We start from the raw sequence: 57671 nt of genomic DNA, 5'->3' as shown, positions 1-57671 counted from the left end.
AGTATTCCGCCTCGCTCCGGGCCTGTTTGACGAGCCGCAGGCCCAGAAAGGAATTAATGGAAGCCGAAATGGCCGGGTCTTTTCGGGCGACAAAGGCCAGTCGGGGGTCGCCATTCGGTAAGTTTATGATGTCGATTAACTCCTTCAGTAAACCAAAAAACCGCCGGACGGCCTCTGGCTGGTCTATTTCCCGTATTTTTTCCAGTAACTGCTGTTCTTGTTGTTCGTACCCCATCGGACATCCTGGCGTCGTAAATGCTCAAAATACGATAATTTTATAATTTGCGGTTAATCGTCCCGCAACCTATCCCGGCCCATGTTAAAGAACGGAAAGTCTTTTTTGCTGTTGTTGTTTGCCGCCGCCTGCCAGTCGCCACAGACGACCCTTTCGGACCGCGTCTGTCAGCTTACCCAATCAACCGAGCAGCTGACGGCGGAGGGTGTGGTCCTTTCGACCACCCGCCAGCAGATTGCCTACAACGCGCAGGGCCTTCCCGTTCAGTACAACCATCAGCTCGCCGGTCGCGACAGCAGTTTTGTCATCGAATACAAAGGCACCACGGCCGTGCGGGCGGTCAGCGTGCACAACCCGGCCAACCAGCTTATTTTCCAGTACAACGCCTCGAACCAGCTGGCAAAAGTGGCCTACATGCTCGGCAATAACGAACGGGGCGGGTGCAGCCTGGAATACGAAGGCGGCTCTCTGAGCCGTATTCTGGAAGTCTGGAAACCGGGTACGGCGGGTGCGCCTTATCAGCAGCGGAGTTTTCGGTTCCAGCCGAACGAAGACCAGAACGTGCAGATCCAGCGGGTTACGCTGACCGCTTCGAACGGCAGCGCGACGGAAGAAGAATGGCAGTTTTCGTTCGATCAGACGGGCCGCCGCTCGCCCTATGCGGACGTGGGTCCGGCCACGCTGCTGGCCGTTCTGTCCCTGACCAACCCGGCCGACCCGTACCCCTGCCGGTTCCTGCAGCGCACGGGCCTGTCGGGTTACCAGCGCTACAGTTTCCGCAGCGGCCAGCGCATCCTCCGCGAAGCCGCCACCGTCGAGCCGGAATTCGACGCCTTCCAGAACCCCATCAAAATCACCACCGACCTCACCGGAAACACCACCGGACCGAGGAAGCTGCAGCAGACGTTTCAGTATTTGTGCGTTGAATGAATTTTGAATGATTGAATTTTGAATGATTGATAGGTTGAATGGTTAAATGGCTCCGCTAATTCAGGCCTGCGGAGCAAATCAGTCATTCAACATTCAATCATTCAAAACTCTTCCCCTCAGCGCCTCGTACAGAATCTCCGCCGGGTGCTGGGCTTTGCGGCCGGTGCCGTCTTTGATCTGGTGGCGGCAACTGGTGCCGGGGGCGGCGATGAGGACGTCTTCGGGCTGCTTCCGGACGGTGGGAAACAGCACCAGTTCGCCGACCTGCATCGAAAGGTCGTAGTGCTCAGCCTCGTAACCGAAGGAGCCCGCCATGCCGCAGCAGCCGGACGGAATCAGGTGCACTTCGTAACCGGCGGGCAGCGACAGCATCTTTTTGGTGGCCGTCAGCGACGACAGGGCTTTCTGATGGCAGTGGCCGTGTAGTTTAATCAGCTTTTTTTCGGTCGTAAAGCTTTCTTCCCGGATTCGACGGGCGTCAATTTCCCTGGCGATGAACTCATCCAGCAGCAGGGCGTGCTTACTCAGACGGTAGGCGTCGGCCTTCAGGTGTTCCGAAACCAGATCGGGGTATTCGTCCCGGAACGACAGGATGGCCGAGGGTTCGATGCCGACCAGCGGCGTGTCCTCCGTGATCAGGTCTTTCAGCGCCGCCACGTTCTTTTCGGCAATGGCCTTGGCCTCGCGAACCAGCCCTTTGGAAAGGTACGTCCGCCCACTTTCGGCATGCTCCGGCAGGATGACTTCGTAGCCCAGGCCCTCCAGAAGCAAAATAGCCTTCTGCCCGACTTCCACGTCGTTGTAGTTCGTGAATTCGTCGCAGAATAAGTAAAGTCGGTTAGTCGCCGGTCGCCGGTCAAGGGTCGCGCCGCCGGATTTCGACGCAGAAAAACGGCCTGCCGACTTTTGACGGCTTTGGAACCACTTCCTGAGCGTTGTTCCCGCCAGGTGCGGCATGGTCCGTTCGGGGTGGAAGCCGACGGTGCGGTTGGCGAGTCGGCGGAGGGCGGGCGTGTTGTAGATGGCGTTGTAGGCCCAGGGCGCGAGGCTAGCCAGGGCCATCAGCCTCGTGAAATTACCGACCAGTCGGCTGCGCAGCGGCGTGCCGTTGGCGTCGTACTGCTGCTGCAGAAACTCCGCTTTCATGCGGGCCATGTCCACGCTCGACGGGCATTCGGCCTTGCAGCCTTTGCAGGAGAGGCAGAGGTCCAGTACGTCTTTCACTTCCTCGTAATCGTGCTTTTCGGGCTGGCCTTCGCGGGTGTAGAAATGCCGCAGGATGTTGGCCCGGGCGCGGGTCGTTTCCTTTTCGTTGCGGGTGGCCATATAGCTCGGGCACATGGTTCCGCCGGTGATGTGCGTTTTGCGGCAGTCGCCCGAGCCGCTGCATTTTTCGGCCAGATTAAGCAGTCCGCCCTCCGCCGAAAAGTCGAACACCGTTTTGGGCTGGGGCACGGCCTTGTCGGCTTCGTACCGCAGGGCCTCGTTCATCGGCGGCGTATCGACAATCTTGCCCGGATTGAAAAGGTTCTGCGGGTCCCAGGTGCGTTTGACGTCCTGCACTAGTCGGAAGGCCTCCTCCCCGATCATGAACGGGATAAATTCGCCCCGCAGCCGCCCGTCGCCATGTTCGCCCGAAAGCGAGCCGCCGTATTTTTTGACCAACTCGGCGGTATCGGCCAGCAGGGCGCGGAATTTCTGTCGTCCGTCGGTGGTCTTGAGGTTGATCAGCGGCAGCACGTGCAGTTCGCCCGCCCCGGCATGGGCCGAGTATTCGAGCGTCAGGCCGTGTTTTTCGGCGGCCATTTTTTCCAGCTCGTCAATGTAGTCGGGCAGGTCGCGGACGTCCACGGCGCAGTCCTCGATGAGGTTCACCGGCTTGTCGTCGCCCGGAATGTTGTACATGATGCTGAGGCCCGCTTTGCGGAGGTTCCAGGCTTTTTTGGCCTCGTCGCCGAACAGAATCGGAAAGGCGTAGCCCAGGCCGCGCGCCCGCAGGTCGGCAATCAGGGCTTCGGCTTTCTGCCGGACGGCCTCGCTGGTTTCCTCAAAGAACTCGACCATCAGAATCGCCTTCGGGTCACCCTGGACAAAATCCCGGTTCTTCGACTGCTCGATGTTGGTTTTGGTGAGTTGCAGAATGTAATCGTCCACCAGTTCGGAGGCGTAACACCGATGCTCCAGCGCCACCAGATTGGCTTCCAGCGAATGTCGGATGGTATCGGTATGGACGCAAACGAGCGCGCTTTCGGCCGGCGGCAGGGGCAGCAGGGCCAGCCTCGCCTCGGTGACAAAGGCGAGCGTCCCTTCCGAACCGGCCAGCAGGCGGCAGAAGTTGAATGTCCTGCTGGTGCCCGTTACACCCCCCGAAAGCGGCTCCCCGTCCTCCTCAAAAAACGCCAGCAGTTCATCGAGCGCGTAGCCCGTGTTCCGCCGGGTGATGGTTGGTTTGGGGAAACTCTCCCGGATGAGCTGCCGGTTTTTCGGCTGACGCAGTACCGCGTCGATATGCTGGTAAAGTTCTTGTTCGAGCGGACCCGAAACGCCCCGGCCCTCGCATTTGGCCCGGAATCCGGCTTCGGTGAGCGGCCCGAATTCGGCTTCGGTCCCGTCGCTGAGCAGCACGTTGACCCGTTGCAGATGGTCGCGGGTAGCGCCCCAGACGATGGAGTGCAGTCCGCAGGAGTTGTTGCCGATCATCCCGCCGATCATCGCCCGGCTCGCCGTGGACGTTTCGGGGCCAAACATCAGCCCGTACGGCTTCAGAAAAGCGTTGAGATCGTCCCGGATGACGCCCGGCTGTACACGCACCCAGCGCTCTTCGGGGTTGATTTCCAGAATTTTGGTAAAATGACTGGAGATGTCCACGACGATTCCCCCGCCCACGACCTGCCCGGCCAGCGAGGTGCCCGCCGCCCGCGGAATCAGCGAGGTGCGGTGCTGCCGGGCAAACTGAACCAGATGCCGGAGGTCGTCCACCGTTTGAGGAACGGCCACGGCCAGCGGCATTTCCTGATAAACGGACGCATCCGTCGCAAACAGTCGTCGCATGGCCGTATGCTCCGGCGAATCGTCGAAGTAAAGGCTTCCGATCAGGGATTTCTGAAGGTCGGCAAAGGGCAGCGATGGCGGGGCAATTCGGAACATAATGGGTCGAAAAAATAGTCCCTAAAGGTACGAATTTTTACGCGGAAAAGGGTCCGCATCCGCCTATTCCTGGGCCCTCTGCCCGAAGAAATCCGCGCCCGGCCGCCCGCCCAGGTTCCCGCCGCAACTTATCCGGCCCGCTGGCTTTCCGGATGGGAAATCGTTTCCAGATAGCGTATGGCCGCCTCCCGCGCGGCGGACCGGCGCGTTACGGTCGCCGGATAGAGCAGTCCGCTGAGGTCGTCGTACAGGGCCGCCGCGGCTCTGGTCGCATCGAGCAGGGAAGCGCGTTCGGGCCGGGCGACGGTGGCGTGTAACCGGGCCAGATCGTCAGCGGGAAGAATCATTTCCAGCTTCCGGACGCCCCGGGGCAGACTGCCGTGTTTCAGGTGCAGCAGCGGCCCGAGCACCATTCCGCGCAGGAACGAAAGAAAATCGAGCGCCTCCAGAAACTCCCCCCGGCCAATTTTGCCGACGCCGTAATGCACCCAGACCCAGTAGCGGTCTTCCAGCCAGGTAAAATCCGGCTGCGGAAACCGGTAATCGGTGGTGTTCAGCACCCGCGTCAATACCTCATCCCGTTCGAAGAGAATGACCGGGTTTTCTACCCGCTGCGCCAGTTCGGCCAGGGTCACAAACTTGATATCGACATGCAGCAACGGGTCGTCGTAGAGCACAATGAGGAGGCGGGGCTCGCCGACATGGTCGCCGGTGAAGGAAGAAAGCACCGTGCCCAGCCGCCCGGCCATCGACCGCATGGCGGCCAGTTCGGGCGCAATCCGGTCACGGGTCACGAGCACCAGGTCGATGTCCGAAAATTCATCCGTTTCGCCGGTAATCCAGGAGCCGCCCGCGGCCAGCCCCAGCACATTTTCGTCGGTGGACAGAATCTGAACGGCTTTTTCGGCAAACGCTTTCAGGAGAGGATTTTTCATGGAAGAACAGGTTGGAAAATTATCCCATAACCGAGCCTGTTCGGGAAACGTTCTTTGCAAACGGCCTTTTTTTGGGCCAAAACAGACCAGTCAATAAGATGTGCAGTCAACCGCCGGACGAGCGGGTTTATGCTACAGTTTAAACCCAAAAACTCAACGGATATGAGCATGAAACGGATCATCGGGTTGCTGCTGACGATTGCGGGCCTGATTGGATTGATTTACGGCGCGATGGACCTGACCAGCGGCGGAGTAGCCCGCGCGTCCCTTGTATACCTGGTGCTTGGCGGCATCTTTTTCTTCTCCGGCATCGGACTGATCCGGGGCACCAAGGATGAGGCGATATAATCAAAAGTCGTCCGTCGGTCCGTCGCCCCGCTCAGAATTCTGAGCGGGGCGACGGACCGATGGGTTAACTGACGGGCTCCAGTTCCTTCACCCGCTCGATTTTCCCCACGATAAAGATGTACGAACACGCCCCGATGAAACTCAGGGAGCCGATAAACACCAGTGCGGGCTGAAAATTGCCGCCTTTGACGAGGTAACCGATGACGATGGGCACGACGATGGACGCCAGATTGCCCATGAAATTAAAGACGCCGCCCGTCAGACCGATGAGGTGTTTGGGGGAAAGAATGGAAACGAACACCCACGAAATCAAGGCCATCCCCGCCCCGAAAAAGGCCAGCGCCATGAAGAAAATGACCATCGCCGTGTCGGCCGTGTAATTGGCCCCGACGATGCTCACCGACAGCAGCATGCCGATGATGATGGGCGTTTTGCGCGCCACGCCGATGGATTTCCCCTCCTTCACCATCTTATCCGAAATGTACCCCGAAAGCAACAGCCCCGCGCAGGCGGCCAGAAAAGGAATCGAGGCCAGAAAGCCGGTTTTGATAAAATCCAGCTTCCGGTATTCTACCAGATACGTGGGAAACCAGGTCAGAAAGAACCAGAGGGTGGCGTTGACGCAGAACTGGGCGATGTAAATTCCCCAGAGCGTCCGGCGATTGAGCACCTGTTTCAGGTTTTCGCGGTTCCAGACGCTCAGACCGGGGCCCGTTTTCCGGGCGCGGAACAGTCCACCGCCCTCTTCGATATGGTTCAGTTCCGCTTCGCTGACGCGCGGATGGTCGAGCGGATCGCGGTAGAAGAAATACCAGACAACGCCCCACACAATACCGACCAGACCGGTCACGACAAACAGCCCTTTCCAGCCGACAGACACCTGCAACGCCGTGAGCACCGGCGTCAGGAAGGCCAGTCCGATGAACTGCCCCGACACGAACAGCGCGATGGCCGTCGCCCGCTCCTGGTCCGGAAACCAGCTCGTCACGACCCGGTTGTTGATGGGGTACGACGGGGCTTCGAACGTGCCCGTTGCCAGCCGCAGCGCAAACAGACTCGCAAAGCCCCGGGCGAATCCCTGAAAAACGGTGCTAACCGACCAGGTAATCAGACAGAAAGCGTACAGCACGCGCGGGGCGTATCGGTCCGCAATGAGTCCGCCCGGAATCTGGAGAAAAGCATACGCCCAGCCGAAAGCCGAGAAAATATACCCCATTTCCACCTTCGACAGGCGGAGGTCTTTGCCGAGGGCCGAAGCGGCCACCGACAGATTGCTCCGGTCGAGGTAATTGATCACCACGTTGACAAACACCAGCGCCACCATGGCGTACCGGATGCGGGACATTTTTCCTTGTGCCTTCATGGGCGTACGGTTAGATGACTGAATGGTTGTATGGTTTTGGCCGAATGGTTTAGAAGCTTACCGGGCCGTCCAGCCGCCGTCGACCGTCAGCAGCGAGCCGACCATGTAGCTCGCGGCGTCACTGGCGAGGAAAATCGCCGCGCCCTGAATTTCGCGCAGATGGCCCCAGCGGCCCAGCACGGTCGCCCCGACGACAAACTTCTGCCCTTCTTCCGTATCGGCAATCGGCAGGTTCATTTCGGTCAGAAACGGACCCGGGCAGATGGCGTTGACGTTGATGTTGAACGGGGCCAGTTCGACGCCCAGCGCCCGGGTCATCTGCACCACGGCCCCTTTGCTGGCCGTGTAGGGCGTCCGGTTGCCCAACCCGACCAGACCGAGCGTGCTGGCGAGGTTGATGATGCTGCCCCGCCCGGATTCTTTCATGTAGGGCGTTACGGCCCGGCAGCAGAGCCAGGTTCCGGTCACGTTGACGCGCATGACCTTTTCGAAATCGGCGGGACTGATCTCGTCGATGGGGCCGCGGATGTTGATGCCCGCACTGTTGATCAGAATGTCGATGCGGCCGAAAGCCTCCATCGCCGCCCGGGCCATCGCTTCGGTCTGGTCCTTGTCCGTAATGTCGGCGGAGAAGGACAAAGCCCGGATGCCGTAGTGCCGACTCAGTTCGTCGGCGGCCCGGGCGCCTTCGTCCGCCGTGCGGTTTACGAGCAGCATATTGGCTCCGGCCGAAGCCAGTCCGGCGGCCATGGCCAGCCCCAGTCCTTTGGAACCGCCCGTTACGATGGCGGCGCGTCCGGTGAGGTCGAATTGTTTGATTCCGGGGAGTACGGTTGTCGTTTCCTGTAGCATGCAAAAGGGTTATTTACTTCATTGCCAGGCTGTCTTTACTGTAGGCCAGGCAGGCCAGAATATTCTGTTCTTCGGCCGCCAGCTTCTCTTCGGCGTTCAGCGGGGAGACGCGGGGAAGCGCCGTCGGGGCTTTGTGCTGCCGGACAAACCGAAGCATCTTCGCCAGATCGCCGCCCGACAGGCCGGAAAAACTGGCCCAGTATGCGTCCTTCAGGCACGGAATTTCGAGCGGGTCGCGGGTAATCATTTCGAGATTGAAGGTTACCGCCGGATTGTGCTGTTTGCAGAGCGCCACGATTTTCGGCAGGTCGAGCAGGCCCTTGCCCAGCGGCACCTCCGACAGCAGGAACCCGTCGGCGTACTCTTCCACGGCCATGTCTTTCACGTGGGTGCTGACGACATACGGCACCAGCGTCTGCACCACCGCCATGGGGTCTTCCAGCAGGGCGATGCTGTTGCCGAAATCCAGCGTCGCCCCAATCCACTCGCTGCTGAGTTGCCGGAGCACCGCCGCCAGTTCGTCGGCCCGCCAGTCCTTGTGGTTTTCGACGCCGAGCCGGACCTGCTGGCGGCGCAGCACCGGCTCGGCCAGTTGCAGAGCCTGCACCGCACTTTTCTGAAAGGCTTCGAACTCGGCCAGCGACCGGAAAGTTTCGTACCGCCGCCCGCCCAGACTGACCGTCCGCAGCACCCGCGCCCCGGCCTCCCGGGCCGCCCAAACGTCTTTTTCAAACGCCGGAACGTCTTCCGGTCTCTTCGGCAGCCCAATGGACCCTTCGAGGTACAGCCCGAGGTTTTCGCGCCGGTCGCGGACTTTCTGGACAAAATCCGGTGCCCAGTCTTTCACGACCACCTGCACCCCACCCGCCCCGATCCGGCCGCAGTGTTCCAGCAGATCGATAGCATTCGTGAATGCCGGAAACCGCGCACTGGCCGTTTTGCTGTTCCAGCGGCTACCATACGAGTGGACTACCACGCCCATCCCGGTTTCTTTTCCAAAACCCAAAGAAGCCGGAAACGAAAGGGCCAGAGCCCCCGCTGCAGCCTGCTGTAAAAAATCACGTCGGTCCATAATTTTTGGTTTAGGGTTCAGGGGTTTATAGTTTATAGTTGCTCCGCCAGTTTTGGAAATAGCGAAGCAACCCTAAACTCTAAACTATAAACCCAGCACTTTCCCATTTATTCACTTTTTCGCCTGCAAGACGTACTCATTCAGTTCGGCGGCTTTCCAGGGCATGACGCGGCCCTGGGATGTGATGCGGGTCATGCCTACTGTCCGGCGACTGACCGGGGGGGCCGAGTTGCCCCAGGCGTTCCGGATGTAGGTCAGGATGGAGGCAATGACGGCATCGTCCATGGTCGTGTGGGCGGGCATCACGGGCAGGATCGCCGGGGCGTCGTACCGTTTTCCGGCCACTTCCACGGGTCCTTCCATGCCGTGCAGGACCAGCAGCGTCAGCCGTTTCTCGTCGCCCATCACCCAGTCCGACCCCGTGAGCGGCGGCGCAAAGCGGTTCAGCCCCCCGCCGTTGGTGCCGTGGCAGCCCGAGCAGGTGGTCAGGTAATGCTGTCGGCCCAGGGCGAACTGCTCCTGGTCGGCCCCACTCAGTGCCGTTTTCTTCGCCGCCTGCGCTGTTTCGGCCGTTTCCCCGCGCACCGAGAGGCCGTTTTTGAGCGCCACCTGCCGCCAGTCGGGCGCTTTGGTGCTTTTCGCCATCGCCGAAAGAGCCGCCAGGTCGGATGCCTTCCGGCCGCGGACGATGGCGGTGGTCAGCATTTCCAGAAAAATTTCCTTGGCCGGTTCGGCGGTCTGCCAGCGCGGCGATTTCCAGAGGTACTGCAAAAAGGCCAGCTCCCGGTTCTGGAGACTGCTCAGGGCGGCATCCCGCACCAGCGGCAGCGAACCGTGCCGGTGAAGCAGGTTTTCCAGCACCGGATTGGCTACCGCCGGACTCAGCCCATTCGCCGTAAACGCCATCTGAATCGCCACCTCTTCGGCGGCTTTCGGGCTTTCGGTGAGCAGCAGCTGGCCGAGTCTTTCCCGAACGGCTGGGTCGCGGGCGGCAAACGGTTCCAGCAGCCGCAGGGCCGTGGTCCGGATGAGTGGGCTGGCATCGGTCAGGAGCGGAAAAAGCTCGACAGGCTGAAGCTGCTGCAGCCCTTCCAGGGTCCAGAGCGCGTGAAAGCGACCCAGTTCGGACCGGCCTTCCCGCACGGTCTGAAGCAGCGCGGGCCGGACTGTCTTGTCCCCGCGTTCGACTAATAGCCGCTGGGAGGCATCGCGGTGCCAGCCGTCAGGATGTGAGAGCCGGGCGACCAGTTGGCTGGAGGATTCCGCGGATAATTTTGCGGAACGTTCGGCCCGGCCGTTTTTGGGAACAATGCGCCAGATGCGGCCCCGGTGGATGGGCAGAACCAGATTGCGGCTGACCGACTGCTCTTTCAGATACGGCGTCATGTAAGCGCTGTGCTGCACGATGCCCCGGTACATATCGGCCACGTACAAAGCTCCGTCCGGGCCTTCGGTCAGGTGCACCGGCCGGAAACGCTCGTCCGTGGAAGCCAGAAACTCCCGGCCGGGATGCGGGTCGGAGGCGGCCAGAATGGGCCCTTTTTCCTCGACCACGTTCCGTTTGACGAGGTTCCCGGCGGGTTCGCAGACGAAAATATTGCCGTGGTAGGCCGCCGGCAGCGCCTTGCCCCTGTAGGCCAGCGGCGAACAGGCCGCCGTAAATTCCAGCAGCTTCCCGGCCTTGTCGAGCGTACCGGGAATATACCCCCGGTTGACGGCCGGGGTGGGTCGAATGGGATAAATGCGGCGGTCGACGGTCAGGCCGTGGTCGATGCCGGTCGTGGGCGTGTGGTTTTTGTTCCGAAACAGGTAATTGGGCGGCACCAGATCGCCGTGCAGCTGCGACCAGTTGTAATTGTACAGCAGCCGCCCCTTGTCGTCGTGGCTGAGGCCCCACTGCCCGCGGAATTCGGTACTGTCGCGTTTCCAGCTGCCGCCGACCAGCTTGTACCGAAACCGCGATTTGGCGTTGTAATACCAGTTGTCCACCCCGCGCCAGAGGCCGTTTCCGGCATGTTCGGGCAGGCCATTTCCGGCGTAATCGGGGTCGATGAGGGTTTTGGAGTCGGCGCGGAGGTCGCCGTTCCGGTCTTCGGTCATCCAGAGGGCGTTATTTTCGGCGACGAGCGCCCCGCCGGGTACCAGTGCCAGCGCGCGGGGCAGGATGAGGCTGTCGAGGTACACCGTGCTCCGGTCCATGCGGCCGTCGCCGTCGGCATCTTCGAGCACTGAGACGCGGCCCACGCGCTGTTTTTCGCCCTGCCCGTCGACAGTCGGCATAAAGCCCCGCATTTCCACGACCCACAGCCGCCCGTCCGGGTCAAACTGAATCACGACGGGGTCCTGCACCATCGGTTCGGCCGCCACGAGCTGGATGTCCAGGTCCGGTTCAAGCTGAAAGGTGGCCCGCTCCTGTTCGGGCGTCAGGGCAGGCGAAGGGCCGTCGTCCGTCGTTTTCAGGGCAGTCAGGCACAGCAGGCTTATTCCAAAGCAACCGATCAGAACAGCAGAGGTTCGCATGAGGGCTCAGCAGGGCTTTACGGATAAATAGATTTTAATCCATAAAGTCGCCGGACGACAGCAAATACTACTATCACATCAGGGCATTTTACAATTTCTTCCCGCAAAAAATACCAAACGATGCGCCGCGGCCAAGGTTCGTTCCCGGAAAAAGGCGTTAACGGCCCGAACAAAAGAGTGAATTTTCGGGAACCGACCGCGAATGCTGCGTTAGCGTCCCTCCCACGGCTGGTAGTCGAGCGGGAGCAGTTCGCCCATTTTTTCGCGGCCCCACCGCCCTTCAAACACCACCGAAAGCGGGTCGGGCAGGCTGCCGCTGGGGTCGACCACGGCCGATTCGTCGGCGAGCCAGAGGATGGATGTCTGGGGTACTTTCCACTGGTTGGCGGGCAGAAAGCGGGGTTCTTCGTATTCTTTATGAAAAATGACGTACAGGTAATCCCCGAACCGGAGCCGGTGCTGGCCGCCCGTCTGGCTGAGCACGGCCGATTCGCTGAGCGGCTTGTTGACCAGATACTGCACGTATTTGTCGAACGCCCCGACGGGCATTTTCCGGAGCGTGGTATCCCGGCTGCGGTCCGGCGGAACCGCCCCGGTCGGCCCTTCGTCGGGTCGGTCCGAAGCTTCCTGTTTTGGGTCCCGGATGAGCCGGTACAGAGTGTACCCTTCCGCCGCGGCCTGCCGGTCGACGAGCGCCTTCAGAAAATGCTGCGGCGAACCCCAGTACGCTTTCCGGCGGTTCGCCTCCCATTTCTGGAGCTGCCGGGCGTTTTTGGAAGTCATTTCTTCGAACAGCGCGTACCCGTAATGACTGACGTACTGCGACCTGAAATTACAGGTAAACTCCTCCAGCGTGTAGCGGACCAGGTACCCCAGGGCCTTGTTTTCGATCACCAGCGGCTCATCGGCCCGGACCAGAAGCGTATTGCCGTCGTCGCTCAGGGAAAACCACAGCGCTTTGGGATTCAGCAGGCGGCAATCGTTTGAAAAGGCCGTTTCGCCGATAAAATTTTTCCGGAACAGCGGAAAATAGTCCTGAAAGCCGTTGCGCAGCCGCCTGATGGTGACCGCCTGGAGTTCGCTGGCTTTGGGCGTCAGCAGGATCAACAGCGGCCGCGCCAGCGTGTCGGCATTGATCTTGAGGCTGAACGTCTCGTACCCGAGGTAGGTCACGACCAGATCGACGGCCCCGGATGGCACGCCGGTCAGTTTGAAATGGCCCTTTTCGTCGGTGTTTTGCCCCCGGGTGGTATTGCTGACGAAGACGTTGGCAAATTCCAGCGGCTTACGCGTGACCGCATCCACCGCCCGGCCTTCGATGGTTCGCTGGGCGAACGACAGGCCCGGCAGACCGAGCAGGAAAAGAAGAAACACAAACCGTTTCATAAAGCGTACCATGGCCCGAAGGTACGCATTTCGGGCCATTTCCGGGAGCCGCGGGAACGTCCTTCAGGGCATTGCCGCCCGGAAAACCCCGTCCACCTGGATGGTTTTCACCTCGTAGGTGTGGTCATCGAAATGCTTCAGCGAACCCGAAATGCGTCCCCGGATGATTTTTTTGGCGCGGTTGTATTCCGTAACGGTGATTTTGGCGTGGGTATCGTGGCGAACGCCGAACTGATCGACGTACATATCCGTGTAGCTCGTCCCGTCGCTGGTTCCGGCCACGATGCTGTTGAAGTCGTGATCGTCCGTCGAGTACGTGCCCGTGCCGGTGAATTTGCCCACCCCGGCCGACAGGTACACCTGGTTTGCCAGCGGCGCGTCCTGCGCCAGTTCCGTCATCAGCACCGACAGGATCGGCTCGGCGACGGTCAGGGTGACGGTCGGCGTCTGGATTTTCCGGCTGCCAACCGTCAGTTCGTTGGCGGCGGCGATGGTCAGGTTAGTCACAAACTGAATCTGCGGCCCGCCTTTCATCACCAGTTCGACGCTGACCGCCACGGGGTTGTACGGCGTCGCCGGAACCTTGTTCGGAGCGCGGTAGGTGGCGCTCGCCCCTTCGTTCAGCACCGTCAGCGCGCCGGAGTTTTCGTCGAAGCGGCTGCCCAGGTCCTGCCCGTTGACGCGCCAGTTCTTCACCTGCGACCGGTCCATTTTTCGCGCCTCGACCAGCGGGGTGATCAGATCGTCCGGGTCGGGGCGGTCGGGATTGGCTTCGCGCCGCCCCGGCTGGTAGAACACGTCGAGCTGCACGGTTTCGCCCGGGGCCAGCGCCGCTTCGGTCGGCGTCATGAAATACTGTTCGTAGATGCTCCAGTCGCTGAAGTGCGGCAGGCTGGCCGTCAAGGTCCGGGCATTTTTATCAACAGTCACATTCGTAGTTCCCATCCAGACGCGGTCGCTGCCCTGAAAGGCGATGCCGAGCGCTTCGGGGGCCGTTCCCGCCAGGTCTTCGGGGCGGTAACGCCAGGTCAGCTGCACCGGTTTGGCAAACTGCGCACCGTCCGGCCCGAAGCGGTAGGCCAGTCCGGTGCCGCCCGGGGCTTTGTTTTCGATGGGCTGGATGCTGATGGTGGTTTCCCGGGAAAGGGCACCGGCCGGGAACACCAGCGTCAGTTTGCCGTCGGGCAGGGCAATGGTGCCGCCGGCGGGTCCAATGCTTTTGCTGACGGCGGCCCCCATCGGCTGGCCCAGTTCGGTCGGCGTTCCGGATTCCGGCGCGGGGTCGGTCGTTTTGTCGGGCTGCTGGCAGGAAGCGGCCAGCAGCATGAGCAGGCCGCAGACCATACGGTGTGTTTGTTGTCGGATAAACATGGAAATTTCGGGTATCAGTTGTTTACTGGTTGCCCCGAAAGTCCGCCAAATCCGCCGGTGCGGAAAGGCGCCGACTGATGAATTGCGGGAAACGGCCGATGAACTGCCAAAAGGCGGCCGGACGGCGTTCGCTGCCAACGGGGCGACAAAGACCAGCGGCGTTCCGGACCACCGCCCTGCATTTCAGTTTCGTTCCGCCCCGATTCGCCCCGGCAATTCTGCCTTTCACGTACAAATATTTCGTTCCCGTCGGCCGCCCCGCCATTTTTGCACCAGGTCCGGCGGCAACGTAATGACCGGATCGCCACACTCTGTTCACCATGTTTGGATACCTCTTTTTTTTCGCTACCGCCCTGTTCTATCTGGGACTGGCCCTTTTGACCGCCTCCAAGCCTTCGCTGGTCGGCGAGAACGCGATGGGGTACGGGCTGGGACTGGCGTTCCTGGGTCTGGGCTTTGCGCTCAGCAGTCTGGCCTTCAGCATTTCCCTGCTGGCGGGCGGCAGCCTGCACTGGGTTTCCCGGAATCCGGGCCTGCGGACCACGCTGGTGCTGCTTTCCTGGCTCTTTATCACACTGACGACCTTTTTCTGCGCCGTTTTCAAATGGGAATGGCACTCCGCCGACGACCAGACCTACCCGTCGTTTCTGCACGGGCTGGCGGTCGGGCACGGGCAGGTCTGGATTCCGCTGCTGTGGCTGGCGGCCGGGTGGCTCTCGCTGAATGCCGGATGGGCACAGCGCCTGCCGTCGCCGGTCCTGCCGGGACTGTTTTTCGCCGCTCTGCTCATCAGCACGGTCTACAGCGGCGGGCTGGCCGTGGGCTATCTCCGTGATTCGGCCTTACAGGCAGCGGCCGAGCAGGCCCGTCAGCAGGCCCAGGCCGACGAGTGGCACCAGCGCAATCTGGCCAATATCGCCGCCCACCAGCCCACCGACCCCATCATTAACCTCCTGAGCTACTCCACCCGGCTTCGGCCCGACGACATCCGGCAGGCGGCGGTGGCCAAAATCAAAACCCATCCGGCCTGGGAAGCCGAAATTCTGGCGCTACTGAAAGACCGGCAAGCCTACCGGGAAGTGTACTACTTTTTGGACGGAAACCGGGTTGAACACCCTAGGCAGTTTGCCGGACCGCTGAACGAAAGCATCCTGTGGCTGGCCGAAAGCGTCCGGGCCGACATTCAGGACAGCAACAACCTGCAATCCTGGAGCTTCGACTCGTACGGCATCGCCCGGATGCTGCGGGCCATCGACGACCAGTTCCTGAATCAGGGCGTCGATTTTTACCCCCATGTCGTCCGGCTCCGGCAGGCCCTGAACACCCCGCCGCCCGAGCGGTTTCGGGACGTGCGTTTCACGGCGACGGATGTCGTGGAGGAGTGGCTGAAGAACCATAAAAAATAAGTTTTTACCCTTGAAAACAGGCAAATGAAACACTTTACCTTCCTTGTCCTGCTGGCGGCCGGACTGCTGGCCTGCCAGAAAAAGACGCCGAACAGCACCCTTTCCGCGACCGGCACCCCGCCCTCCGACTCGGCGGCCATTGCCCAGACGGTCCACGGGTTTTATAAATGGTACATCGCTTTTTCGCAGGACAGTACCAAACGGGTCGATTTTACCGAAGAACGGGACGAACATCTGGCCCTGAACCAGCCCCGGCTGGAACGGTATTTTGCCCATTTCAAGGCCAGCGGCTTCGTCAGCGACGAATTCATCGCCGGTGAGTACGCTTTTTACCGGGAATGCAGCCAGTTATGGCAGGCCGAAGCGGTGGATGACGTGCCCTCCTGTCTGGATGCCGACAAGTACTTCTGCGCGCAGGACTGGGACCCGGCGTTCTGGACCGATTCGCCCGTTCGCCTCCGGAAGCTGGGGCCGGACAAGGTGCTGGCCACGCTTTTCGGCAACCATTTCGACCGTCCGATGGAGCGGAATATCGAACTGAAACGGGAAAACGGCCGGTGGCGCATCACCCGCATTGAATGCGACATGGGACTCGGGGCGGGGCCGGTTCAGCTGAAATCGGTTACGGTCGATGAGGCGTACGTGGCCGCCCGGACGGCGAGTCGCCCGGACCTTTCGGAGGCGGAGTTTACCCGGCTGCAACTGGGCAATATCATTCCGGATGATCTTCGGCAGGACCCCCACATAAAAATCGTCGTGCTGGACACGCTGCTCGCCAACGGCCGAAACACGATTGTCCTCGCGGCCCGGGACAGCGACAGCGAGACGGAAGCCTGGCTGGTTCAGTACGACAATACGGCGAAAATGCTGTTCTGGGACCAGGTATTTTATGCCGACCGGGTTGAATACCTCAAAACCATCAGCGCGGTGGTTTCCGGCAACGGCGTAGCGATCAAAACGACCACGGAGACGGATGGCCGGACGTCAGAAAAAGCGAAAAAATACGTCCTGAGTAACGCGCTGATTTTTGAACGGGACTAAAGCCGTTTACTGACCAACCCGAAAAGCCGCCTCAGGAGCGGCTTTTTCCGTTTCACGGACCTCCCCGCTGGGCGCGCCGCCAGAGCGCCGCATCCTTGAAGCGCCAAAACAACTTTACTCGTGAACAAGCTCTGCACTTTTCTGATAAGCCTTGCGCTTCTCATTACCGCCTTTTCCTGCAAAAAGGAAACCGAAATTCTGAAACCCGAACAGGAACAAAGCCCTGAAACACCCGGAACGGGAAGTCCGGCGTCGGGAACCACCGCCAGCGGCGCCGTCACCCCGGTCGGGACGCCCGTGGGCACTCTCCTGACGGCGGTCATCGGACCGGCGGGCAGCTCCATCGAGTCCGAAGACAAGCGCATTCGGGTAGACATTCCGGCCGGTGCCCTGACCAGCAACCAGACGATTTCGGTGCAGCCGCTCGACCAGAACCACTGTCCCGGCGGCACCGGCCAGGCGTTCCGGCTGCTGCCCCACGGCCTGACCTTCGACCAGCCCGCGACGATCTCTTTCCGGTACGGGAACGAGGACCTGACCAACTTCGCCGCCGAGGCGCTGGCCATTGTTTATCAGACCGACAAGGATATCTGGGAGGCTCCCGTCGGGCAGGAGCTGGACAAAAACCGGAAGACGATTTCGGTAAAAACGACCCATTTCAGCGACTGAACGTTTGTCAAATCGGTCAGCATCGACCCGGACGTATCCTACCTCGAACCGGGCCAGAGCGTCGAGCTGAAGGTCTGGCAGGTCATTGACCGGGCCAAACTGGCAGTTGTCAAGGGTTTGGCGGCCAAAACCATTCCCGTCACCACGTCCATGCTGGTGGATCAGAAATACATCGACAGTTGGACCCTGATTGGCCCCGGAAAGCTGGACTCCCGGCTGAACAAAGGCACCTACACGGCCCCGACCAAGTTAAGCGCCGAGACCCCCGCTCTGGTAGAAGTGGTCTTCCGGACGGACGGCATCGTGGTAGGACGGGTTCTGGCCCGCATTTTCGTGGTGCCCGAGGGCATTTCCATCCGCATCGATGGCGGCGACTGGCAGACCTTCGACGGCGATGCCAACAGCACCCAGAACATCGTGGCGGCCTTTAAGGGTGGCGATTACATCTCTCTGGGCTGGAAAGGCCGAAGCCCGGGCACGTACGCCTGGACTCTGAGTGCAGACGTGGCCTTCAGTCATACCGTCGGCACCATGCTGTATCAGCACGTTTACATTCAAGGCAATAAGCCCCTCATCAGCGGAGGTTCGCTCATTATTGCGGAGGTGGGTCCGGCGGGCGGCGATTACGTGGTGGGGTCGTTTACGCTCAGCCCGGCGGGCTGGACCCGGGCTACGAGTACTGGAGTAACGGCCGGAACAGCTTCGATAGAAGGTATTTTCCGGGTGAAGCGGCTGCGCTGACTTTTCGGCTTTCCGGGAATGCTTTCCGCAGGGCTTTCCCTCAACAAAAATTACCGGGTTTTCGCCGGGACATTCGGGGAGTCGGGCGCCTTGGTGGAGTCCACCAGTGGCAGCCTCACCCGGAACTCGCGGCCGTTGTCTTCGATCACCGGGGCGGGCTGGCCCAGCATCTGGTACTTGGTCAGGATGTTGGAAAGGCCCACGCCGTTGGACAGCGTCCGGCTGGGTTTGCGCTGGAGGTTGTTGCTCACCACCAGCTGAGGTCCGTCCGTCGCGAGCAGAATGGTCAGCGGCTGTTCGGGCAGCACCACGTTGTGTTTAACGGCGTTTTCGATCAGCAGCTGCAACGTCAGCGGCGGAAGCTGCCGTTCTTCCATGCCCGGCAGGATGCGCGTCACCAGCTGGATAGCGTCGCCGTGGCGGGTTTTCAGCAGGTGATAATACGAGGTGACAAAGTCCAGTTCGGTAGACAGGGGAACCAGCGGGGCTTCGTTGCTGCGGAGAAGATACCGGTAGACCGAACTCAGTTCTTCGGCGTAAATCCCGGCCTGTCTGGGGTTTTCGTCTATGAGCGAAATGAGGGAATTCAGGCTGTTGAACAAAAAATGCGGATTTACCTGCTGCCGGAGGGCATCGAACTGCGCCTGAAGCTGCGCCTTGCTGAGCGTATCCACTTCCCGGCGCGACTGCATCCAGTACCTATACGTATCCATTCCCTCGTACGTAATGATGACCACGGCAACGATTCCCAGCGTATACAGGATTCCGAACGCGAGGCGGGCGCCGTCGGCCACAAAACCGGGCAGTTCGAGGATAGTGTACAGCCCGAACAGCAGACAGGCGAACGAGGTTGATACGGACGACGTGCAGACGAACCGGATCATCGAGCGCAGCAGGAAGATGTTGGGGTCGCCGAATTTCCGGTTGACAAACGCCGCCACCTGGTTATTGACGAGCCAGTTGGCAAACGAGGTCACAAACGTTATGCCCGTTGCCATCAGCAGCGTACTGCGGTTCTGCCAGTACGTCTCCCCGATGAGAATCCAGTTCAGCAGTCCGATGTACACCGGCAGAATCAGAAGCTGCAACACCCAGTCGTAGCGGGAATAGTTCAGGGACCTCATCAAAAAGCGGCGTTATGTGGCTATGCCCAAAGCTACAGAAAATACCTAAATTGTTCATAAGCAGTGACGCAGCGGCAACGCCGGTTTTTCCCGTTGCCGGACTTGTCCTTTGCCCGGCTCACCCTGCCTTCGCCCCGGTCGAATGTCAGTCGGACCGATGACAAAGATCACCCTTCCGGGCATTGTCTCCATCCCCTGCCGGGATACATTAGTGCTGCTTTCAAAAGTTGACAGCGAGACAAAACCAACAATCCTATCCGTTATGAAACGAATTCTATCGCTCCTTCCGACCGCGGTCCGGTTCCGCGACATCAACTGGCTGGCCGCTACTTTGTGGCTCGCCCTGCTTTCTTTCTCTTTCGTCGCTCCCACCCGGGCCCAGACGTTTGCCGGACAAAACACCTACGGCAGCACCGGAGAAGACTACGCCCAGAAAATAGTGGCCTCCGCGGACGGTGGCTACTTTCTGGTGGGTTACACCTACGGAAATGACCGTGACGTGGTGGGCAGCAAAGGCTTCAGCGAAGGCTGGATCGTCAAAATCGACAAAGACCGGAAATGGCTCTGGCAGAAAACACTGGGCGGACAGTCCGTCGATGAATTACGCGCAGTAGCGGCCACTCCCGACGGTGGCTGTGTGGTAGCCGGACTCACAACGTCTGAAAACGGCAATGTGCCGCTACCGGCCAAAGGAGACAACGACCTGCTGGTTGCCCGACTCGACGCAAGCGGTAACTTAGTCTGGGTCAGACGATTTGGCGGCTCCGGGAGTGATTCAGCCAGCGATGTAATGATTACTTCCGACGGTGGAATTGCCCTTACCGGCACCACCACCTCCCACGATGGGGATGTGCGCGGACAGCACGGAGAAAGCGACATCTGGGTCTTGAAACTGACCGGAACCGGCGACCTGCTCTGGCAGCGAGCGCTGGGCGGCAGTTCCGTTGACCAGGGCCGGTTTATCGTCCCCGGCCGGTTTGGTGCCGGGTTTCTTATCGGGGCGGTCACGGCCTCCCGGGACGGGGACGTTGTGGGCAACAACGGGCAGTACGACATCTGGATGGTTCAGCTCGGCGCATCGGGCAATCTGGAGGCGCAGAAAACCGTCGGCGGGCCGGACAATGACAACATCACGTCGCTGACCCGGTTGTCGCAGGGCGATTACACCCTTACCGGCACGACCACCGCGCTTACTCCTGCCGGCTTCAGCCAGCCCGAAGCCTGGATAACGACAAGAACCTCTTTCTTTATCGGCACGGACGCCTGGAGCTGGCGGCGACAGCTGCGCAGACCGGGCCGCGAGGTTCGCGCCGGTTCGGTAACCCCGTCCCCCGACGGCGGCTACCTGGTCGCCGGCATTTCATTGCCCGTCAATGAGCAGGGCCAGCGGGGTTCCAGCGACGCTTGGCTTGTGAAGTTCAACAGCGACAACGATGTGGTCTGGGAGCGGACCTTCGGCGGCAGCGGCTCGGATGAGGCCGTCAGCGTGGCGCTGACACCGGAAGGAAATTACATGGTCCTCGGCAACACCGGTTCCAACAACTGGGATGTCATCGGCAACCGCGGCGGCACCGACTACTGGCTGTTTAAGGTCATCGAGCCGCTGCGCATTCTGGAGCCGGTGCACAATTGCCAGACGGGCAACGTAACCATCGCTACGGCGGGCGGCAGCGGCGGACCCATCGAATACCGCGTTGCCGGGCTGCGCGACTGGGGTGCCTCGCCCCTGTTCACCATCCCGGCGCACCAGGCCGACGGCACCACGTTTACGCTGGAAGCCCGGCAGGGTGACGTGGTGGTCCAGCGGCTGTTCTCTACGATTTGTTTCCGGTTCGACAATCCGCAATTGGTTATAACCACCCCCACGTACAGTTGCGCCTCCGGGTCGTTGTTTTTCGAGGCCAATCGCTGGGCGCCTGGTGCAGAATTCCGCGTTGCCGGTCTGCGTGACTGGGGGCCGTCGCGTAATTTCACCGTCCCGGTGCATCAGCGGTCGGGCACCGTATTTACGCTGGAAGCCCGCCTGCCCAACGGGGCCTACGCCTCCCGCACCTTTGCGACTTACTGCGAGGAAGGAACGCCCATTTACGGGGCGAGGCTGGCGTCTGAAAGCGCACCCGACAAGGTTGCTGTGCCTAAACTCCGGCTGAGTGCCTTCCCGAATCCCGCCCGCAGCCAGACGACGGTCGAACTGTCGGGGCTGAGCGGTCAGGCGGCGCGGCTGGTCCTGAGCAATCTGCAGGGGCGGGTCGTCTGGGAGCAGACGGTCGAGGTGAAATCCGAACGCCAGCGGCAGGTGGTTCCTCTGACCAATCTGGCCAATGGGCTGTACATTCTGCAGGTCAGCACGGCCGCGGGTGTTCAGCGGGTTAATTTGCTGAAAGAATAACCGTTCGGGGCCGCGGCTGAGCCGCGGCCCCGACGATTACAGGCCATCCGTAAATTCCTTGCCTTTCTTCTTAGCCTGCTTCAGCCGGTAGTTGAACGTCAGGTTGACCTGCCGCAAACGGCCCTGCGAGCGCGAATCGGTGTAGAAATTGGGACCTTCGGTGATACTCCGGAACACGCGGGAGTTGAACACGTCGATGACGTTCAGCGTCAGCGTCGCGTTGTTTTTCAGAATATCGCGGCTGAACGCGATGTCCAGCGCGGCCAATCCTTTGCGGCGGCCCTGGGGCATCTGCTGCGGCGCTTCGTAGTTGCCGCGCAGCTGGAAATCCGTTCCTTTCAGCATGGTCACCCGCGAGTTGAGGCGCGTAAACCAGCTGTAGGTATCGCTTTTAAACCCGGTATCGAGGTTGTCGCCGTCGGTGATGGCCCGGAAGAAATTAAAGCTGCCGTCCAGTTTCCACCATTTCCAGGGCGAATACGCCGCCGTAAATTCATAGCCAAACGAGTTTTCCACCGCCAGGTTTTCGGGGCGGGTGTTCGAAAAACCGTTCTCGTCCACGCGGCGGATGCGCAGAATCTTGCCGGTGGTGTGCCGGTAGTACAGCGACGAACTGATGGAGCCTTTGCGCATCGTCTGGATATGGCCCAGTTCGAAGGCGTCGGTGAATTCCGGGTTCAGGTCCGGGTTGCCGCTGAAAAAGTTGCGGGCGTCGCTGTAGGTCATAAACGGGCTAAGGTCGTTGTAGTTCGGACGGCGCACACGGCGGCTGTAGCTGACCTGCAGGGCGTGCTGCCGGGGCAGTTCGTAGGTCAGGTGAACGCTCGGGAACAGGTTGGCGTACCGGCGCGGGTTCACCTCCCGGGTCAGCCGGAGCGTCGTCGTCACGTCCGTCCACTCGGCGCGCAGACCTGCCTGGTAGGAGAATTTCCCGGCTTTGTTGCCCAGAATGCCGTACAGCGCGTGGATATTTTCTTCGTACAGAAAATCGTTGGTCAGGTTTGGCAGCGGCTCCCAGACCGTTTGGGTGACCCGTTGCAGCACCGTAAAATCGTTGGTCATGTCCCGGAAGCTGCTCCGGGCTCCGGCCTCAAATTTCCCGTCTTTGCCGAACGGCTGCACGTAATCGATCTGCGCCAGCCACTGCTTTTCGGTTTCGTCGTTCAGGGAACGCTGGAACAGGGTATCGCCCACCGGCCGGGTGGCACCGGGCAGGAACCGCCGTTCCGTAAAAAGCTGGTCGGAGCTTTCCCAGTTGTCGAGGTAGCGCAGGTCGGCGGTCAGTTCGTGGCCGCTGCGGGCGAAGGTGCGTTTCCAGCTCAGGGCATACTCGGAGTTCGGCTCGGTTTCGGTCTCGTCCTGCGTCCGGTAGGTCAGCGAACTGAGCACTTCCGTGTTCGGGGCGTAGTCGAGGTAGTCGATGTTGGCAAACCGCTTTCCGATGCTTTTCCGCCACGTATAGGCGCCCGTCAGCGTGTTTTTGGAATTAATGAAAAAGTCGATACCGCCCCGCGCCGTGTTGAAGCGTCCGTTCAGGCGGCTTTCCATGCGCTGGCGGCTGGTGATGGTCGTATCGTCTTCGAAAACGCGCTGGTAGAGCGAGTTGCGTCCGGGCGTATTCCGGTACGAGCCGGTATAATTGACGAAGAAATTCACCTTGCGGTGGCGAAAATTCAGGTTGGCCGCCGCGCCGTAGTTGGCCGGATTGCCCGCAATGAGGTCAAACGAGCCGTTGAAGCCCTGGCTCTGGTCTTTTTTCAGAATGATGTTGATGATGCCGCCCATGCCCTCGGCTTCGTAGCGCGCCGACGGGTTGGTGATGATCTCGATGCGCTCCACCATGCTGCCCTGCAACTGCTGGAGCCCGGCCCCGCCTTTCAGACTGACCAGCCCGGACGGGCGGCCGTCGATCAGAATCCGGACGCTGCCGCTGCCCCGCAGGCTGATGTTGCCTTCCACGTCCACCGCCACCGACGGCACGTTCCGGAGCAGGTCGGTCGCCGTCCCGCCCGCGTTGGCGAGGTCTTTGCCGACGTGAAAGATCTTCTTGTCGAGGGCCAGTTCCATCACGCTCTGCTCCCCTTTGATGACGACTTCCTCCAGATTTTTGGCGCTCGGCACCAGCTTCACCGTCCCGATTTCGACGGGCTGACTGCCTACCGTAACGCCCTGAACCACTTTTTCCTGGTACGAGAGCACCGTGATTTTCAGAAAGTAGCTGCCCGGCCGGGCCTGGAGTTCAAACCGGCCCGATTCATTGGAGACCGCGCCCGTCAGCAGGGCCGTTTCGCCGGTTCGGAAAAGGGCGACGGTAGCGAAGGGAACCGGTTTCTGCTGTTCGTCCAGCAGCAGGCCGCTGACCTTTACCGAACGGTCGGTCTGGGCTCGAGCCGGAACGGACAGAAACAGCAACATCCAGACACAGAGCAGGATGAGTCCGGAGGCGAAGGAGGCATTTTGCAAGGAGTAGCTTTGTTTCACGAACACGAAGTTTAATAGATAGCCCACAAATCTTTTAGGAAAGCCTAAAGTGACCGAAAGTTAACGCTCCATTCTTTCTGCCCGCCAATTTTACCGACGAAACCGCCTTTCGGCTCGACCACCGGAGCCTGCTATACGCCGGGCCGTCCCCAGGCACGAACCGGCCCCGGGCGACAACCCTCCGGCCGGGCGAGTCCTTTAATGCGGTATCAGCCTGGAGAATATGTTTTCAACGCCTGAATCGGAGTGATTTGCCAAGTCTCCATCGCGCAGCGACCCAACGTTTGTAGCCTCGGGCACCCCCTGGTGTTTCCGTCGCGTAGCGACCAAACTATGGCGAAGAAGCGGGTTTGGTCGCTATGCGACGGGCCAACCGGCGACATCGGGGTAACCGGTCGCAAACAGTTCAGCTTTCTCCTTCCGCCGGGTTGGTCAGACACGGCAAACGGGTTTATTGACCGCCCCGTGGTGTCCGGTTAGAGACTTATCCGAAAATAGGTTAATTTTATCGGTTCATAAACCGCAGTACCCCACGCGATGACTTGTCGATTGCCTGTTTCGGGCCGGAAAACCTTATTGTCTCTTTCCGGACTTCTGTTTAGTCTTTTCCTGAGTCTGTCCGGCCACGCCCAGCAGACCGCCATCAGCCGGGGGCCGTACCTCCAGCAGGTGACGCCCGAAAGCATGACCATCCGCTGGCGCACGGTGCTGCCGACCGATAACCGGGTCCGCTACGGGACCAGTCCCGGCCAGTTCACGCAGCAGTTTACCGACACGGCCCGGACCACCGAGCATATCGTGCGGCTCACAGGTCTGCAACCGGCGACGCGCTACTATTATTCCATCGGCGACGGGGCCACCGACGGAACCACGCGAGCCTATCAATCCTTCACCACGGCTCCGCCCAAAGGGTCCAGCGCTCCGATCCGCATCTGGGCGCTGGGCGACTTCGGCAGCGGCAACCAGAACCAGCGGGATGTCCGCGACCAGTTTCTGAAAGCCTCCGCCACCCGCCCCGCGGACCTCTGGCTCTGGCTGGGCGACAATGCCTACTGCTGCGGCCGCGAACAGGATTTTCAGCAGTACGTTTTCGACACCTACCCGACCATTCTGCCGGGTCTGCCGTTCTGGCCCACGCCCGGCAACCACGATTATGCCGACAACGTCAATAATTTCGACAATGCGTATTACAAACTGATTACCGTTCCGCAGCAGGGCGAGGCGGGCGGCGTGCCTTCGGGCTCCAAAGCGTATTTTTCCTTTGATTACGGCCAGATTCATTTCGTTTCGCTCGATTCGTACGGCCTCGAAGCGGGCAAATTCCGCCTTTACGACACAACCGGCACCCAGGCCGAATGGCTGAAGCGGGATCTGGCCGCCAACCGCCAGCCCTGGACCATCGTGTTTTTCCACCATCCGCCCTACGCCAAAGGCCAGCGGAATGCCGACACCGACCCGGAAATGACGGCCGTCCGGCAGCGGGTGCTGCCCATTCTGGAGCGTTTCAACGTCGATCTGGTGCTGCTCGGCCACAGCCATACCTACGAACGGTCGTACCAGTTGCACGGCTTTTCCGGCACGTACGACCAGTTCGACCTGGCCAGACACGCCGTTTCGAGCACGACGGGGCGGTACGATGGGTCGGCCAATTCGTGTCCGATTATTCAGAAAGGCAAAGGAACCGTATACGTGGTGAACGGCTCGGGCGGGCAGATCGGCGGCCAAACGCCCGGCTGGCCGCATCCGGCGATGGTGTACGCCAACAACACCATCGGCGGGTCGATGATTATCGATGTCCTGGAAAACCGCCTCGATGCTAAATTCATCATGGCCGACGGGGTAACGCGCGACCAGTTTACCATCATGAAAAACGTCAGCCGGACCCAGACGCTGACCGTTCCCTACGGCGAAACGGCCCACCTGACCGCCTCCTGGCCCGCGCAAAACGAGACCGGCCCCTACCGCTGGTCGGACGGCACGGTCGGAAAACGGACGCTGAGCGTAGCCCCGGCCAAGTCTGCCCGTTTTACGGTTGCCGACGAGCAGGGTTGTCTGCAGGACGTTTTTGACGTAACCGTGTTGCAGCCGACGGGTCTGGAACCGGGTGCCGAAGGCCGCCTGTCCGTCTTCCCCAATCCCACCACCGATTTTGTAACGGTCAAACTGACGTTGAACGCCCCCGCCCCCATCGAGTGGCACCTGACCGACCTGCAGGGCCGGTGCGTGAGCGAGCGAACCTACCCGAAAAGCGGGAAGCTGGAGGACCATATTGCCCTGCCGGACGGCGGAAAAGTGTTTTTCCTGAAAGTAAAAGCGGGAAAAGAAGTTTTCACCCGGAAAATCGTGCGTAATTAAAGGTCTTTCTTCTCCGTGGTCGGTGTCCGCATCAAGCTGTACGTTCATGGCTGCGCAACGGCCGTTTGTGGTTTGGGGAGCGGCGAGATATAGTCGAAGCCACGCTTGAGTTTGAGAATGGGCTTTTCGAATAGTCGCCAGGAAGCGTAGGACGTGAGCAGCAAGAGGCAGAAATTCTCGAAATGGAGCACATACAAAGCGGGATACGTTTCGCCTAAGAATTTGGCATTGAAATAACGCAAAAGACCGCCCGTCAGGTAAGGAAGAAAATTATGGTACAGGTAGATACCGTAACTGATTTTCCCCATGAAAACCAGCGCCGGATTTCCCAAGATAAAATCAAAGAAAATCACCCTTCGACCTTCGTACAAAAGAATAGCGGTAATCAGCCAGACGGTACAAACGGCCGTTAGTGTTCTGGATGGAATAAAGAAAGAATTTCCGGTTATCCGGGCCATCTGAAGCAGAAAACAAAGCAGGGCCAGAACCGAGGCATACGGGTACGCCTGCTTCAGCCAGGCCGGTTTTTCGACCGCCGCGTAGGCCAGCAAAGCCCCCATTCCGAGGCCGTCAAAACAGGAAATCGTCCGGATGTCGCCCATCGGCGCGTTCCAGAAATAATACTGGGCCGCTTCACCCAACAGAATGAATGTCAGGATAATGCAAAGCGGCGTCCTTTTGCCGGGCAGCAGCATCAGCCAGGGCCAGAGCAGGTAAAACTGTTCTTCGACAGAAAGCGACCACAAATGGGAAAGCATGCCGTCCCACGCCTGCCTTTTGACAAAATAAAAGTTAGCCGTATAGGAAACAAAATACCCCCAGTTGTCCCGAATGCCGGTATTCCAGATTGGTCCAATGAGAAACAATAGCAGTAACGCAGCGTAATAGGCGGGAAAAATCCGAAGGACACGGCGAATAAAAAATACCTTCAGCAACTGCCCTTTTCCAGACCCGGATCGCTCGGCCTGCCTGCGATTTTCCAGCAGAATTCGGGTAATGAGAAACCCGCTCAGTACGAAAAAAATATCAACGCCGTTGAACAGGTCTCCGTAGCGGTAAAGCAGACTGTCCTGCGGCATCCAATGCGCTATAATGACCAACATCACGGCGATTGCCCGGATACCATCAAGCTGTTTTATGTAATTCATCGGTAAATGGTATGGGGGCGACGGCCTTTTCCTGTATCTACGTTTCAGTAAATATTAACCAATAATCCTATTAGCCTTTTTCGGAAATTCTAAACCAGAAAGGAATATACCTTAAATGGAAAAGTAAACCGGCTGATTTTAGTAACCGGCATGCGTCCCGCCGCTTTTCTTATTCCGAACGGGCACTGGCCGCCATCCGCTGGGCTATCAAACTCGCGACAATCAGTTGCAGGGCGTGGTACATCATAATTGGCAGAAGCACAATCCCCGCCATCGTGCCGGGAAAGAGCACGCTCGCCATAACGCTGCCCTGAACCAGTGATTTCTTGGAGCCGCAGAACAGGGCCGTAATCCGATCCGGGCGGCTGAAACCGAGCGCGTTGCTGATGGCCAGCACGATTCCGTAAACGAGAAAAAACAGCGCCAGCATGGCCGCACCCAGCACCAGCAGGTCGGTCAGGGTGAGATCGGCAAACATGCGGCGGGCGAAGGATTCGCAGAACGAGGTATACACGATGAGCAGAATCACCGACTGGTCGAAGTACCGCAGCGCCGTTTTGTGCCGCTCGGCAAAGGCCCCAAACCGCCGGTTCAGCGCGATTCCGGCCACAACGGGCACGATGACCTGCAAAGTCAGCTTGCCGATGACCCCGCCCAGATCGTAGTCGCCCGACTGCTGGGTGAGCAGAAAACTCATCCAGAGCGGCGTCAGAAAAACGCCGATCAGGCTGGAAATGCTGGCGTTGAAGATGGCCGCCGGAATGTTGCCCCCGGCCAGCGATACCATCACGACCGAGGACGAAACCGTCGACGGCAGGGCCGCCACGTAAAAAGCCCCCAGCCAGAGCAGGGCCGTGTCGGGCGTCTGGAACAGCCAGCGGGCGGCCAGCACCAGCAGCGGAAAAAGGACGAAGGTGGTCAGGTGAATGGTCAGGTGAAGCCGCCAGTTGCTCAGGCCCGCCTTCAGCTTTTCTCCGCTCAGGCGCAGCCCGTAAAAAAAGAAAATGACCGACACGCCGTAGTTGGCGATGGCCGACAGCGAAAGCGGCCCCTCTCCCAGCCCCGGTCCGGGCCAGAGGTAAGCCAGCCCGATCATGCCCAGCAGGGCCAGCAGAAACCAGTCGAGGCCGACGCGGGCCAGTAAGGAAGCGAGCGAAGTGGTGGATTGACCGTTCAAGAAAAAGCAGAATTAGGTTCGAAAAGGGTAAAATTTTTGTCTGACAATTGCCGTATCTTTGGGCGACAGGCGTCAATCGTCCCGCAGTATAACAACAAAATCAGTACCGATGAACCACCGCCTCTTTTCAGGCTGTATCCTGTTTGCGCTCCTTTTTCTGGCAGGATGCAAAAAAGAAACCACCGAGCCGACTCCCCAGCCGCTGCCGGTAACCGCCAAACTGAGCCGCACGATGGCCTACCAGAACAGCTCGACCCGGTTTGCCGCGGAATACGAAAACGATGCCTTCAGGCACGCCGCCTCTCAGTCGGCCGAAAAACTGCAGTTCGGCTTCTGGACGACGTATCCCGCCGGGAGCGACGGCCTTAGCTTCAGCATTCCCAAAGCCCGCCAGAAAACCGGCCTTGTCGGGACGTACACCCTGGCGACCCTGCCCAACCCAGCCCTGGGTGAGGCTGCCGTTGACTACCGGTTTGCCACCGGCGAAAACTGCACGGTGATCTTCCAGAGCGGCACTACCCTCGTGGAAGGCTCTCTGGTAATTACGGCTTACGACCCCAAACGGAAGACCCTTTCGGGCACCTACACGGTCCGGCTGCCGGGCGCGTATGACCCGTTCGACCCTTCGTTTCTGCCCGAAAAACGGGTTAATTTTACCATCAGCGGCTCATTTGCCAACCTGCCCGTGAAGGATGAATGACCTCCGTTGACGCTGGACATGAGACATGAGACACTGGACGTGTGACACTGAACATTGGTCACTGGTTAGTCCCGGTTACTCCTGTCCAGCGTCTCATGTCTAGTGTCTAACGTCCAGCGTCAAACGTCCCTTCACTCAGGCCATTACGTTCGACTCCGCCAGCCGCAGGCGCTTCACCAGCCGGAAGAAGCGGACGGTCAGCAGCACGGCCGCCACCGACAGCCCGGCCAGCAGGCCCACCCAGATGCCCGCCGCGCCCAGCCCGACCTTGAAGCACATCACGTAGCTGACCGGCAGGCCCATGACCCAGTACGCAAACAGCGTAATGACCGTCGGCACGTTGACATCCGACAGGCCCCGCAGCACGCCCACGCCCACGACCTGAATCCCGTCCGACAGTTGAAAAATGCCCGCCATGATGAGCAGACTCGCGGCCAGCGTGGCGACCGGCGCATTGTCGCGGATGTAGAGCGAAACCAGTTGCTCGTTGGCCGTCAGGAATAGGGTCGTACAAAGCCCCATGAACAGGCCCGAGAGCACAAAAGCCGCTACGCCCGCCCGCCGCACGTGTTCCTGGCTCCCCCGCCCGATGGCGTTGCCGACCCGGATGGCCGCTGCCGAAGAAATACCCGTTGCCATCATGTAGGTCGTGGACGCCATGTTGAGCGCAATCTGGTGGGCCGCCAGCGGCACTTCGCCCAGCCAGCCGACCATCACCTGCGCCAGCGAAAACGTGGCGACTTCGAAGAAGAAAATGAGTCCGCCGGGGAGGCCAAGCCGCAGAATCTGACGGACTTCAGCGCCCGTCGGCTGGGTTCCGTATTCGGATTTCAGATACGGCCGGAACGTTTGGTTGCGGTAAATGTACAGGCCAATAGCGGCGGCCATGTAAAGCCGGGAAATCAGGGTTGCGGCGGCCGAACCGTTGAGGCCCATCTCCGGAAACGGCCCGATGCCCAGAATCAGCAGGTAGTTGAACAGCCCGTTGACCAGCAGGGCCGAGAGCGTAATCATCATCGCCACGCGGGGCAGCGCCAACCCGTCGCACAACTGCCGGGCCGCCACAAACAGAAAAAGCGGGATGTTCGACACGCTCAGGATCAGCATAAACTGCCGGGCCATGTCGGTCACCTGCGGCGTTTGCTGGAAAACGGCAAACGAAAAAGCCAGCGAAACCCCGGCCAGACCGAGCACGACGCTCAGCAGCAGGGCCACTTTCAGCCCGCCGCGAAACAGCCGGTTGATGCCCGCCTCGTCGGAGCGGCCCCGCGCCTGCGACACCAGCGCCGCCACCACCGACAGCCCGCCGACGCCGATGCTCGACACCAGAAACGTCAGCGAAACAGCCAGTCCCGCCGCCCCCAGCGGCGCGGCGCCGAGCAACCGCCCGACAAACAAATTATCCATCACCCCCATCAGCACCACGCCCAGCTGTGCAATGACAATGGGAATACTCAGCCGGAGCGTGTCTGACAACTCCGGTTTATACGTCAGTAACCATTTATTCATAGAAGGCCAACAATGGACAAAGCAGAGCGGTTCGACCGAAGCGGAATTCTGTGCGATTGAGCAAATGACTGATTGAGTGATTGACTGAATGACTGAATGACTGAATGACTGAATGACTGAGCGAATGAGCGAAGCAGGGCCTTCTCATTCAGCGGATTGTTAATAACCCGGTTACCGGTTAAGATAATCAGGTCTGCTCATTTTCGTGGTTACATCCAATGATTAGCGCAAAATGGGTTAACCGGCAAAAGCTCCGCTCATTCACCCAATCCCTCATTCACCCAATCAGTCATTCAATCATTCAGTCAATCAGTCATTCACTAATTCCCCCCGGCACTCCGACCCCGGTTCCGACATTTTTCGTATTTTTGCCAATACACAATAAAGGCTCAATCACTTGAAAGAGTACGGCAGCAATATTCAGAAATTAGTCGGGCACCTTCAGACCATCGAAGATCGGGAAAAGCGCACGCGCTACGCCCATATTCTGGTGGAACTGATGCGGCAGATTCATCCCAACATGCGGGATAATCAGGACTACTACAACAAACTCTGGGACGACCTGTACATCATGTCCGGCTTTACGCTGGATGTCGACAGCCCCTACCCGCCGCCGCCGCCCGACGTGCTCGGCCGGAAGCCGCAGCAGGTGCCTTACAACACCCACGACCTGAGGCACAAGCACTACGGGCACAACATGAAGCTGCTCATCGACAAGGCCGCCGCCCTGGAGGAGCCCGATGAACGCCGCGCCTTCGTGTCGTACCTCGCCCGGCTGATGAAAACCTTCTACATGACCTGGAACAAGGACTCGGTCGAGGACGAAACCATCCTGCAGAGCCTCATCGAAATGTCGAACGGGCGGCTGTCCGAGGATGTGCAGGCCATTCGCACCAACGGTTTTGTGGAAGCCACCCCGCGCGAGCGCACCGGCGACCAGCAGCCCCGCCGCCATACGCCGGTGCAGGCGTTTACCGGCCAGGGAAGCCAGCGCAGCAACAACCCCGGCTACAGCCAGAACCGCGACAATCAGAACCGCAACAACCAGAACCGTAATTTCCGGGGCAACAACCAGAACCGGAGAAGACGATAAAATCAGTTAAAAATTAAAAGTTAAAAGTTAAAAGTTAAGCTCCGCAGAAAGTCGGCCAATCGGCGGAGCCTGACTTTTAACTTTTAACTTTAAACTTTTCATTTCCTAAATGGCATCTTTCCGCATTGCCGGCGACCGTCGGTTGAAGGGCGAGCTTATTCCGCAGGGCGCTAAAAACGAGGCGCTGCAAATCTTGTGTGCCGTGCTGCTGACCAGCGAGCCGGTTACCATTCATAATATTCCGAACATCCGCGACGTCAACAAGCTCATCGAACTCCTGGGTACGCTCGGCGTGAAGGTTGAGAAGGTCGGCGACGCTTCGTATCGCTTTCAGGCGGATGATGTGGCCCTCGACATTCTGGACACGGAAGAATACCGGCAGCAGGCCGCCGCGCTGCGCGGTTCGGTGATGCTCCTTGGACCCATGCTGGCCCGCTTCAAACAGGGTCGGATACCCCGCCCGGGCGGCGACAAAATCGGCCGTCGGCGGCTGGATACGCACTTTCTGGGCTTCGAAAAGCTGGGTGCCAAGTTCAATTACGACGAAGTCAGCGGCATTTACAACGTAGACGCCAGCCACCTCCAGGGCACCTACATGCTGCTCGACGAGGCGTCGGTGACCGGAACGGCCAACGTGCTAATGGCCGCCGTGCTGGCCGAAGGAACCACCACGATTTACAACGCCGCCTGCGAACCGTACCTCCAGCAGCTGAGCAAGATGCTCAACCGCATGGGTGCCAAAATCGGCGGCATCGGCTCCAACCTCCTGACCATCGAAGGCGTCGAACGCCTCGGCGGTACGGAGCACACGATGCTGCCCGACATGATCGAGATCGGTTCGTTCATCGGACTGGCGGCCATGACGCAGTCGGAAATTACGATCAAGAACTGCCAGATTCCGGAGCTGGGCATTATTCCGGACGTGTTCAAACGGCTCGGCATCCAGATGGAATTCCGGGGCGACGATATCCACGTGCCCGCGCAGGAACGCTACGTCATCGACAGCTTCCTCGACGGCGGCATGATGACCGTTTCGGATGCGCCCTGGCCCGGCTTCACGCCCGACCTGCTCAGCATTGTGCTCGTCACGGCCGTTCAGGCGCAGGGCACGCTGCTGGTGCACCAGAAAATGTTCGAAAGCCGCCTGTTCTTCGTCGACAAACTCATCGACATGGGCGCGCAGATCATCCTCTGCGACCCGCACCGCGCAACGGTGGTCGGCCTGAATCGCCAGCAGCAGCTTCGCGGCATCCGGATGACCTCACCGGACATCCGGGCGGGCGTGGCTTTACTGATCGCCGCCCTTTCGGCCAAAGGCGACAGCATCATCGACCACATCGAGCAGATCGACCGCGGGTATCAGAACATCGACCTGCGCCTGAACGCGATCGGGGCCGAGATCGAGCGGTTGTAGTTCGTTAATTGATACAAAAAAGCCGTCTCCTGCGCAGGAGACGGCTTTTTTGCTTTCGTATAGCTGGAAACGTTATTCGTAGTAAAACCGGAAAATCCGCAACGCCTGCGCCGGGCTGACCACGCGGGCTTCCAGCGGCAGATTGGCGGGGTTGTAGCGGTAACTGATCGTCAGGTTCGGGTTCAGCAGCGGGCCGTGCATGCCGCCGAGGCTCGTCGCCCGGATGGTCAGTGGGTTGTTCTGGCTGGTAATGGCATACTGGTAATTCCAGCCCAGATCGCCGCCGTCGCGGAAAAAGATTAGCAACGGCAAACCGGCCCCGCTCAGCAGCCGGAACGGATTCGGGTTTGCGTCGAAGGTGAACGTCCGCTCGTAGCCGCCCGTGCCGTCGCTGTAAAGCTGGCGGGTTTTGACCGCATTGCCGCGGGCATCGTATTGCAGCGTAAACTCCGGCGTTTTCAGCCGGGTTACAATCCGCGTGGGCTGGCCCTGGGGCGCAAAGCCCAGCTCGTGGAACAGCTTTTCCTGACGGCTCTGAAAATCGTAGGTCAGGTTCACCAGTCTGCCCGCTGCGTCGTAGTCGCAGAGCATCCGTCCGCCGGAAGTCCACTGGTTCGGTTCGGTCGGCTGGCTCCGCTGGTTCCAGTCGGTCCGGATCTCCTGGAGACGGCCGCTGGCGGCGTATACAAGCTGGTGACGCTCCTCCTGCCGGTTTTCGATTTTTCCGGAAATCAGGTGTCGGCTGAAACGCACTTCGTTGATCCGGTCCAGCTTTCCGGCGGCGGTGTACGTGAGTTGAAGCGAGTCCACTGACTCATCGCCATCCAGTGGGTGCGGCTGCACGCGCACCAGGTGGGCCACCCGGTAAGCCGTCCAGTCTTTCCGGGCCTCAACCGCCGGGTCCTTCTCCGGTTTACAAGACATAATCGTGAACAAAAAACCGATCTGAAACAGCCTGAAAAAAGTCTTTTGGCCCAAAATCCCCGTATTAAACAGACACATAAAAAAAGCGGAGCAATTGCTCCGCTAAGGTACAGATAACATATGAATGGTCTGTATTAAATTCATTTAATCATTTACCCTGAGCCGTTTCGACCTCCATCGGATGGTCTTTCAGCAGTTGTTCCGGGGTGTAAAAATCCTTTTTCTTCTCGGTAGCGGCCCGCACTTTCTTTACCGTTTCGGGCATCACGGCGGGGGCCTGGTTCCCGAACGAATTGCGCACATAGGTCAGCACCGCGGCTACTTCCCGGTCGTTGAGCATGCCGCCGTAGGGCGTCATCGGCACCTGGCCGGGATAGTGTTTTCCGTTCACTTCAATGGGTCCCATCAGTCCTTTCAGGACGATTTTAATGAGGCGTTCTTCATTGCCCAGTACCCATTTCGTACCCGAAAGCGGCGGGAATCCGGAAGCCGCCAGCCCTTTGCCGTCGGCCTGGTGGCAGGTGATGCAGTAGCCTTCCCGCGCAAAGATTTCCCGGCCCAGCGTGTGCAGCGCCAGTTCTTCGCCTTTCAGGTGGGACGTAACGGTAACCTCTTTCTGCTTCTTGACGCCCCGTCCGTTCAGGTGCGCCACGGCCGTTTCGTAGGGCGGCTTCATCCAGTCGTCCAACGGCTTCCGGGCCGCTTCCGCCAGAATCGGCAGGCCTTTTTCTTTTCCAATCCAGGAAGCCGCCACCAGAGCCGTCAGCCGGACGCGGCTGTTGTCGTCCCGAACGGCCTGCATGAGCAGGTCCGCCTGGTCGGCTACCTGGTGCCCCGTGTAGCGCACGACCTGCACGGCCGCCGCCCGGACGCGGTAATCCTTCGCTTTCAGCAGTTGCCGGAGCAGTTTCTGGTCCACCTTGTTGAGGCCCCAGCTTACCCACAGGCCTTCGAGCAGGTGGTGTTCATAACGCGGGTCGGCTTTGTCGAGCGAGGCCGCCCAGGCCGTCAGTTTCGGCAGCACTTCGCTCGCTTTACGGCCTCTCAGTTCCCGCCGGGTGCGGTAACGGGTGCGGTACTCGGGCAGTTTGAGATTGGTCAGCAGTTCGTCCACGCTCGCTCCGGCCACCTTAGCCGGCGTCACCAGCGGCCGCGACGGGTACGTAATCCGGTACACCCGGCCATGCATGTGGTCGCGCAGCGGGTCGCGGGCGTTGTGCTGCATGTGCCCGATCAGGATGTTGTGCCAGTCGATGACGTACAGCGAGCCGTCTGGGGCAAATTCCAGATCGACGGGGCGGAAATTCCGGTCTTCGCTCACGATCAGGTCCAGCCGGTGCGTGCTTTTGTAACCCGTACCGTCGTCGGTCAGCCGGTGCATCTTCGTACCCAGAAAACCGATGGTGTTGTTGATCAGGAAATCGCCCTGCACCTCGTCGGGAAAGTGGCGGCTGGAGACAAACTCGATGCCCGAAGTCGGCCGGACGCGGTGCGCATCCTCAATGAGCTGTTTCGACTTGTGGGTGTACTCGCCGTAGCGGGGCAGCACCGTCCCCGGCAGCATCCAGCGGAAATCGGGGCTGGACGTTTCGGCAAAGAACGGCTGGCCCCAGTCGTCGAAGGTGATCCCCCAGGGGTTCGGAATCGACAGCTGGGCCGTCCGTTCGAGTTTTTTCAGCTGCGGGCTATAGCGGTAAAAGCCGCCGTTCGTGGCGCGGACGGGTCCATACGGCGTCTCGACGTTGGTATGCAGGAAAACGCCCTCGCCTGAGTAAATCGCCCCGGACGGGTCGGTCGTATAGGCGTGGCTGTTGTGGTGCGTATCGTGGTCATCAAAGCCGCTGAGCAGAATCTCGCGCTTGTCGGCCCGGTCGTCGCCGTTGGTATCGGTCAGTAGCAGGAAGTTGGTTCCCTGCGAGAGATAAACGCCTTCGGGAGCGATTTCAAAGCCAATCGGCAGGTGCAGGTGGTCGGCAAAGGTGGTCTGCTTGTCGGCTTTTCCGTCGTTGTTGGTGTCTTCCAGAATGATGATTTTATCGTCGGGTTTTGGGTCGCCGGGCTTGTAGTGCGGGTAGCTCGGCATGCAGGCCACCCACAGACGACCCCGGTTGTCGAACGACATCTGCATGGGTTTGGCCAGGTCCGGAAACTCCTTCTCAGACGCAAACAGCTCGATTTTGTACCCCGGGGCCACTTTCAGCTTGCCGACGGCCTCTTCGCCGTAGAGGTATTTCAGGCTGCCGTTCTTTTCGGGGTTGTAGTTCGTTTTCACCTCCGGCAGGCGGCGGGTGCGCTGGTCGGCGGCGGCGATGTCCATTTTCTGCCCTTTGGAAGCTGCCAGCCAGACCGCCGTATCGCGAATCGCCGTCATCTGGCGGATTTTTTCGATTTCGGCGGGGTAATTGTCCGGCCCGAACGGATTGTAGCGTCGTCCGTAGACGTGCACGCCGTTGGGAATTTTGTAATCGTTATGCCACATCCAGTCCTTTTCGATCACCGCTTCGCGGATCTGGGCGCGGCGGGCTTCGGCTTTGGCGGGCGCTTTGCCGAAAATCTGGTCGGCCAGCAGCACGCTCAGTTTTTTGTATCCATCGTCGGTGAGCTGAAACCCGTCGATGGTCAGCGGCTCGGCGCTGGCGGCGTACCACTGCTGCGAGGGCGTGAAGGCATCGACAAACGGGACGCCGTTCCGCCCGGCAACTTCCTTCATGGCGGCTGTGTAGAGGGCCAGATTGGCGTTTTCGGCCTTACCGTTGGGCAGATCATAGCGGTCCGACAGGTCTTCAAAGGCGATGGGCGACACCAGCACCAGCTGCGGGGCCGAGCGGCCGTTATATTTCTGGTTCAGCGAATGTTTGATAAACGCGTCGAGTTCGGCTTTGTAATTGGCCAGTCCCTCGCGGCCCTGAAACGCTTCGTTGTACCCAAAAAAGCCGATGATAACGTCGGCCTGAAGCCGCGTCAGCCACTGGTCGGGCGTCTCGAAATGGCCTTCGCTGTCCGAATTATTGGCCAGTTCAGTCTGGAATTTCTCCGCCCCCGGAAACGCCCAGGGCGAGAACCGGCTGGCGTGGGGCCGGAAACCCGGCGTATCGCCGCCGTCGCACAGGTTGCGGATAAACAACCGGTTGTCGGGATACCGCACCAGCAGTTCCGTGTCGAAATGGCCGAAATTCATCATGCGCGACCCGAGGTTGTTGCCGATCAGCATGATGCGCGTCCCCTGCCCGACCGGCACCACCTTCGTCTCGCTCACCTGAAAGGCGCTGAACCCGACAATCAGGACGCCGAGCGAAGCCACAAGGCCGAAAAGGCTATTTTTTGCCCCAAATAAAGCTTTCATGCGGTCAGGATTTTTTAGGATGGCCGTAGGGAACGTCGATGTTGATTTTGCCTTTCCACTTCTTGGGAACCGGCTGGCCCAGGCTCCAGTGAATCGCGTTGACGACCAGCCGCTGGAAAGGCTCGGCCGCAAAATCTTCGGGATGGCCCAGGGTGGTCATAAACGCCCGGCCGCCCCACTGGTTCTGCCAGGTCCAGGCAACGGGGTTGTCGATGGCGGGTTTATCGGGATTGACCGATTTCCCCATCAGCAGCGAAACGGACCCTTTGGCCGGGTAATCGGGCTGCACGCGGTACAGCCAGGACGGCACGTGGAATGGCCCCGTCACGCCGGTCAGGATCGGGTGGCTGGCCGCTTCCGGAATGACGGTCACGTCCGTGGTGCTTTTATGGCCGTAATGCGTATGTTTGGCCGCCCCGCCCCAACCCGGCGGACTGCCGAAGGCAAACTCACCGAAGGCGTTCCAGCGTTTGCGTTCGTCGCCCTCCGGGTAATTGAAGGCGTGGGTGGTCGTGCGGAAGCCCATCACGGGCTTGCCCGATTTCAGGTAATTGTCAATATGCTGAAGCTGGTCGGCCGGCAACAGACGCCAGCGGAGGTAGAAAACGGCCAGATCGGCTTCGCGAAGGGCTTCGAGGCCCGGAATGTCTTTCTCGGCGTTATAATCGGGGTAGGCTTTGAGCACCTTCGTGCGCAGGCCGTAATTCTTCTCCAGTTCGGCGGCCAGTAGCGGCATGGTTTCCTCGCTGCTGTACTCATGGTCGCCGGTAACAAAAACCACCATCGGCCGGGCGGCTTTGCCTTTCCGGGGCGGGGTCATGGCCGCCAGGGCCGTGGCGCTCAGCAGTCCGGCGGCCTGAAGCAGAAAATCTCTGCGTTTCGTTTTCATGGGGATCGGTTTGGGTGGTTTCACCAGCGTCTTCGGCGCCGCCGCGGCCGGGAATAGCCCCGTTAGCGCGGGACAGATTCCGGAGGGCGGCGGCAGCAGAGCCTTTTTGTAGACAAAAAGGCGGGAAGCGGGAAAGATTACCTATACACGACACCCGGCAGGACGGGATATTTTTTAAAAACCCAACAGAATCAGCCTTTTACCAACGCTGGGCGGCGCGTCAGCTGCCCGTGGTCAGGTACAGGCGGAGGCGCATGCGGTCGGTCGGGCGCTGCCCGTCGCCCAGCGTTACGCGCCGAACGAGCAAGGTCAGGTCGGGCTGGGCGGCGGGCGCGGTCAGCAGCAGGGCCCGGTTGGTAATCTGTCGGCGAATCACCTGGCTGATGTACTGCGAGAGGTCGAAACGGTATCCGTCGGTCAGTTCCAGCGAGGTGGGGTCGATGCTGTACGCCGCCACCGCCCCGCTCGACCCCGTCGGGCCGCCGGGCACTTCGGCCAGCAGTTCGTTCTGGCTGTTGGTCTGGTACAGCGCGAGCGTCGCCGGAGGGGCCATGTTGTCGCGGTCCGTGCGCCGCATCGGTTCCAGAACCAGTTCGGCATGGTTCAGGCCAATAAACCGCTCGGGCTTTTCGAACTGACCCAGGTACGGAAACTCGATCCGGGTACGCAGCCCGACGCCCATCGCCACAAACGAACTCCGGTCCGTCAGCCCACTGCTCACGGCGTCGGCCCGCTGCCGGAGCGATTGCAGGGGCGTCCCGCTCCGGTCGGCTGTTAACTGGGTAAAATGCGTTCCCTGCAACGGAAATTGCAGGGACGTGGCCGTGCCGCTGATGTCCGTGGCGTGGTAGTACAGCCGAAGGCCGGAACGCTGCCCGGCGGCAAAACCGACAAAGACATTGCCCGAAGTTGCGCCCGTCAGGGCAATTCCTTTCCAGAAATCGGCCAGCGTGGCGGCATCGACAATCTGGCGGGTCAGCAGGCCGTTCCAGAACGACAGGGCCAGATTGTCCGGCATCCGGAAGCGAAGCTGGCGGGTGCCGCTGTTGGGTCGGGGCAGCAGGGTTCGCTGAAACAGCGGCACCGTTTCGTAGGCCACCGCGTCGGTATTGTCGTACGTCTGCTCGGCCAGCGGGGCCTGAAGCCGGTGCAGCGCCAGATCGACGCGGGCGGTCGTGTCGCCGTAGGCAAAGGTGTAGCCCAGTTCCAGCACCAGCGAATCCAGCCGCAGACCGCTGGTGTTGGCCAGTTCGTTGGCGGCATAGTCGAAGGACGCAAACCCGCGGGCGGTGGCCCGGCCGGTCAGCGCGTCCGACCACTGCCCGATGAGCACGTTCGTGTCGGCCGAAGTCACGAACGAATCCGGCACCAGCACCGTCGAGGTCCGGATCGTTACCGAGTCGATCACCTGAACCTGCACCTCGTCCGGCCCGACCAGCGACAGACCAACGGCCGTCTCCTCGGATTGGCAGGACAAAAAAGCACCCGCCAGCAGCAGCAGCCCGCCGATGCACCTTTTTATACCCATAAATAATTGAGCGAATTAGTAATTGAGCGATTGAGCGAATAACAGGCTGTCAGCCTTTTCCGGTTATCAGGAAAGGGCTGACTTATGGATGCAGAACGGGCGCGCCCGTCAGGGTGAAGTCACGCCCAGGCGCTGCAGTTCGGTGGCCGTCAGCGTGGGCGGCGACTGCCCGCTGCGGAGCTTCCGAACGACCGTTTCGCCAGCCCGCCGGGCCTGGTCACGGTCGGAGAAGCCCGCGTGGCCGGCTACTCCCGGTACGGTAGGCTGATAAATCAGCGGCTTCCGGTCCCGCAGAATCAGGTAACCCCAGCCTTTGTCGGCTGAAAACACGCGCAGTTCGTAGCCGACCGGGCGGCGGTACACTTTGTAGGCCGTAGTCAGCGTCAGGCTGCCGAACAGAAAAAGCAGCCACCAGCGGTACAGCGCGCTTTCGGGGCCGCGTTGCGTTCTAATCCTCATCGGTATCCTGGGCCACGGTTGGATCGAATTCCCACAGATCATCGAACCGGCCGGTGCCGCTGCTGCCGGTGGTCAGGTAGCCCTTGCCGTTGATGGCAAAGCCAAAGGCATACTGCCGGGTGGCGCCCTCGAAGGTGCCCTGGGTGGCCCAGCTGTCGTCGTCGGGGTTGTACTGCCAGACGGTCGTGTTGCCGTCGCCGACCGTCACGTACCCCCGCGACTTGATGGCAAAGCCGACGCCGTAGCTGCGGGCCACCAGCTCGTCGCTGCTGAAATTGTCTTTCTCGATCCACAAGTCCTGCGCCGGGTCGTAGGCCCACCAGTCTTTTTCGGCCGTGCCGTTGTTGTTGCCGGTGCCGACGTAGGCCAGGCCATTGATAACGAAGCTGACGGCCCCGATGCGCTTGGCTCCGCCGTAACTGGCAACCTTCGTCCAGGTGTTGCCCGCGGGGTCGTAAGCCCAGAAGTCTTTCAGGTAGTTGCCGTCGAAGCCGGTGCCCACGTACCCTTTGCTGCCGAGCGCGAAGGCCACGGCGTTGCGGCGGGCGGTTCCTCCGAAATCGGCAATCCGCTTCCAGCGGTTGGCGGCCGGGTCATATTCCCAGAAATCATTCAGGCGGTCGCTGTTGGCGTTGAGGCCCGTGCCGACGTAGCCTTTATTGCCGATGGCAAACCCGACGGCGGCGTTGCGGGGCGTTCCGGCAAAATTGGCTACCTGCGTCCAGGTATTGCGGGCCGGATCATACGCCCAGAAATCCGACAGCCGTTCGTTGTCGGCGTTGGTGCCGGTGCCCATGTAGGCAATCGTGCCGATGACAAAGCCGGTGGCCGCGTTCCGGGCGACGCCTTCAAAATCCGAGCGCCGCCGCCAGTCGCCTAGCGTCGAAACATCGTCGTCGGAGTTGCTGCACCCGACCAGCATCCCGGCCCAGACCAGGGCCAGCAGGAACGCCGTGTATCGGAAAATCAACGGTTCAGAGAGCGTGAATTGAGGAGAAAAACGGGGAGCCATTCCCATCGGACGGCGACCAAAAGAGAATCGATTCATGGGTACTGATAAAATATCCTGATTGAGAAGTAATGGAAAAACTGGCGAAATCCTTACAGATTCAGCGTTTTCAGGGGCTTGATCATCCGGCCCCAGCTCGCCTTGCGCTGAAGCGACGAACCCAGCGACGAAAGCGGGTTGGCATTGACCCCGGCAGTGGCCCGCCGACCGCTCGGCGACGAGCCGGTGATGCGGTAGATGGCTTCGTTCAACATCGCTTCGCGCGTATCGCCCAGCGGCAGCAGGCTCAGCGGTTCTTCCACCTCGAAACTGGGCGTGAATCCGGCGGCGTAATCCGACTGGCCGGCGCTGTTGAACGACTTGAAGACAATCGGCTGCATGCCCCATTTGATCTTGCCCGTTTCGTCGGAGATGGTGATGGAGCCGACATTCTTGCCGTAAGTGGTCGTGCCGATGGTGATGACCGACATGTACGGGCGCAGGCCGTTGATGATCAGTTCAGAGGCCGAGGCCGTGTAGTCGGTCGTCAGGACGTACACCCGGGAGAGGTTGCCGCCGATGTTCTGCGATTTGGTCAGGAAGTTCTGCACAAAAAAGCTGTCGCCGTATTCCTGCCGCAAATACGGGGTGATGGTGCTGTTCCACTGTTCGCGGAAATACACACTCGACGAGCTGACGCCCCGGCCGATGAGGCTGGCCAGGTTGGCGGACGAAGACGTGTAGCCGCCCGGATTGTAGCGCAAATCGAGCACCAGTTCATTGACGCCTTTGGTTTTAAATTCTCCGAAAATGGCGTCGAGCTGGGCGTCGTAGGTGGCCGTACTGCTGCCGTTCGGTCCCGGCACAAACTGGTTGTACACCAGGTAGCCGATCGTTTTTCCGCCGACGGTATACACCGAATCCAGGAACACCGGATTTTCCTGAAAGACGGTCGCCGTTACGCTTCTGGTCACGTCCGTATCGACCAGCGTATTCCCGCTCACGGAGGCCAGTCCGAAACGGAAGGTCGTGCCCGAAAACAGCAGGCTGGCGTAGTTGCTGCGGTTGAGCGTCTGTCCGTTCACCCTGGAAATAATGTCGCCGCGTTTCAGTCCGGCCTGTTCCGCCGGGGAGCCGGGCAGCACGTACAGCACCTGGGCAATGACCTCGTCCGAACCCGTCGCCCGGAGGTACAGCGTATACTCCATGCCGGTGGTCGTGGTTTCGCCGCTCAGGCTCGCCTGCAGGTCCTCGGCGCTCTCTTCAATCCACGAAAAACGGTCGCCGTCGGGGCGGCTGCTGGCGTCGTATTTGTAAAGAATCGAATCGAAGAATTTATCCGGAGCCAGCGTCTTATCGGGGTTCGCCGGAATTTTATCGTTCCAGAAATACAGATCCTGCATGTTTTCCAGAATCCACTCGTTGACCGTCAGGTTTTCGGCCGTGGCGGTATCCTCCGGCTCCACCACCTCGGGCTCTTTCTTACAGCCCGAAAGCAGGGTAGTTACCCCCAGCAGGAAGGCCAGCATCAGCGTGCTTTGGCGAAAGCCGAAAGCCGGAATAGCGACTGCGTGTTGATTTCTCATCGTTTTTTGGTAAATGATCGGCAATGGAACTGTTGCCTTCTTTTACGTTGACGGACAGACGCGTGTTGCAGCCTTCGGAAAAGAGTGTAGAGAAACCGGGCAATTGTGCCGACAGAAACGCACAAATCCGGCTTCGGGTGCCAGTTTACGGGCACCCGAAGCCGGATTCAAAGCGCAGGCGGGTCCGGTGGTCAGAACAGGAGGCGGTCGCCTATGATCAGCGCCAGATGGGCCACCGCATGGGCCACCATTGCCATCGCCAGCCCGGAGCGCCAGTACACCCACCCGAACACCAGACCGGCCGCCGAATTCGCCAGCAGCAGGTAGGCCACCAGCGCCGCCGACGGGGAAGACACCTGCAGCAGCGCCATCGGCAGATGCCCGGCCCCAAACAGCAGCGCCGCCCCGGCAATGCCCAGCCAGTAGGTAAAGGCCGCCGCGGTCCGGAAGGCTTTCTGCGCCAGCCAGACCAGCAGGGTCATCAGGCCAAAGCGCACCAGAATTTCTTCGGTAACGCCCCCGTACAGCACTTTGGTCACAAATGGAACGGCCAGATCCTCGCCCAGCCGGGCCAGTTCTTCGGGAATCAGGCGCCGAAACACCTGCACCACGACCAGAATCAGCAGCCCGGCAAGCGCGCCGGGAACCGCCCCTTTCCGAAGCAGACTTCCGGCGAGGTTTCCGGCCCGGAAATCGGCCCGACGAGCCAGCGTCAGCCCCACCCTGCCGTGCAGCAGCGACCCGGCCAGCACGCCCAGCAACAGCAGAATAAACGGATTGACCAGCATCAGCCACCGCAGTTCCTCGGGCGAGTAGACCGTCAGAACCACGGGCGGCAGTTTGTCCAGCGGAAAATGAACCAGCCGCAGCGACACCACACCCAGCAGTCCGGCTCCAAACAGAAACAGGCCGCTGCGCGTCGGGGAAAGGGTTAAGGTTTTCATACAACTTGGGGTTAATCGGTTAAGACAATTCGGGTCCGCTGTTCGGCGGTGAGCAGCTGGCAGGAAGTTGTCCGGCCAAAGAGGTAGCGGTGCCGGGCAAAGCGGTCGTAGAGCGCGTCCCGCACGGTCCGGGGCACAACCGAGAAGGCCCACGCCCACCGCCACGGCCCCGACAGGCGGCGCGCAATGCGCAGAATCGCCTCGGATTTTTGATAAACAACTCCGTTCTCCACCAGCAGAATGCTGTCCAGCGCCGCCACCCCGGCCTCCCGACGCAGCCGCTGCCCCCGCGCCGACCCGGCCGAAACAAAGGTAAACGCGCCGGCCGGGTCCCGCCGGATCACAAACTGAACGAAGCCGTTGCAAAAGCCGCAGACGCCGTCGAAAACGATGATCGCGTTCATGAGGGATTGAGGGAATGACTGAATGATTGATTGACTGAATGACCGAATGGTTTTTGTCAGGAAAGGGGGGGCGGGAACCGGGTGGGGTTCCCGCGTTATGAACCTTCAGACACGGGCGGGCGATACGGTCGCGGTTTCTTCCAGTTGAAGAGGCGCCGTCAGCTTCCGGAACCGGCTCACGACGGGCCGCGTGTTGAACGGCTGGCTGTACGGGCGCAGGAAGATGATCAGGGCGGCGGTCATGGCCATAAAGAAGGTCGGCAGGCCGTGTATCAGAATGATCATGAAGTGGAAGCCCACCCCGGCCCAGAGCAGGTACCGGCGGTATTTCGGCTCCAGCGTCAGCCCCAGAAACAGGCCCCCTTCGAGCACCAGCACACTCCAGGTCAGCAGCACGATCAGCCAGCGGTTGGTCAGGATGGGCAGCAGCAGGCTCTGCATCTCCGGCGACAGCCCAAAGGTCGGGTTGGAAAGCCAGTAGTAGAGCGCCGTGCCGTCGGCCCACTCGGCCACTTTGAACTTGCCGACGCAGGCTTCAAAGTAAATCAGCGCCACCTGCAGGCGCAGAAGTCCGTACGACGTCAGCGCAATCAGTTTCCGGAACTGAAAAGCCGTTGACGCACCCGTGTCTACCGGCAGCGAAGCCCAGTGCCAGGTGCGGGGGTCGGTCAGGGCGAGCGGCAGCAGCAGGGTGCTCAGCACCAGCGTCACCTGATCGCCGCCATCGACCAGAATGGCCGTGGACATAAAGCTGAAACCGACGTACACGTGCAGCAGGGCCGTGAGGCGCGGGTAAATGCCGATCACCACCAGACTCAGGATGCCGATGCACACCCAGCGGGCCGTTTCCAGATCGCCGAGCCAGCAGAAGAGGCTGTACTGGGCCAGTCCGATGCAGGAGGGGCAGTCGGTCTGCCCGGCGATGGGCCGAAACAGCGTGCCCATGTCGTTGAGCAGAAACGTGCAGAGGGTGCCCAGGGCCAGCAGGGAGCGGACGAAGCCGTACACGTTGGTCCACGGATTGCGCGCCAGCAGGGCGTTCAGGTAGCGGTCGAAGGCGGTTAGCGTTTGCATACAACAGTGAGTTTGAGGATGGAACTGGGGAGCGTAATGCGGTCGGCCTCGGAAGCCCAGGCCCAGGGCACGATGCCTTTCTGGATGAGGTAATAGGTACCGCTCAGGTACGGCCGGGGCGTGTGGTTCTCGACTTCGACGTTGGCCAGCCGGTGCGTCCGGAGGTACGCTTCGGGATCGCCTTCGCAGCGGACCCAGTTTTCGGCCGGGACGTTATAAAGCAGGTAGGCGTATTCGACGCTCATCGCCCGCGAAGCCCGCCGGAAGCCCATCAGGTTTTCGAGCGTGGCCTGGCGCTGCCCGTCCACCAGCCGGAGCCGGTTGTTCTCCCAGCGGTAGAGCTGGATGCTTTCGTCGCGGGGGCTTTTGGTGAAAAAGGCCCAGCCCTGCGGAAACAGCGTCCGCAGATTGTGCTGGAATTCGTAGCTGAAGCGGACCGGCGTGTCCTTCACGTACGTGAGCAGGGCAAAAAACGCCAGCCCGCTCCAGAAGAGGCAAAGCCCCACAAAAGCAAGTCGCATCGTTTTCATAAAAAATAAGGGTTTAGGAGTTGCGAAACGGGTGCCCTCCGGCGGAGGTCTTTCTGATGGACGAAAGTTGCAAAGCAGACCCGACCCGTTGAATTTTTTTATACGAACCCGGCGATTGTCCTCACCAAAACCCGTTTTTCCGAAAAAATAAAAGCCGGTCTCCGCGAGGGAAACCGGCCTGACAATATCCTTGACGCCCGTTATCAGGCGATTTGCGGAGCAATCTGGCAGATCGTAGCGACCAGTTGTTCGTGCAGCAGCGAATGTCCGCCCTGCTTGTAGGCCACCATTTCTTCCGCCACGGCCGTGACCGACACCCAGACATACACCGCCGCCAGCGCGACCACTAGCACCACCACCGCGACCACGGCGCAGGTGCCGTTGTTGGGGTCGGGAGCCGTCGTTTTCTGCATCTGACCCACCAGCTTCTCTACCGCCTGAGCGTCCAGCTTGCCACCCTGACGGGCCGCCTCGGCCTGCGCCTGGGCCTGCAGCTTGTTGAGCTGCGTCTTGTCGAGCTGATAAAGCTCATCCACCGCCTTGCTCACCAGCTTCTGCCCTTCCGACAGAGCCGCACTCACCCGCAGGTGATCCCCGCTCTTAAGCGCCGACTTGAAGTGAGCGAAGTAGCCCGGCTGAGCCGCCGCAATGTGGGCCATCACCGCCTGGCGAACCTGGGCCACGGCCGCTTTCTGGGACGAAGACTGGGTCTGGTTGACGAAAGCGGCCTGCAACGACTGGGTCTCGGGCAGCATCTGGGCGTAGCGGCCTTCCAAAAAGAAGACCCCTTTGAACATGTCCTCGCCCGAGAGGAAGGTAGCCCGGGCCGCTTCGTTGGAGCGGGCAAAGCTGTGGAAGGAGGCCAGCACAAAGCACATCAGCAGCGGCAGGGCGGTGTAGGCATTCAACAGGCGTTTGGCGATGTAAGTAATCATGGCGTTGGAAAGTTTAAGGGTTGAAAGGAATGACTGATTGATTGAATGACTGAATGACCGAAAGGTTGATTGGTGGTCCGCGGTGGCGGATGGTTTTGAACAAGCGGCCGGAGGTCGGTCTGTTGGTGTGTCCGGCATGGAGTGCCCGGCATGGAGTGCCCGGCCGCTTGTTCAGCTTTTTCAGGCGATCTGGGGGGCTACCTGGCAGATGGAGGCGACCAGCTGTTCGTGCAGCAGCGAGTGGCCGCTGTGGTTGGCTACCATTTGCTCCTCGGCGACCAGCAGAACGGCGATCAGGACCACTACCGCTGCAACGGCTACCGTTACTGCGACCACCACCACTACGGCGCAGGTGCCGTTGTTGGGGTCGGGAGCCGTCGTTTTCTGCATCTGACCCACCAGCTTCTCTACCGCCTGAGCGTCCAGCTTGCCACCCTGACGGGCCGCCTCGGCCTGCGCCTGGGCCTGCAGCTTGTTGAGCTGCGTCTTGTCGAGCTGATAAAGCTCATCCACCGCCTTGCTCACCAGCTTCTGCCCTTCCGACAGAGCCGCACTCACCCGCAGGTGATCCCCGCTCTTAAGCGCCGACTTGAAGTGAGCGAAGTAGCCCGGCTGAGCCGCCGCAATGTGGGCCATCACCGCCTGGCGAACCTGGGCCACGGCCGCTTTCTGGGACGAAGACTGGGTCTGGTTGACGAAAGCGGCCTGCAACGACTGGGTCTCGGGCAGCATCTGGGCGTAGCGGCCTTCCAAAAAGAAGACCCCTTTGAACATGTCCTCGCCCGAGAGGAAGGTAGCCCGGGCCGCTTCGTTGGAGCGGGCAAAGCTGTGGAAGGAGGCCAGCACAAAGCACATCAGCAGCGGCAGGGCGGTGTAGGCATTCAACAGGCGTTTGGCGATGTAAGTAATCATGGCGTTGGAAAGTTTAAAGGGTTAGAAAGGATTGATTGAATTTTGAATGATTGATTGGTTGATTGGATTGACTGATTGAGTTAAGATTCTGGAAAGCGGTCTCAGGAGGCGCTGGCGGCCAGTCGGCTGATCGACGCGACCAGCTGCTCGGTCATGAGCCGGGAGTCGGCCGTCAGGACATCCTCGGAGGTGGCTACGTACATGGTCACGACTGCGCACAACAGTATAATCGTACAGGCCATAGGCAGCAGGAGCACGACGCAGGTTCCGTTGTCAGGCTTGGTCTCGTCTGACTTGCCCTTCAGGTCTTTGGCCAGCTTGTCGATGGCCTTCTGGTCCAGCTTACCGGCTTTGGCCAGCTGGGCGGTCTGTGCCTGGAGGCGGGCCAGTTGCGAAGCGTCCACTTTGTAGAGCCGCTCCACCGCTCCGGTCATCTGCTGACGGCCATCCCGCAGGGCCGCCTGGATTTTCAGGTGGTTGCCGCTTTCCAGCGCCCTCCGGAACTCGTCGAAAAAGGCCGGTCGCTCGGCCCGGATCGCGGCCAGAATCTGGTGACGCTGGCGGTCTACGGTGGCTTTGTCGGCGGCCTTGGCCATTTTGTTGGAATAGCTCAGACTCAGGCTTTGCAGTTCCGGCAGGGCCTGGGCGTAACGGCCTTCGAGGAAAAACAGGCCGCGGAACATTTCTTCGCCCGAATAGCGGTGTTTCGTTGTCAGCGGGCGGGCCTGGGCGGACCAGGTTGTCAGCAGCAGACACATCAGCAGGGGCAGCGCCGTGTAGGCATTCAGCAAGCGGTTGCGGATAAACGTAATCATGGTGATTAAGGATTAAGGGTTAGAGTTAAAGGGTTTATAAGGGTTAGGAATGATTCGGACGTTACTCACTGGTCTTCTTTCAGGTCACTTTGCCGTCGTTCGCGGCTCCGGGCTGATTCCTGCTTCGGACCGGACTTGCCGATGCGGTAGATCATCGTCAGGCGGACACCCCGGTTGTACTGGTACGAGGTACTGCGGAAGGCAAACCCGGCGGCTTCGTTGTAACTCACCCAGGCCATCCGGCGCTGGAAAGGGTTGTCGATGCCCAGCGCTACGCTGCCTTTCTGTTTGGGCAGATTGCGCCGCACGCTCATCTGGTAGTAGCTGAAGGCGGCGTCCCGGCCCTGCAGGCGGACTTTCGAGGAATTGAACCCTCCGTAGAACTGCGCGGCCCAGTTGGGCGTCACTTCCCAGGTCGAGATGGTACCGAGGGCGTAATTGATGCCCCCGTTGGTCAGGTTCGCCTGGGCGGCACTGCCCTGAAGGCGGGTGTAGTACACGTTGGCGGTGGCGATGGTCTGCCAGGATTTCCAGACTTTCACCGACCCGTACAGGTTGAGGCCGAGATCGTGCTGGCTGCGCAGATTCACAAACCGGGTGACCAGCGTGCTGCCGACCAGCGAATTGTAAGGACTGATGGCTCCTTCGGTCCGGCGCGAAAACGCACTGATGATGAGCGAATTGCTTCGGACGTAGGTACTGAAGCTGGCTTCTGCCGTATGCATCCGTTCGGGAAGCAGGTCCGGGCTTCCGGCAAACCGGCTCACCGGGTCCACCGTGGCCACGGCCGGGTTCAGCAACTGGGCGGGTGGCCGCTGGATGCGCAGACCGTAGGCCAGTTTCAGGCTGCGGGCGTTTTTCAGCTTTTTCTGGAGCAGCACATTCGGAAACAGGTTCGTGTACTGCTGCGGTTGCCGGCCGGTGGCCTGTTCGATGCGGTTGTAGGTCTGCTCCAGGCGCATCCCCGCCCGAAAGCTCCACCTGTTTTTCAAATCCCACTGGCTCGACAGGTAGGCCGCTCCGATCTGCTGGCGATATTGCAGCGTGCTCAGACGCCGGTCGGTGAGCGAATCAGCCAGGCTGTTGCTGATGGTGCGGGACGTAAACCGCACGCCTGTCTCCACCAGCCAGTTACGCCGCAGCGGGTACTGGTAATCGGCCTGAAAAACCTGTTCCCGGTTCAGGGCGCGGGTGTCGCTCAGACCCGGCGGCGCGGGATCGGACACGGTCCGGTTGCGGGTGGTTCCGCCGGTCCAGCTCAGGACCAGTTCCTGCTGGGCCCGTCCGAAGGTGCGGCTGTATTCGGCGCTCCAGTCGTTGGTCACCGCCTGCATCCGGGAGTGGTAGTTTCCGGACGGCAGCGGGCTGTCGTCGAGGGGCGAACGGAACGTAGCCTCGCGGTCGGTCCGGACCTGGCGGACCCGGTGGTTCAGCCCCAGCAGCAGGCGGGATTTGTCCGTAAGCCGGTACTCGACTCCCGCGTTGGCGTTGACCACCTGAATGCCCATCGTGCCGCTGGCTTCCTGCCGGAGCACCTTTTGGCGCTCACCCGCTTCGATCTGGTACAGGTCCGCATCGGCCGCGAAGGGATTGTAAAACCAGTTGCCCGTCAGGCCCGCGTTCAGGCTCAGCTTTTTGTAGTTGGCCGACAAACTGCTGGCCGCGTTGCTGCCCGTGCTGCCGATGCCGCCGTTGAGGGTGGCGTTCAGGCCCTGAGCCAGGTTTTTCTTCGTCACGATATTGACCAGCGTGGCTCCTTCGGCCTCGTAACGGGCCGAGGGGGTCGTGATCACTTCGATGGCTTTGATGGACTCCGCCGGAATCTGCCGCAACAGCTCGGCCGGATTGTTCGACAGAACGGAGCTTCGGCCGTTGACCAGCAGTTTGACGCTGGTGGAGCCGCGGACCGAGAGTCCGCCGTCGGGCAGCACCGTCACCAGCGGCACCTTTCGCATCAGGTCCGTAGCCAGTCCGCCCTGGGCCGTCTGGTCGCGGTCGGCATGGTACACCAGTCGGTCCAGCTGTTCCTCCACCAGCGGCCGGGAAGCCCGTACGGCCACTTCCTTCAGCGTGTTCGGTGCGGCTTTCAGGACGATCTGCAGCAGCGGCTGGCCCGCGTCCGGCAGCAGCGGAAGGCTTCTGGACTGGTACCCGACGCTCGACACCTCGATCCGGTAGGCGTTTTCGGTTGCCAGATTCAGCGTAAACTGGCCCTGCCCGTTGGCGCTGGTGCCTCTGGACTCCCGCGCCTGCCGCAGCTCGACCAGACGAAGGGTAGCGAACGGTACGGGCTGCCGCGAAACCGAGTCCAGCACGACTCCCCGAAGGACCCACTCCCCTGCCGGACGGACCACGGTCCCCGTATCGGCGGCGCTGGAGGGCGGGAAAAGGCTCCGGCCGTACCCGGACAGGCTACCCGCCAGCAGCCAAAGCATTACATAGGTTTTCATGGCGTTCGGTTCAGGAGAATGGACTGGAAAAAGCAGGGTGCAGGCCCGAAGCGGTCAGTTGGCTACCGGCATCGCAAAGAGGGCGTCGTCGATCGGTTTGTTCACCTCGAAACGGCGGTCGATCAGACTTACTTTGGTGCCGCTGGCGATGACCTCCACCGTGTGGGGAAACTGATAGCCGTCCACGTTCCGGTAATCCGAGTAATAGGCTTCCGTGGACTTGGTCACCAGTTTGACCACCATGTTGCTTTTCTGGGACACAAAAGCGGTGTACGTTCCGGCTCTGGGGTTGGTGATGGCCAGCCGGTAACAAAGGTCGCCGTCGATCTTTTCGTCGCCGTCGTACGCGATGGTATGGCCTTTCGCCTGGGCGCTGATGATTGCCCCGAACACGTCGGCCTGCGCGCAGGCCGCTTTGGCCTGCTTGGGCTCCATCGCCACCGGCTGCTTGTTTCCGTAGGCCGCCGGGTTGACCTGCCAGCCGCTGTCTTCGCGGGCGGCCACGATGATTTCGATGCCCATTGCGTTCATTTCACTGCGAACGGCCTTGCCCTGAACGATGTACAGCGTTTGCGGAATGTCCTGCCCCTGGGCCGAGGTAGTTTGGCGGACAATGACCGTTTTCAGGGCGTTCAGTTTCTCGGTGCCCCCGAGCGCCTGGATGTGCTTGTCCAGAATCTCCTGCGTTTTCAGGACCGGCATCTGCCGGGCGGCGTGGTTCGAAGCCAGAAGGGCGGTCTGGACCTGGGCCTGCGCCGTGCCGAGGGCGAGGGTCGCTCCGGTGAGCAGGGTAAGGAAGGCTGACGTTTTCATGTTCGATGCTAGTTAGGGGTTGTTTTTCTGACGATCGACGCTGTTTCGGCGCCTTGATGATCGAAAGTTGCAACCCTTCCCTCAGCCTGCCTAAATTTTTATATCAAGCCCCTTTTTCCCTGTATGAAACCCCCGGATCGTCGCCGGAAGAGGATTCCGAAAGCGGGCCTAGGGCGAAAAAAGCCTTAAGTCACCGTCTGATAAAAAAGAATTCTATTCCTGTTCTTTTTGCCGGTAATCTCTTAATTTATTGGCAGTTCGGTGTTTTCTTTCATGTATCCCTCCGACCGGCAGAGCAACGCTGTCTGTCAACCTTCGCCATACTCAACCCTGCTTATGAAATCATCTTTATCCCGCACACCTTTTCTGGTTCTTCGTTATCCCTCCCTCCCCCTTTCCACGTTCCGGCACATCTGGTCCGAAGGTCCCGAAGACGAACGGCTGGCCCATCTGGTGGCGCTGATCGGCGACCATCCGGCGCTTCAGGAGGCCCTGTTTGTCGCGTCGCCCGAGCTTTACGCCGCCTGGGAACAGGCCCGGGTCACGCCGCCCGAAGGCCGGTCGGTCCGCAAACTGTACCTGACGCTGCTGAAATACCTCATCCGGGCCACCACCCGCGCAACGCCCTACGGCCTGTTTGCCGGATGCGCCACCCTCACGGCCTCGCAGATTGCCAGCCGTCCGGAACAGGCACACGCCCTGGTCGAGTCGCCGCGGCAATCGGCCGCGTACCGCCGGTTCGACAACAGTTTTCTGGCCCGGCTGGCCTACGAACTGGTCTGCCTGCCGGAACTAAGGCCGTTTTTTCGCTACCGACCCAATTCGAGCCTGTACCGGTCCGGGACGTCGTGGCGCTATCTGGAATTCGATTACGGCGAAGGCGAGCGGACGTACCGGCTGGTCAGGCTCGACGATTCCGGGCCGCTTCGCCAGCTCCTCGACGCCAGTCAGCCCGGCCTTTCCTACGATGAACTGCTGCTTTTTCACGAAGAACACGAGGTTCCGGCGGAAGACTTCCGGGAGTTTGTCGAAGAACTCATCAGCAGCCAGGTGCTGCTGCCGGATATTTTTCCCAACATCACGGGCGAGGAATATCCCCGTCTGCTGTTTGACGCCCTCCGTCGGATTGCGGCGCAGGTGCCTTGCCCGGAACTGGCCGGACGGCTCGGGCATCTGCTCGCCGCCCAGGACCAGCTCACCCGGATCAACCGGGGCGAGACCGCTTCCCTTCCAGCTTACCGGGCCATTTTCGACGCCCTGGACGCCGCCGGATTTCCTTACCAGACCGGCCAGCTTTTCCACGCCGACCTTGTCCACCAACCCCGGCAGCTGACTTGGTGCCCGACGCTTTCGGGGCAGTTGCAGGAGGCCATCCGGCTTCTGGGCCGGTTGTCGCAGACCGAAAGCCCCGCGCTTACCCGTTTCGCGGCCCGGTTTCGGGAGCGGTACGAAAACCAGAGTGTGCCCCTGGCCCAGGCGCTTGACCCTGAAAACGGCATTCCGTTTCTCCTGCCCGACACCGGACGCCCGGAGACGCCCGGCGCGGGGCCGCCCGCGATGGCTTTTCGCATGAAACTGTACCGGCGGGCCCTGCGGGACAAGGACAGCATCGTCCGGCTGGAAGAGCACCGCGACGATCTGCCGTCGGCCGACCGTCTGCCCGGGCTTTCGTACGGGGCGCTGGTCCGGCTGGTGAGCGAGGGCGGCGTTCCGGGTCTGCTGCTTCAGGGCGTGAGCGGCCCCTCGGCGGCGAATCTGCTGGCCCGGTTTACGCTCGCCGACCCGCGGCTGCACCAGGAACTGTCGCGGCTGGTCGAGGAAGAACAGCGCCTGTACGGCGACCGGGTGCTGGCCGACCTGTCGCACCTGCCTTACGACCGGGCGGGCAACGTGGTGATGCGCCGGACGACCCGCCCCTACGAATTTCCGTACGGCGTTCATACCCTGCGTCCGGCCGAGCAGATCATCAGCCTGGATGAACTGGTGCTGCAGCACCGGCAGGGACGGCTGCAGCTCTGGTCTACGCGGCTGGACCGGGAAGTGATTCCGCTGCTGAATTCTTCGCTTAACTTTTCCCGGGACGAATGTCTGCCGCTGTTTCAGTTTCTGGGTCATTTCCAGTACACCGCCACCCAGACCGAGACCGCCCGCTGGGACTGGGGTTTTCTGAGCGGCGAGCCCTTTCTGCCCCGTATTCAGTACAAAAATATAGTGCTTAGTCCGGCCTGCTGGAATCTGCCCACGGCTCCGCTTCAGCAACGGATCAAAGCGGGCCTGCGTCTGGACGACCTGCGCCGGGAGCATCACCTGCCCCGCTACGTCTCGCTGGCCGAAGGCGATAACCTGCTGACGCTGGACCTGACGCACGAGGCCAGTCTGGAACTGCTTCTGGAGCATTGCCGCCACGGCGAGCTGGTCTGCCTGCAGGAGGCGCTCTTCGACGAAAATAACGCGTGGGTGGTCGATGCGCAGGGAAATCCGTACGCCGCCGAGATGGTCATTCCGTTTGTGCAGGAGGCCCCGGTGACGGGACCGCCCGCGGCGGCAACGGTCAATCGACCCGCCATCCGGAGGCAGAGCGGCAAGTTTTTTCCGGGCAGCGAATGGGCTTATTTCAAAATTTACGCCGGGCAGTCCTTCTGCGACGATCTGTTGCGGGAGTATCTGGCTCCCCTCTGCGAAAAGTGGGTGGAGAAAGGGCGGGCCTCGGCCTGGTTCTTCGTGCGGTACCTCGACCCGGACCACCACATCCGGCTGCGGGTGAAACTGACCACGCCGCGCGAACTGGGCCCGCTGATCCGCGCGCTGCACAGGCGGCTGGCGGTGACGATGGAAGCCGGGCTCATCAGCCGGGTCTGCCTCGACACCTACGTTCCGGAAGAAGAACGCTACGGGCATCAGCTCATGGAACAGGCCGAACAGCTTTTTTACGCCAACAGCCGGTTTGTGATTCGCCTCCTGAAACTGGCCGGAAAGAGCGGCTGGACGGACGGTGAACTCCTCAAACAGGTAGGCGCCCTCCGGCTGGTGGACGGCTGGCTGACCCTGGCGCGGCTGAGTACGGACGATAAGCTCCGGCTGGTGCAGGCGGTTTCCGATACGCTGCTGGCGGAGTTGGGCAAAGCTGAACAGGAGGCGGTCCGGAGTTTGATTTCCCTGCAGTACCGCGAACACAAACTGCTGTTTCAAAAAGCATTACATCCGGCAGACGGGATCGAACCGGCGGGGAGCGGGTCGCTGGACAGGCTGTGTGAAGATTTCTTCGCGCAGGTCCGTCGGCTGCCGCTGGTTTCGGAAGGACCTCCCCTCACGTCGGTAGAACTGGGGCTGCTCAGCAGCCATATCCACATGTTCATCAACCGATTGTTCGCCCAGCACCAGCGCGTCGAGGAGTTGCGTTTTTACGATTTTTACCGGCGCTGTCTACAGGCCGGTGCCGCCCGGCAGAAACCGGCCCGGCAGTCTTCAGAGTAGAAAAAGGCGTTTCCAGTCGTCGCGGCAACTGCCCTCTGCGGTGCGCAGGCAGAGCAGGATGCCGGGGTATCCGGTCAGGAAACTGGCCGGAACCGGGGGCGTGGTGAGCGACGGCTCGGCCAGCATCCGGCTCACGTGCCGCAGCCAGCGGGCCTGGGCCTGTCCGTAACGGACATTGCCGCTGGCCTGGCCGAGCGCCCCGTAGAGCATGGCCGTTCCGGCAGCGCCGTTCAGAAACCACGGCTTTTCGATGAGGGTCGATTCGACGTCGTCGCGCAGCAGGGAAAACGTCCCGACGCAGTCGGCCAGCTTCCGGAAGGCCGGTTCCCCAAAGTAGCGGGCCGCCCGGTACAGGAGCAGGGCCACGCCGAGGTCGCCTTCGGCCCAGGAAAGTGCGTTGCTTACTTCGTGTTCCTGCGTTCGCAGATCGACGCGGTTCGGAAAAAAGGAGTATTGGCTGTCGGGCAGGTCAACGGCCTGGGTGAACCGGACCACAAACCGGACGAGCGCCAGCAGTTGTTCCCGCTGCGGGTCCGTCAGCGCGCGGTCGTCCGCCGCCCGGAGCAGGGTCAGCAGCAGGCCGATCAGTCCCGGCTGCATCGTCAGATCGACCGGCCCGGCATAGCGGGCGTCGAGCAGCGGGGTCAACTGGTTGCCGAAGGCGAGCCGGACCGCTTCGGCCAACAGAGCCGGGACGGGTTCGACCGGTTGCCGGGAAGCCCGTTCGAGGAGGTAGTTCAGGTACAGCGCACTGCCGTCGAGCAGGCCCGTGGTGCTCAGCTGAAGCGCGTCCCGGCCAGCCCGGACGATGGCTTCGTCGAGTTGCCCGAGGCGACCGATCAGGTCCGCATCCGCAAACGAAAGCGCCGGATGATGCAACACCCAGCTAAGGCAGACCCGTTGCCAGGCGGCCAGGCGGAGCAGGTGTTCGTCGGGCAGGTGGCGCAGGCGGGTCGAAAACCGTTCGGCCAGGGTCCCGGCCTCTTCTCCGGCACACATGAGTTCAAACAGCATCAGCTCCGGGAAGCTGCTGCCGTCTGAACCCTGGCCCGTCAGGTTGTGCAGAAAAGCCTGAATGTGGGATACCGTGTGCATGCCGAAGGGAGGGAATTAAAAAAGCGTGGAGATGACCGTGACGCTGATCATGTTGCGGTGCTCGGCGCGAAGGGCCCGGCTGAGCTGGTTGTCGCGGCCGAATTGAGAGACAGTGGCGCGGTTGAGGCGGATAGAAGCGGTCTGAGAGGCGATGGTCTTTTTCATGGTCAGGATAAGAAAAGGTTGAGGATTTGATTAACTTGTAATTGTCCTTGTTGTGCTTTGTTGATTCAAAAGTGCACGCAAATTCAAAATGGGCCTAAAAAACTATACGGGCAGGTATTTTCGCTATATGAAGACCCGTTTCCACCCCTTAATACCAGACAGGCCGTTCGGTGCCGGGCGGCGGGCCGATGCCGAACATTTTGCCCCAAGCGTATGACCAGTACCTACGTCACGACCCCCACGAAAGACCGGGCAGCACTGGCACCCGGGGATACGTTGCCCCTGCAACGCCCGCTCAACCATATTCTGTTCTGGCATTTTTACATCCTGATCGCCTACCTCGCCCTGTGGTTTGGCCCGTCGAAGCCGTTGTTTGCCGACGTGTACGCCCACCAGGTGCTGGGCATTTCGCTGATCTACGTCGAGGCGCTGTTTGTGCTGCCCACCTGGTACCGCAAAGGCCGGTACATTCAGCTGCTGCTGGCCCACGTGGCCGTGCTGGTGGTGTACAGCCTGCTGCGGTTTCTGCTCAACGAAGGACTGGCCGCCCTGACTTCCGAGCGGGTCTTTTCGGAAGCCAAACTGGGCAACGTCTGGCTCATCGGGCTGTATGTCTGGGTGCTGTTTACGACACTCGGCGTCGGCTATTATTACGCCCTGGACTCCATCGCCAAGAAAGACGAACTGCTCCGGCTGCAGCGGCTCACGTTTGAGATTGAACTGGAAGCCATCCGGACCAAAACCCTCAGCCAGGCCCTCGAACGCGACAAGGCCCGGGCCGAACTGGCGCATCTGCGGGCGCAGATCAACCCGCATTTTCTGTTCAACACGCTGAATTTTCTGTACGCCAAAGCCCGGCAGTCGTCGCGCGAACTGGCGGAGGCCATCATGATTCTGTCGGAGATGATGCAGTACACCGTCAGCCATTCGGATGCCG

At 60.5% G+C, this 57671-nt stretch carries 45 protein-coding genes (2 of these 45 only partly in view); 13 read left to right on the top strand and 32 right to left on the bottom strand.

Going from position 1 to position 57671, the window contains the following annotated elements:
* Window positions 1-235 carry the start of an McrB family protein gene (locus ORG26_RS19610; protein WP_266364802.1) on the bottom strand. 1340 nt of this gene lie to the left of the window's left edge, so the window shows 235 of its 1575 coding nt (coding positions 1-235); its start codon is at window positions 233-235; its stop codon lies beyond the left edge, outside the window.
* 81 nt (window positions 236-316) lie between these two features.
* Here ORG26_RS19610 and ORG26_RS19605 point away from each other — a divergent pair, with 81 nt between their 5' ends.
* Window positions 317-1165, top strand: a complete 849-nt coding sequence (locus ORG26_RS19605) for a hypothetical protein (RefSeq protein WP_266364800.1) — start codon at window positions 317-319, stop codon at window positions 1163-1165.
* Window positions 1166-1258: 93 nt separating this feature from the next.
* Here ORG26_RS19605 and ORG26_RS19600 read toward each other — a convergent pair whose 3' ends face one another.
* A complete protein-coding gene (locus ORG26_RS19600; RefSeq protein ID WP_266364798.1) occupies window positions 1259-4312 on the bottom strand; it encodes an FAD-binding and (Fe-S)-binding domain-containing protein in 3054 nt (1017 codons plus the stop codon).
* A gap of 128 nt (window positions 4313-4440) precedes the next feature.
* Entirely contained in the window at window positions 4441-5247 is an 807-nt protein-coding gene (locus ORG26_RS19595) for a nucleotidyltransferase domain-containing protein (protein WP_266364796.1), read from the bottom strand.
* Window positions 5248-5415: 168 nt separating this feature from the next.
* On the opposite strand from ORG26_RS19595, the gene ORG26_RS19590 reads away from it, so the two are divergent.
* The gene (locus tag ORG26_RS19590; protein WP_323134299.1) at window positions 5416-5595 is read left to right on the top strand and encodes a hypothetical protein; all 180 of its coding nucleotides are present in this window, start codon (window positions 5416-5418) and stop codon (window positions 5593-5595) included.
* A 64-nt stretch (window positions 5596-5659) separates the two neighbouring features.
* Here the strand turns inward: ORG26_RS19590 and ORG26_RS19585 are convergent, their stop codons facing one another.
* From ORG26_RS19585 to ORG26_RS19560, 6 genes are all read right to left on the bottom strand, one after another.
* Window positions 5660-6958: an MFS transporter gene (locus ORG26_RS19585; protein ID WP_266364793.1), complete on the bottom strand. Its 1299-nt coding sequence runs from the start codon at window positions 6956-6958 to the stop codon at window positions 5660-5662.
* A 57-nt stretch (window positions 6959-7015) separates the two neighbouring features.
* Complete coding sequence (locus ORG26_RS19580; RefSeq protein WP_266364791.1) at window positions 7016-7810, bottom strand: SDR family NAD(P)-dependent oxidoreductase; 795 nt, start codon at window positions 7808-7810, stop codon at window positions 7016-7018.
* 13 nt (window positions 7811-7823) lie between these two features.
* On the bottom strand, window positions 7824-8882 hold the full coding sequence (locus tag ORG26_RS19575; protein WP_266364789.1) for a sugar phosphate isomerase/epimerase family protein: 1059 nt from the start codon (window positions 8880-8882) through the stop codon (window positions 7824-7826).
* Between the two features lie 111 nt (window positions 8883-8993).
* Window positions 8994-11402, bottom strand: coding sequence for a DUF7133 domain-containing protein (locus tag ORG26_RS19570; protein WP_266364787.1), 2409 nt, complete (start codon window positions 11400-11402; stop codon window positions 8994-8996).
* A gap of 210 nt (window positions 11403-11612) precedes the next feature.
* Window positions 11613-12800 carry a carboxypeptidase-like regulatory domain-containing protein gene (locus ORG26_RS19565; protein WP_266364785.1) on the bottom strand — a complete coding sequence of 396 codons (1188 nt, stop codon included), beginning with the start codon at window positions 12798-12800 and terminating at the stop codon, window positions 11613-11615.
* Between the two features lie 51 nt (window positions 12801-12851).
* Window positions 12852-14132: a hypothetical protein gene (locus ORG26_RS19560; RefSeq protein WP_266364783.1), complete on the bottom strand. Its 1281-nt coding sequence runs from the start codon at window positions 14130-14132 to the stop codon at window positions 12852-12854.
* Window positions 14133-14479: 347 nt separating this feature from the next.
* On the opposite strand from ORG26_RS19560, the gene ORG26_RS19555 reads away from it, so the two are divergent.
* From ORG26_RS19555 to ORG26_RS19540, 4 genes are all read left to right on the top strand, one after another.
* Window positions 14480-15565, top strand: a complete 1086-nt coding sequence (locus tag ORG26_RS19555; protein WP_266364781.1) for a hypothetical protein — start codon at window positions 14480-14482, stop codon at window positions 15563-15565.
* A 24-nt stretch (window positions 15566-15589) separates the two neighbouring features.
* Entirely contained in the window at window positions 15590-16606 is a 1017-nt protein-coding gene (locus ORG26_RS19550; RefSeq protein WP_266364780.1) for a DUF3828 domain-containing protein, read from the top strand.
* A gap of 120 nt (window positions 16607-16726) precedes the next feature.
* Complete coding sequence (locus tag ORG26_RS19545) at window positions 16727-17275, top strand: hypothetical protein (protein WP_266364778.1); 549 nt, start codon at window positions 16727-16729, stop codon at window positions 17273-17275.
* A 117-nt stretch (window positions 17276-17392) separates the two neighbouring features.
* On the top strand, window positions 17393-18016 hold the full coding sequence (locus tag ORG26_RS19540; protein WP_266364776.1) for a hypothetical protein: 624 nt from the start codon (window positions 17393-17395) through the stop codon (window positions 18014-18016).
* A gap of 50 nt (window positions 18017-18066) precedes the next feature.
* Here the strand turns inward: ORG26_RS19540 and ORG26_RS19535 are convergent, their stop codons facing one another.
* Window positions 18067-19140 (bottom strand): sensor histidine kinase, encoded by a 1074-nt coding sequence (locus ORG26_RS19535; RefSeq protein WP_266364774.1) that lies wholly within the window; start codon window positions 19138-19140, stop codon window positions 18067-18069.
* Window positions 19141-19402: 262 nt separating this feature from the next.
* Here ORG26_RS19535 and ORG26_RS19530 point away from each other — a divergent pair, with 262 nt between their 5' ends.
* The gene (locus tag ORG26_RS19530; protein WP_266364772.1) at window positions 19403-21529 is read left to right on the top strand and encodes a T9SS type A sorting domain-containing protein; all 2127 of its coding nucleotides are present in this window, start codon (window positions 19403-19405) and stop codon (window positions 21527-21529) included.
* 36 nt (window positions 21530-21565) lie between these two features.
* Here ORG26_RS19530 and ORG26_RS19525 read toward each other — a convergent pair whose 3' ends face one another.
* On the bottom strand, window positions 21566-23944 hold the full coding sequence (locus tag ORG26_RS19525; RefSeq protein ID WP_266369444.1) for a TonB-dependent receptor: 2379 nt from the start codon (window positions 23942-23944) through the stop codon (window positions 21566-21568).
* Window positions 23945-24586: 642 nt separating this feature from the next.
* Here ORG26_RS19525 and ORG26_RS19520 point away from each other — a divergent pair.
* Window positions 24587-26365 (top strand): metallophosphoesterase, encoded by a 1779-nt coding sequence (locus tag ORG26_RS19520; protein ID WP_266364770.1) that lies wholly within the window; start codon window positions 24587-24589, stop codon window positions 26363-26365.
* Between the two features lie 44 nt (window positions 26366-26409).
* Here ORG26_RS19520 and ORG26_RS19515 read toward each other — a convergent pair whose 3' ends face one another.
* Both ORG26_RS19515 and ORG26_RS19510 read right to left on the bottom strand, forming a co-directional pair.
* Window positions 26410-27513, bottom strand: a complete 1104-nt coding sequence (locus ORG26_RS19515) for an acyltransferase family protein (protein ID WP_266364769.1) — start codon at window positions 27511-27513, stop codon at window positions 26410-26412.
* Between the two features lie 169 nt (window positions 27514-27682).
* Window positions 27683-28690 carry a bile acid:sodium symporter family protein gene (locus ORG26_RS19510; RefSeq protein ID WP_323134297.1) on the bottom strand — a complete coding sequence of 336 codons (1008 nt, stop codon included), beginning with the start codon at window positions 28688-28690 and terminating at the stop codon, window positions 27683-27685.
* A gap of 109 nt (window positions 28691-28799) precedes the next feature.
* Here ORG26_RS19510 and ORG26_RS19505 point away from each other — a divergent pair, with 109 nt between their 5' ends.
* Complete coding sequence (locus tag ORG26_RS19505) at window positions 28800-29390, top strand: hypothetical protein (protein WP_266364766.1); 591 nt, start codon at window positions 28800-28802, stop codon at window positions 29388-29390.
* 135 nt (window positions 29391-29525) lie between these two features.
* Here the strand turns inward: ORG26_RS19505 and ORG26_RS19500 are convergent, their stop codons facing one another.
* Complete coding sequence (locus ORG26_RS19500) at window positions 29526-30899, bottom strand: MATE family efflux transporter (RefSeq protein WP_266364764.1); 1374 nt, start codon at window positions 30897-30899, stop codon at window positions 29526-29528.
* A gap of 397 nt (window positions 30900-31296) precedes the next feature.
* Here ORG26_RS19500 and ORG26_RS19495 point away from each other — a divergent pair, with 397 nt between their 5' ends.
* Both ORG26_RS19495 and murA read left to right on the top strand, forming a co-directional pair.
* Window positions 31297-31992, top strand: a complete 696-nt coding sequence (locus tag ORG26_RS19495) for a DUF4290 domain-containing protein (protein WP_266364762.1) — start codon at window positions 31297-31299, stop codon at window positions 31990-31992.
* 109 nt (window positions 31993-32101) lie between these two features.
* On the top strand, window positions 32102-33406 hold the full coding sequence (gene murA / locus ORG26_RS19490) for a UDP-N-acetylglucosamine 1-carboxyvinyltransferase (protein WP_266364760.1): 1305 nt from the start codon (window positions 32102-32104) through the stop codon (window positions 33404-33406).
* Window positions 33407-33478: 72 nt separating this feature from the next.
* On the opposite strand, the gene ORG26_RS19485 is transcribed toward murA, so the two are convergent.
* The 16 genes from ORG26_RS19485 to ORG26_RS19410 all read right to left on the bottom strand — a co-directional run bounded on the left by ORG26_RS19485 (window position 33479) and on the right by ORG26_RS19410 (window position 52000).
* On the bottom strand, window positions 33479-34330 hold the full coding sequence (locus ORG26_RS19485; protein WP_266364758.1) for a hypothetical protein: 852 nt from the start codon (window positions 34328-34330) through the stop codon (window positions 33479-33481).
* 148 nt (window positions 34331-34478) lie between these two features.
* Entirely contained in the window at window positions 34479-37673 is a 3195-nt protein-coding gene (locus tag ORG26_RS19480) for a PVC-type heme-binding CxxCH protein (protein WP_266364756.1), read from the bottom strand.
* A gap of 4 nt (window positions 37674-37677) precedes the next feature.
* On the bottom strand, window positions 37678-38562 hold the full coding sequence (locus ORG26_RS19475; protein WP_266364754.1) for a ThuA domain-containing protein: 885 nt from the start codon (window positions 38560-38562) through the stop codon (window positions 37678-37680).
* Window positions 38563-38782: 220 nt separating this feature from the next.
* On the bottom strand, window positions 38783-40090 hold the full coding sequence (locus ORG26_RS19470) for a DUF4270 family protein (protein WP_266364752.1): 1308 nt from the start codon (window positions 40088-40090) through the stop codon (window positions 38783-38785).
* Window positions 40091-40198: 108 nt separating this feature from the next.
* Window positions 40199-40549 carry a DUF4907 domain-containing protein gene (locus tag ORG26_RS19465; RefSeq protein WP_266364750.1) on the bottom strand — a complete coding sequence of 117 codons (351 nt, stop codon included), beginning with the start codon at window positions 40547-40549 and terminating at the stop codon, window positions 40199-40201.
* Window positions 40539-41597 (bottom strand): Kelch repeat-containing protein, encoded by a 1059-nt coding sequence (locus tag ORG26_RS19460; protein WP_266364748.1) that lies wholly within the window; start codon window positions 41595-41597, stop codon window positions 40539-40541. Before ORG26_RS19460 ends, ORG26_RS19465 begins: the two co-directional genes overlap by 11 nt.
* Window positions 41598-41650: 53 nt before the next feature.
* Window positions 41651-43123 carry a S41 family peptidase gene (locus tag ORG26_RS19455; RefSeq protein WP_323134296.1) on the bottom strand — a complete coding sequence of 491 codons (1473 nt, stop codon included), beginning with the start codon at window positions 43121-43123 and terminating at the stop codon, window positions 41651-41653.
* A gap of 191 nt (window positions 43124-43314) precedes the next feature.
* Window positions 43315-44067 (bottom strand): CPBP family glutamic-type intramembrane protease, encoded by a 753-nt coding sequence (locus tag ORG26_RS19450; protein ID WP_266364746.1) that lies wholly within the window; start codon window positions 44065-44067, stop codon window positions 43315-43317.
* An 11-nt stretch (window positions 44068-44078) separates the two neighbouring features.
* Window positions 44079-44471 (bottom strand): thiol-disulfide oxidoreductase DCC family protein, encoded by a 393-nt coding sequence (locus ORG26_RS19445; RefSeq protein ID WP_266364744.1) that lies wholly within the window; start codon window positions 44469-44471, stop codon window positions 44079-44081.
* 105 nt (window positions 44472-44576) lie between these two features.
* Window positions 44577-45545 (bottom strand): sporulation-delaying protein SdpB family protein, encoded by a 969-nt coding sequence (locus ORG26_RS19440; RefSeq protein ID WP_266364742.1) that lies wholly within the window; start codon window positions 45543-45545, stop codon window positions 44577-44579.
* Window positions 45533-46075: an SdpA family antimicrobial peptide system protein gene (locus ORG26_RS19435; protein ID WP_266364740.1), complete on the bottom strand. Its 543-nt coding sequence runs from the start codon at window positions 46073-46075 to the stop codon at window positions 45533-45535. Before ORG26_RS19435 ends, ORG26_RS19440 begins: the two co-directional genes overlap by 13 nt.
* A gap of 203 nt (window positions 46076-46278) precedes the next feature.
* Entirely contained in the window at window positions 46279-47010 is a 732-nt protein-coding gene (locus tag ORG26_RS19430) for a hypothetical protein (RefSeq protein ID WP_266364738.1), read from the bottom strand.
* Between the two features lie 180 nt (window positions 47011-47190).
* The gene (locus ORG26_RS19425; protein ID WP_266364736.1) at window positions 47191-47922 is read right to left on the bottom strand and encodes a hypothetical protein; all 732 of its coding nucleotides are present in this window, start codon (window positions 47920-47922) and stop codon (window positions 47191-47193) included.
* A gap of 101 nt (window positions 47923-48023) precedes the next feature.
* The gene (locus ORG26_RS19420; protein WP_266364734.1) at window positions 48024-48737 is read right to left on the bottom strand and encodes a hypothetical protein; all 714 of its coding nucleotides are present in this window, start codon (window positions 48735-48737) and stop codon (window positions 48024-48026) included.
* A 65-nt stretch (window positions 48738-48802) separates the two neighbouring features.
* Window positions 48803-51187 (bottom strand): outer membrane beta-barrel protein, encoded by a 2385-nt coding sequence (locus ORG26_RS19415; RefSeq protein ID WP_266364732.1) that lies wholly within the window; start codon window positions 51185-51187, stop codon window positions 48803-48805.
* A gap of 54 nt (window positions 51188-51241) precedes the next feature.
* Window positions 51242-52000 (bottom strand): hypothetical protein, encoded by a 759-nt coding sequence (locus ORG26_RS19410; protein ID WP_266364730.1) that lies wholly within the window; start codon window positions 51998-52000, stop codon window positions 51242-51244.
* A 336-nt stretch (window positions 52001-52336) separates the two neighbouring features.
* Between ORG26_RS19410 and ORG26_RS19405 the strand changes: the two genes are divergently transcribed.
* A complete protein-coding gene (locus tag ORG26_RS19405; protein WP_266364728.1) occupies window positions 52337-55474 on the top strand; it encodes a lantibiotic dehydratase in 3138 nt (1045 codons plus the stop codon).
* Here ORG26_RS19405 and ORG26_RS19400 read toward each other — a convergent pair.
* Window positions 55466-56569, bottom strand: coding sequence for a glycoside hydrolase family protein (locus ORG26_RS19400; RefSeq protein WP_266364726.1), 1104 nt, complete (start codon window positions 56567-56569; stop codon window positions 55466-55468). The two genes, ORG26_RS19405 and ORG26_RS19400, sit on opposite strands and share 9 nt — an antisense overlap.
* A gap of 15 nt (window positions 56570-56584) precedes the next feature.
* Entirely contained in the window at window positions 56585-56734 is a 150-nt protein-coding gene (locus ORG26_RS19395) for a hypothetical protein (protein ID WP_266364725.1), read from the bottom strand.
* A gap of 213 nt (window positions 56735-56947) precedes the next feature.
* On the opposite strand from ORG26_RS19395, the gene ORG26_RS19390 reads away from it, so the two are divergent.
* Window positions 56948-57671 carry the 5' portion of a sensor histidine kinase gene (locus tag ORG26_RS19390; protein WP_266364723.1) on the top strand. It continues 416 nt past the right edge of the window, so 724 of the gene's 1140 nt are visible here — the first part of the coding sequence; it begins with the start codon at window positions 56948-56950; its stop codon lies beyond the right edge, outside the window.

This window comes from Tellurirhabdus rosea (assembly GCF_026278345.1).
Lineage (GTDB): Bacteria > Bacteroidota > Bacteroidia > Cytophagales > Spirosomataceae > Tellurirhabdus > Tellurirhabdus rosea.
The sequence above is the reverse complement of the archived record's forward strand: the minus strand, read 5'-3'. Positions and strand labels throughout refer to the sequence as shown.

Coding starts and splice junctions, on each gene's coding strand:
- ORG26_RS19460 (WP_266364748.1), bottom strand. CDS start 41,597: ATGAATCGATTCTCTTTTGGTCGCCGTCCGATGGGAATGGCTCCCCGT.
- ORG26_RS19580 (WP_266364791.1), bottom strand. CDS start 7,810: ATGCTACAGGAAACGACAACCGTACTCCCCGGAATCAAACAATTCGAC.
- ORG26_RS19400 (WP_266364726.1), bottom strand. CDS start 56,569: ATGCACACGGTATCCCACATTCAGGCTTTTCTGCACAACCTGACGGGC.
- ORG26_RS19535 (WP_266364774.1), bottom strand. CDS start 19,140: ATGAGGTCCCTGAACTATTCCCGCTACGACTGGGTGTTGCAGCTTCTG.
- ORG26_RS19550 (WP_266364780.1), top strand. CDS start 15,590: ATGAAACACTTTACCTTCCTTGTCCTGCTGGCGGCCGGACTGCTGGCC.
- ORG26_RS19525 (WP_266369444.1), bottom strand. CDS start 23,944: ATGTTGCTGTTTCTGTCCGTTCCGGCTCGAGCCCAGACCGACCGTTCG.
- ORG26_RS19450 (WP_266364746.1), bottom strand. CDS start 44,067: ATGAAAACCTTAACCCTTTCCCCGACGCGCAGCGGCCTGTTTCTGTTT.
- ORG26_RS19575 (WP_266364789.1), bottom strand. CDS start 8,882: ATGGACCGACGTGATTTTTTACAGCAGGCTGCAGCGGGGGCTCTGGCC.
- ORG26_RS19480 (WP_266364756.1), bottom strand. CDS start 37,673: ATGAAAGCTTTATTTGGGGCAAAAAATAGCCTTTTCGGCCTTGTGGCT.
- ORG26_RS19500 (WP_266364764.1), bottom strand. CDS start 30,899: ATGAATAAATGGTTACTGACGTATAAACCGGAGTTGTCAGACACGCTC.
- ORG26_RS19440 (WP_266364742.1), bottom strand. CDS start 45,545: ATGCAAACGCTAACCGCCTTCGACCGCTACCTGAACGCCCTGCTGGCG.
- ORG26_RS19505 (WP_266364766.1), top strand. CDS start 28,800: ATGAACCACCGCCTCTTTTCAGGCTGTATCCTGTTTGCGCTCCTTTTT.
- ORG26_RS19475 (WP_266364754.1), bottom strand. CDS start 38,562: ATGAAAACGAAACGCAGAGATTTTCTGCTTCAGGCCGCCGGACTGCTG.
- ORG26_RS19445 (WP_266364744.1), bottom strand. CDS start 44,471: ATGAACGCGATCATCGTTTTCGACGGCGTCTGCGGCTTTTGCAACGGC.
- ORG26_RS19515 (WP_266364769.1), bottom strand. CDS start 27,513: ATGAATTACATAAAACAGCTTGATGGTATCCGGGCAATCGCCGTGATG.
- ORG26_RS19395 (WP_266364725.1), bottom strand. CDS start 56,734: ATGAAAAAGACCATCGCCTCTCAGACCGCTTCTATCCGCCTCAACCGC.
- ORG26_RS19430 (WP_266364738.1), bottom strand. CDS start 47,010: ATGATTACTTACATCGCCAAACGCCTGTTGAATGCCTACACCGCCCTG.
- ORG26_RS19600 (WP_266364798.1), bottom strand. CDS start 4,312: ATGTTCCGAATTGCCCCGCCATCGCTGCCCTTTGCCGACCTTCAGAAA.
- ORG26_RS19435 (WP_266364740.1), bottom strand. CDS start 46,075: ATGAAAACGATGCGACTTGCTTTTGTGGGGCTTTGCCTCTTCTGGAGC.
- ORG26_RS19565 (WP_266364785.1), bottom strand. CDS start 12,800: ATGGTACGCTTTATGAAACGGTTTGTGTTTCTTCTTTTCCTGCTCGGT.
- ORG26_RS19410 (WP_266364730.1), bottom strand. CDS start 52,000: ATGAAAACGTCAGCCTTCCTTACCCTGCTCACCGGAGCGACCCTCGCC.
- ORG26_RS19455 (WP_323134296.1), bottom strand. CDS start 43,123: ATGAGAAATCAACACGCAGTCGCTATTCCGGCTTTCGGCTTTCGCCAA.
- ORG26_RS19585 (WP_266364793.1), bottom strand. CDS start 6,958: ATGAAGGCACAAGGAAAAATGTCCCGCATCCGGTACGCCATGGTGGCG.
- ORG26_RS19555 (WP_266364781.1), top strand. CDS start 14,480: ATGTTTGGATACCTCTTTTTTTTCGCTACCGCCCTGTTCTATCTGGGA.
- ORG26_RS19595 (WP_266364796.1), bottom strand. CDS start 5,247: ATGAAAAATCCTCTCCTGAAAGCGTTTGCCGAAAAAGCCGTTCAGATT.
- ORG26_RS19590 (WP_323134299.1), top strand. CDS start 5,416: ATGAAACGGATCATCGGGTTGCTGCTGACGATTGCGGGCCTGATTGGA.
- ORG26_RS19530 (WP_266364772.1), top strand. CDS start 19,403: ATGAAACGAATTCTATCGCTCCTTCCGACCGCGGTCCGGTTCCGCGAC.
- ORG26_RS19485 (WP_266364758.1), bottom strand. CDS start 34,330: ATGTCTTGTAAACCGGAGAAGGACCCGGCGGTTGAGGCCCGGAAAGAC.
- ORG26_RS19605 (WP_266364800.1), top strand. CDS start 317: ATGTTAAAGAACGGAAAGTCTTTTTTGCTGTTGTTGTTTGCCGCCGCC.
- ORG26_RS19465 (WP_266364750.1), bottom strand. CDS start 40,549: ATGAGGATTAGAACGCAACGCGGCCCCGAAAGCGCGCTGTACCGCTGG.
- ORG26_RS19570 (WP_266364787.1), bottom strand. CDS start 11,402: ATGCGAACCTCTGCTGTTCTGATCGGTTGCTTTGGAATAAGCCTGCTG.
- ORG26_RS19470 (WP_266364752.1), bottom strand. CDS start 40,090: ATGGGTATAAAAAGGTGCATCGGCGGGCTGCTGCTGCTGGCGGGTGCT.
- ORG26_RS19415 (WP_266364732.1), bottom strand. CDS start 51,187: ATGAAAACCTATGTAATGCTTTGGCTGCTGGCGGGTAGCCTGTCCGGG.
- ORG26_RS19425 (WP_266364736.1), bottom strand. CDS start 47,922: ATGATTACTTACATCGCCAAACGCCTGTTGAATGCCTACACCGCCCTG.
- ORG26_RS19405 (WP_266364728.1), top strand. CDS start 52,337: ATGAAATCATCTTTATCCCGCACACCTTTTCTGGTTCTTCGTTATCCC.
- murA (WP_266364760.1), top strand. CDS start 32,102: ATGGCATCTTTCCGCATTGCCGGCGACCGTCGGTTGAAGGGCGAGCTT.
- ORG26_RS19420 (WP_266364734.1), bottom strand. CDS start 48,737: ATGATTACGTTTATCCGCAACCGCTTGCTGAATGCCTACACGGCGCTG.
- ORG26_RS19560 (WP_266364783.1), bottom strand. CDS start 14,132: ATGGTCTGCGGCCTGCTCATGCTGCTGGCCGCTTCCTGCCAGCAGCCC.